This window comes from Enterobacter cloacae subsp. cloacae ATCC 13047 (assembly GCF_000025565.1).
Taxonomy (GTDB): Bacteria; Pseudomonadota; Gammaproteobacteria; order Enterobacterales; family Enterobacteriaceae; genus Enterobacter; species Enterobacter cloacae.
Map to the genome: position 1 here is coordinate 745,818 of NC_014121.1, position 56,197 is coordinate 802,014.

The window sequence follows — 56,197 nt, forward strand, 5'->3', positions numbered from 1 at the left end:
GTAGCAAGGAACATAAAGTGAACGGAATGACCTCCACAGCCGTATGTTCCCCCTCACCCCAGCCCTCTCCCAAAGGGAGAGGGGGCCGTCTGTGCAGGCATTATTTATGGAGATCCCTCAGCCCGTTGGGAGAGGGCAGAGGTGAGGGCAACAGGGGAAACCGGTACTTTCTGCGCCCGATACGCGCTGGGCGAGCAACCCGTCAGGCGATTGAAAAAGCGGGCAAAATAGGCCGGATCCTTAAAGCCCAACTGCCACGCAATCTCGCTGACCGTACTGTCGGAAAAGAGCAACAGCCGTCTGGCTTCGCGCAGCTGGCGGTCGAAGATCAGCCGCTTCGGCGGACGGTTGGCGAAGCGGCGGCAGATATCGGTCAGGCGGGATTCGGTCAGGTGGAGTTCACAGGCGTAGTCCGGCACCGTCCAGTGCTGGTGATAGTGGGTGTCAATCAACTGGGTAAAGCGCTGGAACAGTTTTAACTCACCGCGCATGCCGCCTGAAGCGTGGTCGTCGAGCCTGGCGTTACGCAGCAGCAGGGTAAAGACCGCCTGCGCGAGCAGCACCAGGGTATGCTCGCGCCCAGGAAGTTGCCCGGTGGATTCCCTGGCAATCAGCAGCCAGTAGTGCCTGAGCGCCGCCAGCTCCTCGGGCTTATCGGCCAGCGACAGGCAGATCCCCGGCAGGCCAAACGCTTCTCGCGTGCCGGGGTAGAGCACCTCCAGCAGCGGCCAGATGAGATCCTCGCGTACCGTCAGAACGTGGCCATCGCTGTCGGATTCGGTGATAAACGCGTGCGGCACCGACGGCGGGGTAATGACGAACAGCGGAGCCTGCACCGAGTAGCGATGATCGTCGAGCTGGAGTTCTATCTGCCCGGTATCAAGAAAGTGCATCTGAAAATACTGGTCGTGACGATGCGCCTGCATGTCGCGGCCAAAAAAGGCCGCCATGCGGGCGAACGACTGATAGTGCACATCGTCGGTGCCCAGACTTTCGTCGTACTCTTTGCTGATATCGATATTGGCGACGGGGCTCTGGCACATAGCTCCTCCTCAGTGGATCTTCTGTGCCGCCATCCCCGGATCGCGCCCGAGGCTCTCCTGGCGGGTCATTGGGATCCGCGTCAGCACCAGCGCGCCCACCACCAGCAGCCCGGCGACGAACCACAGCCCGGAGCTGAAGCTGCCGGTAGCATCACGCAGAATGCCGATCAGCAGCGGGCTGACGGCGGATCCGACGTTGCCGATAGCGTTGATCACCGCCAGCGCCACCGCACGGGACTGCAGGCTAATAACCTGATCCGGCGTGGTCCAGAATATCGCCATGGCGGTAAACGATCCGGTTGAGGCCATGATGATGCCAAGCAGCTGGATCAGGCTGTGATCGGTGGCCGAGGCCAGCATCCATCCCGCCGCCGCGAAGAGATACGGCAGGATGGTGTGCTTTTTTCGCTCTTTCAGCCTGTCGGAGCGACGGCTCCACCAGATCATGCCGAGGATGGTGCAAAACTGCGGGATCGCCGCCAGCAGGCCGATCACAATGTTGCTGCTGCCGGTGTTGAAGCTTTGCAGGATCTGCGGCGTCCAGATATTGATCGCACTCAGCGTGTTCGTCAGACAGAAATAGGCCAGCGTATAGAGCAGTACCGCCGGGGTCAGGACTTCACGCAGCGTTGAACGCGGCGTGGCGGCATGCGCCACCGCCAGCTCTTGCTCACGGGCGATCATGGTTTTCAGCGTTTGCTTTTCTTCATCATCCAGCCAGCTGGCCTGATCCGGGGTGTCGTTAAGGTAGAACCAGGTCACCACGCCGAGCACCACCGACGGCAACCCTTCCAGCAGGAACAGCCACTGCCAGCCTTTCAGATTCCACAGCCCGTCCATCGCCAGGATGTAGCCGGAAAGAATAGAGCCGAGCATCATGGTTACCGGCATGGCAATCATAAACAGTGCGTTGGCGCGGGCGCGGTGATAGGCCGGGAACCACCAGGTGAGATAGACCAAAATCCCCGGCAGGAAGCCAGCCTCGGCAATGCCCACCAGCATGCGCAGCACATAGAGCGTTTCCGGGCTGGTGGCGAACATGGTGCAGGTGGACGCGATCCCCCACACCACCATGATCCCGGCGATCCAGCGCCGGGCGCCGATCTTCGCCAGCATGATGTTGCTCGGGATCCCGCACAGCACGTAGGTGACGTAAAAGAGCGTCGCGGCCAGGCCAAACATCGTGGAGGTGAGGCCCAGATCTTTGCCCATCGTCAGCCCGGCAAAGCCAATGTTGATGCGATCGAGAAACGAGAAGACAAACAGGATAAAGAGAAACACGATCAAACGACGGAACAGCTTATTTATAACGCGATGTTCAACAGCTTTATTATCTTGCAGGGTAGAGGTCGTCATGGTGCGCTCCAGATCTTACGTTTAGTAGACGGATTTATTGTTATTAACTGACGTAACCGGGTGATCGATAAAACGTGCCGCCAGCGCTTCGGCGCTGCGGGCGAGCAGGGTGGTGTCGACGCCGACGGCGACAAACAACGCACCGAGTTCGAGATAGCGTTTTGCCAGCTGCTCGTTGGCCATCAGGATGCCGGGCGCTTTGCCGGCGCTCAGGATCTGCGCGATCGCCTGTTCAATGGCCGCCTGCACTTCCGGGTGCTGAGGATTACCGGCAAAGCCCATGTCGGCGCTCAGATCCGCCGGGCCGATAAACACCCCGTCGACGCCGTCCACATCCAGGATCTGCGGCAGGTTTTTTAGCGCCTCGCGGGTTTCGATTTGCACCAGCACGCACATGGCGTCGTTGGCCTGGTGCAGGTAGTCCGGGATGCGGTTCCAGCGCGAGGCCCGCGCCAGGGCGCTGCCCACGCCGCGAATACCCGCAGGCGGATAGCGCGTGGAACGGACCGCCAGACGGGCTTCTTCGGCGTTTTGTATCATCGGTACCAGCAGGGTTTGCGCGCCCACATCCAGCAGCTGTTTGATCTGCACCGGATCGTTCCACGACGGGCGGACGACCGGCTGGCTCGGATAAGGGGCGATGGCCTGCAGCTGGGTTAAGACGGTCTGCACGGTGTTCGGCGTCGATCAGCAGCCAGTCGAAACCAGCCCCCGACAGCAGTTCGGCGCTGTAGCTGCTGGTCAGCCCCAGCCATAAACCAATCTGCGGCTTTCCGGCTTTCAGCGCCGTTTTGAATGCGTTTTGCATGGTTATCTCCTAGACAAAGCGGCAGCTGATGGAGCCCATGTTGCCGTAGTCCACGTGGAAGGTATCGCCTTTGCTGGCCGCGACCGGACGGGTAAACGAACCACCGAGAATGATCTGGCCAGGCTCAAGCTGAACGTCGTAGGGGGCAAGTTTGTTGGCCAGCCACGCCACACCGTTAGCCGGGTGGTTGAGCACGCCCGCGGCAACGCCGGTCTCTTCGATCACGCCGTTGCGATAGAGCAGGGCGGAGATCCAGCGCAGATCCAGCTCGTCGGGCTTAATCGGACGGCCGCCGAGGATCACGCCCGCGTTGGCGGCGTTATCGGAGATGGTGTCGAACACCTTGCGCGGGCGCTGGGTTTCCGGGTCAACGTTGTGGCAGCGGGCGTCGATCAGTTCCAGCGCGGGGATGACGTAATCTGTGGCGTTGTAGACGTCGAAGATCGTGCAGTTCGGTCCGCGCAGCGGTTTTGCCAGCACGAAGGCCAGCTCCACCTCAATGCGCGGGACGATAAAGCGATCGACGGGGATGTCGCTGCCGTCGTGGAAGAACATATCGTCCAGCAGCGCACCGTAGTCCGGCTCGCTGATCTGCGAGCTGGCCTGCATCGCTTTTGAGGTGAGGCCGATCTTGTGGCCTTTCAGCACGCGGCCTTCGGCGATTTTCAGGTTCACCCATTCGCGCTGTACGGCGTAGGCGTCTTCAATCGTGATCTCCGGGTACTCCAGCGAGATCGCGCGGATCTGCTCCCGGGACTGCTCCGCCTGATGCAGGCGGTGGGCGATCAGGGTATGGGTGTGTTTGTCGAGCATGGCGATATCCTGTTTTATGTTTGTTTTCTCCCTCTCCCAGTGGGAAAGGGACGGGGTGAGGGCATCGGGCCGCAGAGATTTCCCCTCACCCTAACCCTCTCCCAAAGGGAGAGGGGACGGTATTACGTAAACAACGCGTGCACGTTGTTTTGCTTGTAATTGAGCGTCGGGTGCAGTTCGTCGAGCTCAAACGACAGCGCCAGATAGCGGCTCGCCATGAGGTCGGCAAAATGCGCTTTGATCAGCGCAAACAGCATCTCCCCCACGGCCTCGCGGCTCTCCAGGCTGCGTCCGGAGCCAATCTTCAGCGTCATATGCACAAAGGCGTAATCCTGCTTGCCGTCCGCCATCTGCCAGGTATCCAGCCAGTGGGCACGGCTGCGGATACCGCCGATGGGGAAAATACCGGTGGCGGCCAGCGCCTCGTTCACTTTGGCGAACAGCCCCGGCAGGTCGGCCTGCTCGCGGATGTTGTCGGTACATTCAGCGATAAAATGCGGCATGGTGGCTCCTTACGCGGGCAGCGGGAAAACGGCGTTAACCTGGCCGGTACCGGAGCTGGCGAACAGCTCGGTGAGGAATTCAACCTTGCCGTCGTATTTGTCCCAGCCGAGCATACCCAGCAGCATCACCGTGTCGTGCATGTTGCCCTCGCCGTAGCAGTAATCGGCGTACTCCGGCAGCATGCTGCAGAACTCTTTGAACTGGCCTTCGCGCCATAGCTTCACCACCCGTTCGTCCATCTGGCGGTCGAACTCGCGGGTGTAGCTGTTCATCCCTTCTTCCGCACGCTGGTCGTCGATAAAGCGGTGCGACAGTGAGCCGCTGGCGAGCACCGCCACGGTGCCGTCATACTTTTCGATGGCGCTGACGATGGCCTCGCCCAGCCTGCGGCTGTCGGCGAAGTCGTGAACCGTGCAGAACGCCGAGATGGAGACCACTTTGAAGTGCTTATCCGCGTTCATGTAGCGCATCGGCACCAGCGTGCCGTATTCCAGCTTCAGGCTCGGGATGTTGTGCGCTTTGGCGCGCACGCCAAGCTTGACCGCCTCGTCGGCGATCAGCTGCCCGAGCTCCGGGTTGCCGTCGTAGTCGTAGGTCATGTCGCGGATAAAGTGCGGCAGCTCGTTACTGGTGTAGATGCCTGAAAAATGGTCCGCACAGTTGATGTGATAGGCGCTGTTCACCAGCCAGTGGGTGTCGAAGACGATGATGGTATCGACGCCCAGCTCGCGGCAGCGCTTGCCGATCTCTTTGTGCCCGTCAATGGCCCCCTGACGGCAGCCGTGGTTTTTACCCGGCAGCTCAGAGAGATACATTGACGGTACGTGCGTGATTTTTGCCGCTAACGCTAACTTTCCCATTTTAGATCCCCCATTTTGGAATCGGATGGTCGCCCATGGAGATGCAGACGTTCTTCATCTCCGCGAACACCTCAAAGCTGTACTCGCCGCCTTCGCGCCCGGTGCCGGAGGCCTTCACGCCGCCAAACGGCTGGCGCAGATCGCGCACGTTCTGGGTATTCACGAACACCATGCCCGCTTCGATATTGCGCGCCAGACGCAGCACTTTGCTGACGTCCTGGGTCCAGATGTACGACGCCAGGCCGTACTCCACGTCGTTGGCCAGGCGTAGCCCTTCCGCTTCATCCTTGAACGGCAGCAGGCATGCTACCGGGCCGAAGATCTCCTCCTGCGCCACGCGCATGCGGTTGTCGACATCCGCCAGCACCGTCGGGCGCAGGAAGTTACCGCCTTTCAGGTGCGCAGGCAGGTCGGCCGGTTTGTCCGGGCCGCCCGCCAGCAGGGTCGCGCCCTCCTCAATGCCCAGGCGGATATAGCCGGAGACTTTCTCCCAGTGCTGTTGGCTAATCAGTGCGCCAATCTGGGTGTTCGGATCGGTCGGATCGCCCACGCGCAGGCGGTTGGCGCGCTCGGCGAAGCGTTTGACGAATTCCGGGTAGATGCTCTGCTGGATGAAAATGCGCGAGCCCGCGGTGCAGCGCTCGCCGTTGATGGAGAAGATGGTGAACAGGGCGGCGTCCAGCGCGCGCTCAATGTCGGCATCTTCAAAAATCAGCACCGGGGATTTGCCGCCCAGCTCCATGGAGTATTTCTTCAGCCCGGCGTTTTTCATGATATTGCGCCCGGTGGCGGTGCCGCCGGTGAAGGAGACGGCCCGCACGTCGTGATGGCGCACCAGCGCATCGCCTGCCGTGGCGCCATAGCCCTGCACCACGTTCAGCACGCCCGCCGGAATACCCGCCTCCAGCGCCAGTTCGCCCAGACGGTCGGCGGTCAGCGGCGAGAGTTCAGACATCTTCAGCACGGCGGTATTCCCCAGCGCCAGGCAGGGGGCGACCTTCCAGGTGGCGGTCATAAACGGCACGTTCCACGGCGACACCAGCGCGCAGACGCCCACCGGCTGCACCAGGGTGTAGTTCAGCATCTTGTCGTCAACCGGGTAGGTTTTGCCGTTCATCTGCTGGCACACTTCGGCGAAGAACTCGAAGTTGTGCGAGGCGCGCGGGATAAGCACGTTTTTGGTCTGGTGGATGGGCAGGCCGGTGTCGGCGGTTTCCATCGCGGCAATGTCCGGCACGTTCTGGTCAATCAGATCGCCCAGGCGACGCATCAGACGCGCACGCTCTTTCATCGGCAGGTTGGCCCACTTTGGGAAAGCCTCTTTTGCTGCCGCCACGGCCTGATGGATTTCCGCTTCCCCGCCGGCGGCGACTTCTGCCAGCACCTCGCCGGAGGCCGGGTTGGTGGTGTGGAAGTAGTCGCTTCCCGCCACGTTTTTGCCGTTGATCCAGTGGTTAATCTTTTTCATTTTGCCGTCTCCTCACTCACAATCCGGTTTACTAGGCGACCCACGCCTTCCACTTCCACCACCACTTCATCCCCCGGTACCACGTCGGACAGTCCTTTTGGCGTGCCGGTGGCGATCATGTCGCCCGGCTGCAGAGTCATGAATTCGCTCAGGTATGCAATCAGGTATGGGATGCTGAAGATCAGATCCGCCGTGGTCCCTTCCTGACGTAATTCACCGTTGACGAAGGTGCGCAGGGTTAAGTTATGCGGATCGGGAATGGCTGCTTTTGGCACGATGTTGGGGCTGATGGGGGTTAACCCGTCGCGGCTTTTGACCCGCAGATTCGGGCGGTAGTAATTTTCGAGATAGTCGCGAATGGCGTAGTCGTTACAGACCGTGTAGCCCGCAACAAAATCCATCGCCTCGGCTTCACTGACCTTACGCGCGGTTTTGCCGATGACCACCACCAGCTCCGCCTCGTAGTGCATGTACTCAACGTTGTCCGGGCGTACCGAGGTCTGGTTGTCGCCGTTGAAGGTATTGGGCGCTTTGATAAATACCAGCGGCTCTGTCGGTGGCGTGAATGCCAGCTCGCTGGCGTGATCGGCGTAGTTCAGGCCGAGGGCGAACAGCGTGGGGTGAGGGTGCGCGCCCTGAGCCATCGCCACGTCGCGTTCATCCACCACCGGGTTTTCCAGTGCCGGGAACCCTTCCGCCAGAATGCGTACCCGATCGCCCGGGCGGATCTCGACGCGGCTTTGCGGCGTGCCGAGCAAGATCGCATCGCCCGGATTCAGGGTCGCGAACTCGCTCAGGGCGCTCAGCAGTTCGGCGGCGTTGCGCTGTAGCCCGGCGGTGTTCCAGTGGTCCGCTTCGCGGCCGTTGATTTCGGTGATGATAGTCAGGTTATCCACGTTGTCGACGGCGACCAGCTCACCCAGCGGACAAAACCCGTCCCGGCATTTGGCTTTGATTGCCGGGCGATAAAAGCTCTCTTCCGGCAGGCTTACCTCGTTGGCCAGTGCGTACCCGGCGATGTAGGCCGCTGCGTCCTCCACGCGAACTTTGCTGGCCGTTTTGCCCACCACCAGCGCGACGGTTGCGCCGCTCAGCACCGTCTCACCCTGCGGGAACGGGATGGGTTCACCTGCGCGGATCACCGTGTTGTGTGGCTTGATAAACCACACCGCGGTTTTTGGCGGGGTGTTGTAGGGGGCTTTTTCAAACGCCTCAGCCCAGGCGTCGCGCTGGCTTTGGTGGTTCAGCGCCACGGCAAAAACGGTACCTTTCATTGACATACTCCTCAAGCCGGAACGCCGGCGTTAATTTTGTTAATATGTTAATGATCTGGTTTTATGCTTTTGCTGATTATTTCGCAATCAGAAGTGAAATATTTGTGATATGAATAACAATAAATTTACATTTTCTTTTAAAATGATATATTTATCATTGTGTTAATAAAGTGCTGTTGTTTCTGTTAGACTTTTCGATGGTCAAAAAGCAGTTGATTAAAACAGCGATTTTGAATTGTTTACTTGTTAACAATAAGCGGGAGTGGCTATGCATGATTCTTTAACTATCGCCCTGTTGCAGGCGCGGGAAGCGGCAATGTCCTACTTCCGACCGATTGTGAAGCGGCATAATCTGACCGAGCAGCAGTGGCGCATTGTGCGAGTGCTGGCTGAACATCCCTCGATGGATTTTCACGATCTGGCGTTTCGGACCTGCATATTGCGCCCGAGCCTGACGGGCATTCTGACGCGCATGGAGCGCGACGGTCTGGTGCTGCGCTTAAAACCGGTCAATGACCAGCGCAAACTGTACGTGTCGCTGACCAAAGAGGGCAACGCGCTGTACGAGCACGCTCAGGCGCAGGTGGAAGAGGCGTACCAGCAAATAGAGGCGGAATATACGCCGGAGAAGATGAAACAGCTGACGGCGCTGCTTGAGGAGTTTATCGCGCTGGGAAACCGCCATAACGCAGCGCGTGACGAAGAGTAAAAACCACAAATTAAAGGATGATTTTCGTAAAGTTTTCCCTTTCCAGGCCGAAAATTCTGTATCTGTCTGAAGGAAGAGAAAACATGTTAAACCGTATCAAGATTGTCACCAGCTTAATGCTGGTTTTAGCGATATTTGGCCTTTTACAACTGACCTCCGGTGGTCTTTTCTTCAATGCCCTGAAGCATGACAAAGAGAATTTCACCGTCCTGCAAACCATTCGCCAGCAACAATCCACGCTGAACGCCAGCTGGGTGGCGTTGCTGCAAACCCGTAACACCCTGAACCGCGCGGGCATCCGCTACATGATGGATCAGAACAATATCGGCAGCGGCGCGACCGTGAACGATCTGATGCAAATTGCCTCTGTGTCACTGAAACAGGCGGAAAAAAACTGGGCCGCCTACGAAGCCCTGCCGCGCGATCCGCGTCAGAGCGACGCTGAAGCGATGGAAATTAAGCGTAACTACGATATTTATCACGGCGCGTTGGCGGAGCTGATTCAGCTGCTGGGTGCAGGCAAAATTAACGCTTTCTTCGATCAGCCTACCCAGAGCTATCAGGATGGTTTTGAGAAGCAGTATGTGAACTACCTGCTGCAGAACGACAAGCTGTATCAGATGGCGGTGGAAAACAGCAACAGCTCTTACAGCCAGGCGATCTGGGTGCTGATCAGCGTGCTGATGGTTGTGCTGGTGGTCATCGTGGGCGTGTGGCTGGGTATCAAGCAGGCGCTGATCTCTCCGCTGACCCGTCTCATCGACAACATCCGCCATATCGCCAGTGGCGATCTGGTGAAGCGCATTGAAGTGGAAGGCGCTAACGAGATGGGTGAACTGGCCGACTCGCTGCGTCATATGCAGAGCGAACTGGTACGTACCGTTGGTGACGTGCGTAACGGCGCAAACGCCATCTACAGCGGCGCGAGCGAAATCGCGATGGGCAATAACGATCTCTCTTCCCGTACTGAACAGCAGGCCGCTTCCCTGGAAGAGACCGCAGCCAGCATGGAGCAGCTGACGGCGACCGTGAAGCAGAACGCCGAGAATGCCCGCCAGGCGAGCAACCTGGCGCTGAGTGCGTCTGAAACCGCACAGAAGGGCGGGAAAGTGGTGGATAACGTGGTGCAAACCATGCGCGACATCGCGGGCAGTTCGCAGAAAATCGCCGATATTATCAGCGTGATTGACGGTATTGCCTTCCAGACCAACATTCTGGCACTGAACGCGGCGGTTGAAGCTGCACGTGCGGGTGAGCAGGGTCGCGGATTCGCCGTCGTGGCAGGTGAAGTACGTAACCTGGCCCAGCGCAGTGCCCAGGCTGCCCGTGAGATCAAGAGCCTGATTGAAGACTCCGTCGGTCGTGTGGAAGTGGGCTCAACGCTGGTGGAAAGCGCCGGTGAAACGATGGGTGAAATCGTTAATGCGGTGACCCGCGTGACCGATATCATGGGCGAAATCGCCTCTGCCTCTGATGAGCAGAGCCGCGGTATCGATCAGGTTGGTCTGGCGGTGGCGGAGATGGATCGCGTGACTCAGCAGAACGCCTCGCTGGTGGAAGAGTCTGCTGCTGCCGCTGCGGCGCTGGAAGAGCAGGCGAGCCGCCTGACGCAGGCCGTCGCGGTGTTCCGTATTCAGCAGGAGCAGATGAAAGCACGTGAGTTTGCCGCTGCCAAAAGCGTTGCTGCACCGGTGGTGATGCGTAAACCGGCGACCGCGGATGCGGGCGATAACTGGGAAACCTTCTAACGCCGTGCGTGGTGCCGGGTGGCGGCTACGCCTTACCCGGCCTACGCAATGACGGTGCGCCACCGGGCGATATTACAGAGGCAGGCGCATGGCACAGCGAGCGTCATACGCTAAACCGTGCGCCATCTCTTCTTCGCGTTTTTCACGCAGTTCAGGCGTCAGCGTCGTTATCATTTCAAACCCCAGCCGCGCATAGAACGGCGCATTCCACGGCACGTCCCGGAAGGTTGTCAGCGTCAGCGATGCCAGCCCCCTTTTGCGGGCCTGGTCAGCGACACAGGCGATGAGCCGTCGGCCGATCCCTTTTCCCTGCCAGTCCAGATGCACCGAAAGCTCCACGATGAACAGCGACGAAACGTGCAATTCTGCGAGGATAAAACCGACCGGCTGGTCGTTGGCCAGCGCCAGCCAGCTCAGTCCGCGTTCGGCGTAGTCGAGATGCTGCTCAGCGGAAATGACATCGCCCTCTGCAAGCCAGGCGAGTTCCGGGTAATCCCGGAAACGCTCGCCCGCCGCGCGTTCTATGGCGGGCAGGGCGGTGACGTCACCGGGGCGTGTTGGGCGAACGGTGATGTTAAGGCCGACACGCATTAGCCTGCGTTACCCACGATTTTAATTTCGACCATGCCAATCCCGAGCTCGCGCGGTGAGTGGCCGAGAATATTGCCTTCATTGGTGGATTGCGGCTCTGGCGGCACAATCACCAGGGTATTACTCCGTGAAGGATTATCGAAATGCAGCGTGGTGGTGGTGACTTCGTTGCCAAGGGTCAGCGTTTGCTCGCTGTCGCCCACCCGTACCGGAACAGGGCGGTTAGCATTAGCGCCATACGCTTTGGCGGTGATCACCAGGTCGAATTTCTGCGGCAAGGGGTGGGCATACTCAATTTTTACTTCATTGCCCAGCTGTGCGTTGGACCAGCGACCCCAGGACTCCGGACGAGAGATACCGCTGAACTGTTTAACTTCTTCCGGCGCACCGGCGACGTTGAAGATGAAGCTGTCCGCTTTATAGCGAATATCGTTGTCGACGATTTTCAGCATATCAATGTTGCGCTGATAGCGGGCGGTATCGATAACCGTATCCCTGAAGGCGGTTTTGCCCTTCCATACTGGCTTATCCACGTGCTGCACGGTTTGCTCCCCGCCAAGCTGCCCCTGAGAGACGCACCAGTCCGTCGACAGCGCCAGCGGCGGCGACCAGAGCTGGCCCATTTTGTAGCACTTATCGACCCAGACAAAGTTATCTCGCGGGGCAAACTCCGCCAGCTGGAAGCGCAGCGGCGCCGAGTATTCGCTTTCGGGCAGCGGCTCAACGCGGTTATCCGACACGCGCAGCAGCAGCGGCAGCCGGAAGTGGCTGCCTGAGAAGGCGATCGTTTTTTTATCCTGATCGATAGTGAAGTCTTTCATCTCTTTCGGGAAGTTCCACAGACGAATGATATCCGGCTTCCAGGCGAGGATTTTTTCCTTCATGTTGAGGAACACTTCGGACAGCGATTGTCCCGACAGCGTGCTGCGGCCCAGGCCAATAAAGTTGTCACCGCCAAGAATATCCAGCACCGTGGCGCCGTTATCCATCGAATTACGCTTGGTGGCGATTACCTCCTGCTGCGGTGTGTCGCCGCGCAGAACGAAGAACAGGTTGCTGCGATCCTGTTTGTTCAGCTGATCCCACGCGCTGTTTTTCATCGCCAGATGGTCTGAAGAGACCACGATCACCGTGTTTTTGAACCAGGGTGAGGTTTTGATTTTCTGAACAAGGGCGGCGATATGCTCCTGGCTACAGGTGACGGCGCTGAAGGATTTATTATCTTTGCCGTCAATGTCGTAGCGTTTGCGCTTGCAGGTGCGCGAGACAAAACCGTCAGGATGGTGAGTATCTACCGTCAGGGCAAAGAGGGAGAAGCGTTTCCCGGCGCGGGACAGTTCTTCGAATTTTTTCCAGGTCTCCTCCAGTACGGTATCGTCGTAGAAGCCCCAGTCGTTGCGGTAAGTGGGATCGGCGACGGTCGTTTTTAACTCTTCTGAGCCGTACAGATGATCAAACCCGTGTGATTTCAGGAACACATCTTTCCCGGCAAAGCGCAGGTTGGCCCCCTGGACAAAATAGTTCTCGTAACCGGAGTTTTTCAGGATGTCGCCCAGGCAGATATTCTGCGGGAAGAAGCTCGACATTGAAGCTGAGGCGTTGCCTTCAAAGGGGGCAAACAGAGGAATGCCGCACTGGGAGGCGACCATTCCGGCAATGGTGTAGTCGGTGCCGGGCAGCTGCATGGTGTGACTGAAGTCGAGGCCTTCGTTTTTCAGCGCGCCCAGATCCGGCGTCAGGTTCGGGAAGGCGTCGTTATCGAAATAGGTCCTCTCCAGACTCTCGCCGTAGATGTACACCAGATTAAGCTTCGGGTTGGCTATCGTTTTCGATGGCTCTTTATAGTACGCCACGAAATCCGGGTCACCGTCGCGCGACTGGGATTTCACCAGCTCGGTGATCTGATGAAATGCCGGGCTGGCATCCACGGAGGCCAGCGCAAGGAAAAGCGCCAGCAGGCTGTAGCCATGGTGGTGCGGAAGATGACGGCGGCGGCGCAGCACCCAGGCGAGCGCGCCAAAAATGGTCACCAGCGCCAGCACCAGGCCCAGACCGGGGAGGATATATTTACCCACGCCCGCGCCCGTCAGGCTATTGGTCAGGGTGTAGAGCACCGCATCGTTTATCCCGTCTCCGGTAAAGTAATCGCTGGCGTAGAGCGTAATGTTTAAAACAATAAAAATGCCGAGCACCACCAGCGTGGCGATAAACCACCAGGTGTTACGGCCAGCTTTCCAGGCGTAAACGCCGATGGAGGCCAGAAAAAGGGCAAGGGACATTAACTCTGACAACAGCATATCCTCATGACGCCAGGTGCTTCGCTGGCTAATTGATTATTTTTTGGGTAATACAATGTAATGGCGATGTCGCTAAGCTGCAATTTTAGTGTCACGAAAGTGTGCCGTTGTTAGGAATTGGTTTAGAAAATCGTTTTTTTGAAGGCGGTCGCATCCTGCTGTACGGATGCTGAGACGAGGGCAGAAGGGGAAAATGCCGGTTTCACGCCGCGTTGCAAGACTAACGTATTAAACGCGGCGTGTTGTGGCAGGAAATGGGGCCGATCAGGAGATGAAATTAACGCCTTGTTTCAGCACCAGATCGCAGGCTTTGGTTTTCACCTGTTTCGCCAGAGATGAGTTGCCAAGGGTGCTCAGATTCAGCTGCTGACCATTTTGCGCGTTCAGCAGACCCTGAATGCCGTCCATGTAGTTGGTGTCGGCTTTCTGCTCCTGGGTGTCCAGACCCAGCTTACCGAGCACCTGGTTTTTCACATTTTGCGCATCGGTCACGGAAGCCAGCTTTTGCTTCGCACAGTATTCCAGGATGCCTGCTGCGTTGTTCATGGTGCCGGCACTCAGACTCTGGGAGCTATTGCCCAGCAGGCTGGTGAGGGAAGAGGCTGACAGCCCGCCCTGAGTGCTGCCGCTCTCTTTGGTGAGTTCGCTGGCGGCGCTGGAAAGGGACTCCTGCCATGACGCGGCATGGGCCATGCCGGTGACCAGCAGGGCGCCTAAAAGTGTGCTGAAAAGAATCTGTTTTTTCATAATGGCTTTCTCAAAAAGGTCCGTTTTGGGCCGGAAGGGGTCCAGTATATACCTCCGCTCCGGCGGCGATTCCTGGAACTGTCTTAATACTCTTTACCGGTGACGCGGCTGCGATAGCTTTCCCAGTCAAAGATGACGTAGAGGCTGTTGCCCAGCTTCATGCGATCCATCACGCGCTCGCCCAGTAAGCGGGTCATCTCGTCGATATTGTGGTTGGTCAGCATGCCGGTGGGACGCTTGGAAGAAGAGCGGCGATCGACAATCTGGTTAATGATCACCTTTTCATAGCGGGATTCGGTTTGAACACCGATCTCGTCAATAACCAGCAAATCCACATTGCTCAGATCGTTAAGCAGCTGCTCTTCGCTGGTTTCACGGTTGCTGAAGGTATCTTTCATGGCAGACATGATATCGGCCACGGTAATGATTAACACCGATTTCCCGCGCAGAAGCAGTTCGTTGCAGATGGCGGCGGCCAGGTGATTTTTACCGGTACCGGGCTTACCGCTGAAGATAAAGCTGGCGATGTTGCCGTCGAATTCGTCCACGTACTGCCGGGCGGCGGCCAGGGCGTTCATCTGCCCGTTGGTCTCAATTTTATAGTTATCGAATGAGCAGTTCTGATGCAGGGGGCGAATACCGGAGCGGTTAAAGGTACGCTGCATTTTCATCGCCCGGTTTTCACGGGCGAGGGCGGCAGCGCGGATCTCACCCTGTTCTTTTTGCCACGCCAGAAGTTCTTCACCCGTTGTGAAGGCAGGCTTCACATTGGCTGGCATCATCTTTTGCAGTCGTTTCATCAGGTCGCCGACGTTTTTCATTTCGCACCTCGGAATCCATTAGGGATCTGTTTATCCGGTTCTGAAAAAGCGTTGATATCGCGTTTTGGCTGGCCGTTATTGCTGGCGCGGTTAATTTGCAGATGGCGGGCGAGCTTTTGCTGCCACTGAATGTGGGTGAAGACTTTGCCTTCTGCCTGCCACCAGGCAATAAAGGCGGCAAGCTCCTCAGGGGTAGCCGGTTGCGTCAGCGCAATGCCCCACAATGCCGCCTGCCGCTGGAAATCCACATCCGGATGCCAGCCCGCGTACAGGGCAAATTTCCCCATCGGCACCGTGACGGGGGCGTTACCCGGCTCTTCAAAGAACTGGTTATCGAGCGTGACGTCACTTGCCGGGCGCGACAACCGCGCTTCTATCTCCAGAAGCTGCGCCAGACGCTCCGGGGTGAGGGCGTAAAACGCCGGGGCGTTGTCGGCCAACACTGCAAGCGTGCCGCCTTCGGCGTGCGTCAACACACCGCTGGGATCGCGCATAAAGGCATCAATACCAGCAATGCTGGTGGTCAGAATTCTGGAGGACATAACGCTTTCTCTACTGATTACTACGGGCGTGATATGGGCTTATGGTAGCACAGAGAGGATGAGGGAATGGAGGGGATTTCCCCGGTGGCGCTGCGCTTACCGGGGCTACAGTCGTAGGCCTGATAAGCGCAGCGCCATCAGGCATTTATCACGCGATGATATTCAGGGTCACGTCGATGTTGCCGCGGGTCGCGTTAGAGTACGGGCACACAATGTGCGCCGCATCCACCAGTTTTTTGGCTTCTGCAGGATCCATACCTTCAACGTGAATGTTCAGTTTGGCTTCGATACCAAAACCGGTTGGCAGTGGACCAATTCCCACTTCACCTTCAATGAAGGCCTCTTTTGGCAGCGTAAATTTGTCGCGTGCAGCCACAAATTTCATCGCCCCCAGGAAACAGGCAGAGTAGCCGGCAGCAAACAGCTGTTCAGGGTTGGTCACTTCGCCACCCATGCCGCCCATCTCTTTTGGCACACCCAGTTTGACGTCCAGGACGCCATCGGAAGAGGTTGCGCGGCCGTCACGGCCTCCGGTCGCTTTTGCTTTGGCAGTGTAGACAACTTTTTCTAAAGACATGGCAGGTTCCTCATCTTACGTTAGTGCGTGCTATTAAATAGCACGCGATGTATCGGGGTAAATAAATACGCGTAAAGTATAGCCTTACGCGTGATGTAACTGATGTCGCAAAAGTTCAAGCTGCTGCTTGAGTGCCAGCATGGTGTCAGTGTCACATTGCGCTGCGCATCCCACCGCGTGAGGGATCCCGGAGGCCTGCTGCTGCAGCTCACGTCCCGCATCGCTCAGCGTGACGGCAACCTGGCGTTCGTCTTTACGCGAACGCTGACGGTTGATCAGCCCGGCGCTTTCCAGACGCTTCAACAGCGGCGTCAGGGTGGCAGAGTCAAGGAACAGCCGCTCACCGATGTCCGACACCGTAATGTCATCCTGCTCCCACAGTACCAGCATCACCAGGTATTGCGGGTAGGTCAGGTTCAGCGGTGCCAGCAGTTGCCGGTACAGCTTGTTAAGCGCCAGGTTTGCCGAATAGAGGGCAAAACAGAGCTGGTTATCCAGCAGAAGCGCGTTGGTGGTGTCGTTCGTTTTTGCGTTCATGAGTTGAATATAGATAGTGCACGATATAATTGCAAGCAATTTTATGGACAGGTATAACGAAGCGCCACCTGAACGGCCATTTTCCGGTAGTGCTGGCGCTGAGCCTGCTCGTCTGCTCCCTCTTCAAACAGCAGCGTAAAGGTGTAACTGTTGGCAACATAGTGGAAGCTGAAGCTGCTGATCAGGCGGTGAAGATCCCGCGGGTCAACCGACTGGCTGAACAGCTGCTTTTCTTTTCCGCGCCGCAGGATATCGTCGAGCAGATCGAGCGCGCTGCGGTTGACCTGGCGCAGGTAGCTGGATTGCTGCATAAAGCGACCACGCTGCATGTTCTCCATGCAGATAATACGAATGTAATCCGGGTGGTCTGCGTGGTAGTCAAAGGTGGCTTCCACCAGGTGCACCAGCGCTTCAACCGGCGGTATGTCTGCAAGGCTGAGCGCTTTTTCACTGGCGCGGATCCGGGTGTAGACGTACTCAAGAACGAGAAGGTAAAGATTTTCTTTGTTCTTAAAATGGTAAACCACCATCCGTTTCGTGGTGCCTGCTTTCTCTGCGATCTGCTCCATGCGGGCGCCGTTCAACCCATATTCAGCAAAAAGGGCGATAGCGCTCTGAAAGATTTTTTCCTTCAGGCTGGATTCTTCACTGTGCTCAGGGAGTTCGCTGCCAGGGTTTGCCACATCCTTTCCTTATCGTCACTAAACGGAATAGAAAGATTATCCCCATGGCAGCGAAATAACACAAACATCAAACGCGCGGGCGTTTGCGGTAAAGCCACAGCCCCGGGATCGACAACCCGATAGAGAGTGCGCCAACAATAGATGAGGCCTTAAGAAAGTTGCTCAGAAGCAGGATCATTTGTGGCTCGGTGTAGCCAAAGTGGCTGATTTTTACCGCTGAAATCATGGCCGTATAGGCTGAAATGCCGGGGAACATCGGGATGACGGCCGCGACGGTGAACACCTTAGGGTGCGCCAGATACCAGCGCGACCACTGAATACCAATGCTGCCGACCAGCATGGAGGCCATAAAAGTTGACCACTCGATGTTAAAACCAGCGGTCATCATGATCATTCTCGAGCCATGACCGATGGCGCCCAGCAGCGCACACCATGGCAAAGCGCGCTGCGGGACGTTGAAGACCATCGCAAAGCCGACGGCGGGAATGGCGGCCAGGATCATGTCCTGCATCAGTGCCAGCAGAAACGTTATCACGCCCATCCGCGTAACCCCCACAGCGTCATGGCCATCACTACGCCGATACAGGTTGCCAGCGTAAGCAGGCTGGCAATCGCCCAGCGCGCCAGACCGGTATTGATGTGCCCTTTAAACATATCGGCAACGGCGTTAATCAGCGGGAAGCCCGGAACCAGCAGGAGCACGCTGGCGGCCATGGCAATGGTGGGCGTGTTGGCAAACTGCGGCAGGCGCAGCAGCAGCCCCGACACCGTGGTGGCAACAAACGCGGTGATGCAGAAGTTAATTTGTGGGTGCAACTGCCGGTGCGTCAGTACCTGGCGTACATACATGGCGATGCTGCTGGCGCAGAAGGTCACGAACGCGCCGTCCCAGCCCCCTTTATTGAGCTTACAAAAACAGGCGCACGATAACCCCACCATCAACACCACCAGCCAGCGCGGATAACGTAGGGGTTTAATTGGCTTTGTTGAATAAATCGAACTTTTGCTGAGTTGAAGGATCAGATCACGTATCTTCCCGACAACGCAGACCGTTCCGTGGCAAAGCAAAAGTTCAAAATCACCAACTGGCCCACCTACAATAAAGCCCTCATCAACCGTGGCTCCATAACTTTCTGGCTGGATGATGAAGCTATTCAGGCCTGGTATGAGTCAGCAACACCTTCTTCACGAGGCAGACCTCAGCGCTATTCTGACCTTGCCATCACTACTGTGCTGGTCATTAAACGCGTATTCAGGCTGACCCTGCGGGCTGCGCAGGGCTTTTATTGATTCCATTTTTTTCTCTGATGAACGTTCCGCTACGCTGCCCGGATTACAGCTGTGTCAGCAGGCGGGCAAAGTCGGTTAATGTCAGTTTCAAAACGCCCACCCGGGGTGAAATCGCACACCTGGTAATTGATTCCACCGGGCTGAAGGTCTTCGGTGAAGGCGAGTGGAAAGTCAAAAAGCATGGCCAGGAACGCCGCCGTATCTGGCGTAAGCTGCATCTCGCCGTTGACAGTAAAACACATGAAATCATCTGCGCTGACCTGTCGCTGAACAACGTTACGGACTCAGAGGCCTTCCCCGGGTTAATCCGGCAAACCCACCGGAAAATCAGGTCAGCCGCCGCCGATGGCGCTTACGATACCCGGCTATGTCACGATGAACTGCGGCGTAAGAAAATCAGCGCGCTTATCCCTCCCCGAAAAGGTGCGGGTTACTGGCCCGGTGAATATGCAGACCGTAACCGTGCAGTGGCTAATCAGCGAATGACCGGGAGTAATGCGCGGTGGAAATGGACAACAGATTACAACCGTCGCTCGATAGCGGAAACGGCGATGTACCGGGTAAAACAGCTGTTCGGGGGTTCACTGACGCTGCGTGACTACGATGGTCAGGTTGCGGAGGCTATGGCCCTGGTACGAGCGCTGAACAAAATGACGAAAGCAGGTATACCTGAAAGCGTGCGTATTGCCTGAAAACACAACCCGCTACGGGGGAGACTTACCCGAAATCTGATTTATTCAACAAAGCCGGTTTAATTTGGTTGAACCGTTTTTCTATCTCTTTCAGGTCGAGCAGCTTATGTTCAGCCAGAATGACGATGTGCTGCACTTCGGTTACCACATGCATATTAATGCCGCGGTCGTGGTTTTTACGGGTAGAGGTGAGGCACTGGCCATCTTTGATAGTGGTCAGCACGATAGCGTTCGATGAAATCGCGCTTTCGACGCTATCCATCCCCAATGCCAGCCCCAGACGCGTCGAAAGCTCCTCGACCAGGGCGCTTTCCGCCCCGTGCTGGAGCAGGAAAAGTCCGCACTGAATACACAGCCGCGTGGTGGCACGCTGCATCGTTATTTCTGCCTGCATGTAGTGTCCCGAAGTGTTGGTGAGTCGCTTGCCTGTTGGCCCCTGATGCTTACTTTTAGCACAGAGTGCGGTATCCCTTGCTCTGGGTCAGATCAAGATTCCTGCAAACAGTTGCAGCCCGGTTCGCGAAAGAGAATGAGGTTTAAATATAAATGCGATGAATTTATATGATTCGAAATATAGAATATTTATATTAAGTTATTCTTATTTTATATTTTCATTATTTTAATGCTCTTGCAATTAAATTTAATTGCGCTTTGTGAGATATTAGCGTTGTTTTAGGCCTTTCTTAAGCTAAGAACATATCTCATCTTCTGCTTGTATTAATCAGTCTACACTCAGGGACGAAAAAACATAAATCTTGATGCGTTTAGACGCTACTCATCAAATGAAAAATGGACACGGAGGGTCTATGTTGTCATTGAATGGTAAACATGGCGTAGTTATTAGCAGGGTACCCGTTATGCAAAACGGGTTAGGCAGCGTTATGGCAAACCATTTCCCAGAATTTGAATTGACTTATTGTCGTTCGCTGCAGGAGTTAACGTTACTTCAGCTTCGCCGGGCTAATGTCATTATTGCTGATATTTCAGGTGAATACAGGAAACCCCGGGGAACGTTAGAAGAATATTACAACTTACTGAACCAATACCGGGATATTCACTGGATTTTTATGGTCTCTCGTCCCCTTTATCCCATTGCAGTGGAACTGCTTATGCGCCCGGAAAGCACGTTGCTTTCTGAAATGGAACCGATTGAAGGCGTGATTAATGCTATTCGTGCAGGTAGCGAGCGGGCAGAGCGGATAAGCCAGACGTTATTGTCTCCTGAACCCGCCGAGGCGGAAACCGAAGACGAACCGTTTGTTGCGCTGACCCACTCTGAACGAAAAGTGTTACGCCTGCTAGGTAAGGGCTGGGGAATTAACCAAATTGCTACCTTGCTCAAGAAGAGCAACAAAACGATCAGTGCGCAGAAAAACAGTGCGATGCGACGGTTGTCGCTGCGCAGCAATGCCGATATGTACGCCTGGATTAACAGTGCACAGGGAATGAGAGAGCTGAGTTTAATGTCAGCCTATGGAGAGTATGAGGAATGGAAAAAACCGATACACCAGGACATATCGCTGTCATCGAAAATTGCACAATGAGTGCCGTTGGGCTGCAGCATCTTTTTGCGATGCCGATGCTCAGCCATTATCGACTGCACCTCTTCAGTCAGTTCGAAAGCTTTAAAAAGGCGCTGACCAATATCTCTTTTTTCTCGGTGATCTATTCGCTCTCGGATGCGCGTGAAGAGCGTCGTAACTGCCTGGCTTCCCTGCGGGATCTCGCTTTCACCCATAGCGATATTCAGCGAATTGTACTTGCGTCTGATGACATGGAAGCGCGCCTGATAAGCCATCTGTCGCCTTCTCGTCTGCATGGCATTGTGAGTAAATCGGTACCGCTGAGCCACCTGCAGGAGGAGCTGGTGGTGCTATTGAGAGAGACGCATCATATCAATGACAATATGCTGAACCACTGGTATGTCAATCAAAACAGATTGTTAAGCCCAACAGAGCGGGCGATATTGCGGTATATGTCTTTCGGGTTTTCCATTCCTGAAATCGCGACACAACTTGAACGCAATATTAAAACCATCCGCGCGCACAAGTTTAATGCGATGGTGAAACTGGGGGTGAATTCTGACGTAGGGCTGCTTGATGCGGCGGATATTCTTACTCATCTTCCGGCAAGAGACATGCGCTGTTCGGTGTCAGGCTCGCCGGCATTTTTATAATCGGTGATTTTTTGATGCGCCAGATACATTCTGGCACATCAATTAAATGCATACATCGACCCACTTTGCGGACGTCAGCTCAGCCATCCGGTCTGGAGAAATGCGTACGGCGCTGTGGATGGCACCTGCGGCGGGCAGCACTTCCGCGTACTGTTTTAACGAAATATCGCAGTAAACAGAAAGTGGGTTTTCCAGCCCGAACGGACAGACTCCCCCGACGGGATGGCCTGTAATCGTCACCACTTCATCACTACTGAGCATGCGCGCTTTTGCACCAAAGGTATCTTTCAGTTTTTTGTTGTCCAGACGCGCATCGCCTTTCGCCACTACCAGAATCACCTCATTTTTTACTTTTAGCGATAATGTCTTGGCGATTTGACCCGGCTCAACGCGATGAGCGGCAGCAGCCAGCGCAACGGTCGCGGTACTTTGACTCAGTTCAATGATTTCTATATCCGGCGCGTTGTCGGCAAAAAACTGCTGTACAGACTGCAAACTCATTGTTTCCTCCTGACAAATATCCTGCGTAATCTGTCATAAGAATTTATCTGCTGTAAATATCTCTTAAGTAACAAATATCCAACATGGCCGATTTCTGGATCGCCTTCACATTCACGGAAACCGGTTACAGTAACCGGTTGCAGAGCGTGAATCAGAGATTAATACTGAGGACGTAACGTCCCCTGTATCCAATAATAAGAGCACATTATGAAACCATTCCGTCTGAGCATTACCGCTGGTACACGAGCCAGCAAGGTTGTGAAGCTGATTTATGGAACAACGTGTGGCGTGAAAACGCCCGTATCGAACGTCTGACAGGAGATCTGCTATGTCTGCCAACCATGCTGCGTTTAATCTGATATTCCGTTTCGTTGAAAATTACGTCAGTCCCATTGCCGGGCGGATCTCTTCCCAGCGTCATGTTATGGCTATCCGCGACGGGTTTATCTCCGCGATGCCCTTCATGATTGTCGGTTCATTTTTGTTAGTGTTTGCTTACCCACCGTTTTCGCCAGACACCACCTGGGGCTTCGCGCGCGCCTGGCTGGACATGGCAAAGCAATTTGAAGGCCAGATTCTCACGCCGTTCGATATGACGATGGGCATTATGTCCATTTATATTTGTGCGGCCATAGCCTATAACCTCGGCAAACACTATGTGAAATCGCATCAGTTAGATCCGTTCATGTGCGCCATGCTGTCGCTGATGGCGTTTCTGTTGGTGGCTGCACCTAAGACCAAAGGCACGCTGCCCGTAGACAGCCTGGGAGGCACGGGGATCTTTACTGCGATTCTGGTAGCAATCTACTGCGTTGAGATGATGCGTTTCCTCAAAGCGCACAATATCGGTATCCGTCTGCCGGACCAGGTTCCTCCGATGATCAAAAACTCCTTTGATCTGCTGATCCCGGTGCTGGTGGTTGTACTGACGCTCTATCCGCTGAGTTTGTTGATTCAGTCTCAGTTTGGCATGCTGATCCCGCAGGCCATTATGTCAATCTTCAAACCGCTGGTTTCCGCTGCGGATTCTCTGCCTGCCATCCTACTGGCGGTGTTGATTGGTCATTTACTGTGGTTCGCAGGGATCCACGGGGCGGCAATTGTCTCCGGGATGCTGCAGATGTTCTGGCTGACCAATCTCGGGGCTAACCAGACCGCCCTTGCGGCAAGCCAGCCTCTTCCCCATATCTTTATGGAAGCGTTCTGGACGTTCTTTATCGTGATTGGGGGCTCGGGCGCGACAATGGGGCTGGTGTTCTGCTACCTGCGCAGCCGTTCAGCGCACCTGCGCTCCATCGGGCGTCTGAGCGTGGTGCCGAGCATCTTTAACATCAACGAACCGGTCATTTTTGGTACGCCGATCGTCATGAACCCGGTGTTCTTTATTCCGTTCCTGCTGGCGCCGATGGTCAACGCCGTGCTGGCCTGGGCGGCAATGAAGTTTGATCTGATTAGCCGCGTTATCTCTGTTGTTCCATGGACAGCACCCGCGCCTGTGGGCGCCGCATGGGCGCTGGGCTGGGATTTCCGCGCGGCCATTCTGGTAGTGGTGCTTGCGTGTGTCTCCGCCATCATCTACTTCCCGTTCTTTAAAGTGTACGAGAAGCAACTGCTGGAGCAGGAAGCGGAAGAAGCGCAGCGTAATGCGGAAGCGGAAAATCAGCAGGTGGCCTAGGTAAAAGCAAAACGGCAACATAAGTTGCCGTTTTTAGTGTTTGTTCCCTCTCCCTGTGGGCTTAGGGTTCCCCAGTAATTTTTTAACCATAAGCGATAACGCTGCTCTAAGAAGGACTGAGAGCATTCAGCGATGCCCTGGTCCGGCTGTAAATCGCTGAGGCGTTTCCTGCAGGCCGGGGCGAGGCGCATGGATGCGCCGAGAGGGCGGCTTTACAGGGACGTTACATCCGCCCGTCCCCGATAAGCCGGAAGGAATAAGCCGAAGGCACCGGCGGAGCGGCGATTTACCGCCGGGAGCCCGGGTCGCCAGGGTGGTGGCGACTGAGCCACCCTGGCACGTTCACAAGTCATGCCGTTACAGAGTAGCAAGGAACATAAAGTGAACGGAATGACCTCCACAGCCGTATGTTTCCCCTCACCCCCGCCCTCTCCCAAAAGGAGAGGGGGCCGTCTGTGCAGGCATTATTTATGGGGATCCCTCAGCCCTGTGGGAGAGGGCCAGGGTGAGGGCATCAGGCCGGTCCTGACTACTTCAGCGTACAATCCCCGCACTGCTGAACGTCCGGCAGGCGATAGCGCTGGCAGCAGGTGCGGCGCACCAGAAGCCCGTCACGTGGCACCACGGTACGGAATAACGGGTTATCGCGGCCATCCGCAAGCTGTTTCGTAAAGAACAAGGACTGACGCAGGGCATCCACCTTCTCATCACCGAGCAGGGGCTTCATTTCCGTCAAATACCAGTGGATTAAATAGCCGGTATTACTCCAGATAAGCTTCCCGTTGATCTCACCTGTCTCTTCCAGAGCATTCACCACCGGCATCAGGGCGCGGGTCACGAGCCGCTCCATCCGCTGCGTGGCAGAAAGATGCATGGCCGTTGGGTCTTCGTGAAGATCGATCCAGAAGCAGGCCGCACGCCCCGTCTCGTGGAACTCAACGTGAAAATACTCCGGGGAGAGATCCAGCATGGTCTCCTGGGTGAGCAATGCCAGCATAAGCGGAGGCGCCATCAGGCCGATATACCATTGCGCCCAGAGAGAGAGCAGGGGCTTATTTTCCCGCGTAAGGGTGGGTTGATTGCGATAGATATGGTCAGAATAGGTTGCCAGCAGCGACTGGCGTTTTGCCGGCTGCTGCCACTGTGCCAGCGTCATCGCGTGGTGCGGATGCGGCTCATCCAGTTTGATAAAGTCCAGCAGATGGGCACGGGTTGCCGCTATCTTTTCGCGTATGGCTTCCGCAAGCGAAGAGTCTCCCGTGGTGAGACGGGCTCGCCAGAGGAGGGGTTCAACAGTCTGTACGGTATGAGTGGCCATAATAGATAGAAATCTAAATGATAATGATTGCCAATCCTAACTATTGCTCATACCGATGGCAAGACTTTTGTCCTGGAGAGAGAGGCTGTGCTTAAACCGCCTGTAGTTCTTCGCTGAGCAGAATGTTATTTCGCCCAAGATGCTTTGCTTCGTAGAGGGCTTTATCTGCTTTTTCCAGCGCGCCTTCTGCGTCTTCATTCTCGAAAATGGCAATACCAATGCTGATGGTGACGTTAGTCGCGACGCGCTCATTGAACATGTGGGGGATTTTTAAGTCGTACACTTTCTGACGAATGCGCTCTGCCGTCTGGCGGGCATGTTCCAGCGAGATGTTCGTCAGCAGTACCATAAACTCTTCTCCGCCAAACCGCGCCACAATATCCCGCGAGCGTACGGCATCACGAATGGCTGCCGAGACACGGATTAACGCCTGGTCACCCATCATATGGCCGTAGTGGTCGTTATAGGCCTTGAAGTGATCGATATCCATTAGCAGGACAAAGTGTTCGCCGTTCTCTACCGCAGGCAGATTCTCCAGTCGGCTTTGCAAGCCGCGACGGTTATACAGGCCGGTAAGTGGATCCATCATGCTGAGATCGGTCAGGGTTTCTCGTTCTTCCAGTAACCGGGAGAGAAGTTCCTGAGCGAAGCGATCGTTACGTCTTTGTAGTACGTGGTGAACGCCGATAGCCACGACCGGAAGAATGAAAGAGTAGATCATTCTCAACCAGTGTTCAGAGGGGCTTAACCACAGGCAGACAATAAATGCGGGTAATGAGTGGAGCGTAAACGCTTTGATATTAATGGCGAATGCCAGCGAACCGATAAAAAGCACCGTTAATAGCGCCATGATCAAATATGTCGCCCGATCCTGCGTAATTAACGAAAATTTTGAGGCGATTTGCCAGGCCCATAAAATACCGAATATCGCTGAAACCACAGGAATATTTATCTTGCGGGTACTCTTTTGCCAGTGCCAGAGCAGCAATCCGGTGCTGAGCGTAAAAATAGCCAGCAGGGGGAAAGATAACAGCTGAACAGAATAGAGCGGATTTGTTACCGAGAACACCGCTGAGGTTGCGTTCAAAAAAAAAATAAACGTAACGATAATTGATATTTGCTGTTGACCAAAGACCGCCAGGATTGTGATGTCATAGTAGTGCGTTTTTATTAAAAATTAATTAAAACAGATAAATGGATGTTGTTTCGCAATAATGGAAGCAAAAAAAATCAACGAGTAATTATCAGAGAAACTTTATGAGTAGTTAACAGGTGGGCAATTTATCACCTTAAACAATGCCTGTCATTACGGGAAAGGTAAACGGCCACGGTTTTTAATTATCGGTGCTGACAAATGATAATGCTTGCCATATGATATTGGTTATCATTATCGATTCGAAAGGGCAAACCATGTTGAACCGGGTGTTAGGAAGTGGTTGGGGGGTATTACTGCCGGGAGCCATCCTCGGCGGTCTGATGTTTGCCGATCTCTCCATTGAACTCTGGAAAGCCATCATCGTGTCAGGGTTGCTGATGTCCTCAGCCATGATCTGGCATAAGCAATTACGGCACTTTGTTTTGTTGCCATCATGCGTCGCGCTGGTCAGTGGAATTCTGGTGATACTGATGAGTTTGAAATAACAGGGAATAATATGAAGGACTTCAGAGGGGATGCAAGATAATTGGTGCGAGGGGGGGGACTTGAACCCCCACGTCCGTAAGGACACTAACACCTGAAGCTAGCGCGTCTACCAATTCCGCCACCTTCGCACAGTTATCTTACTTTTTGATATCGCCTCGTTGGTGCGAGGGGGGGGACTTGAACCCCCACGTCCGTAAGAACACTAACACCTGAAGCTAGCGCGTCTACCAATTCCGCCACCTTCGCCCAGTGCGAGCAATATCAACGTGATTTATGGTGCGAGGGGGGGGACTTGAACCCCCACGTCCGTAAGGACACTAACACCTGAAGCTAGCGCGTCTACCAATTCCGCCACCTTCGCATACCATCGATACTGTAAAAGTATCGTAACCACGGAGGCGCATTCTAGATGTTTTGAGCTTTACGTCAATAGAAAAATGCGCGCGTTGTTTTGATTGCTGCAAAAATGGCCGGAGGGGGATGGCACTTCTCCGGCAAACAATACCCGTGGATTACTTTTTAGCCTGACGCGTCATCACGGTACGGTAGACCTTAAAACGGCCCGTTTGCGCGATAACTTCATGGAAGCCGAAGGTTTCATCCAGCACTTTCGGGTACGGCAGAAACGCGTTGGCGACGATCCTCAGTTCACCCCCGCTGTTCAGGTGACGTACAGCGCCACGGATCAGCGTTTGCGCTGCTTCAAGGCTGGTTTCGATGCCATCGTGGAACGGCGGATTTGAAATAATCATGTCGAACCGACCGGTAACGTCAGAGAAGACGTTGCTGGCGAAGACATCCCCTTCGAAGCCGTTTGCGGCAAGCGTCGCACGGCTGGCTTCAACTGCTGGCGCGCTGACGTCACAGAGCGTCAGGCGGACTTTTGGTGAGTGGCTTGCCAGCACCGTGGCCAGTACCCCTGCACCGCAGCCTACGTCCAGCACTTTGCCTTTGGTGTGCGGCGTCAGCGTGGAGAGCAGCAGCTTACTGCCCACGTCCAGCCCGTCACGGCTGAAAACGCCCGGCAGGGTTTTAATGGTCAGGCCATCAAGCTGATACGCATCCCAGTATGTCCCGGCATCAAAGGAAGGCTGGTTTTCCAGACGACCATGATACAGGCCGCAGCGACGGGCGCTGTCGACTTTATTGAGCGGGGCGTACGCTTCCAGCATCTGCTCTGCGCTTCGCACGCCGCTGCGGTTCTCACCGACCACGAAAATATCGCACCCGACCGGCAGCAGAGAGAGCAGATTCATCAGCTGGAACTGCGCTTCCGGTTTGTTCTTCGGCCAGTAGTAGATCAGCGTGTCGCAGTCAGCAACATCACTCTGTTCCGCCACCAGGCTAAAGCGTGCGCGCTCGCCCATCTGGCGGCTCAGCACCTGCCAGTGGTGGTAGTATTGGGTATGGGCACGGCTTTCAGCACAGTCGAAACGCGCGGGCAGGTCATCCTGCATATCTCCGGCAAACAGAATACGGCTTTCTTCGAAATCATCACTGTGACGCAGCAAGACTTCACTTGCCGGGGTAAATGCAGACATGAATTGTTCCTCAATAAACTCAGGCGGGGATTATAGTAGGTAGATGGCGCACTTTCGACACATTTGCTATATTTGCGCGCCTGAGAGACAGGAGTTTTCGCTATGACATCCCGACGTGACTGGCAGTTGCAGCAGCTGGGTATCACCCAGTGGGCCTTGCGTCGCCCGACGGCGTTGCAGGGTGAAATCGCCATCGCCATCCCTGCGCATGTGCGTCTGGTGATGGTGGCGGAAGAACTGCCTGCCCTGAATGATGCCCTGATTGGTGATGTCCTTCGCAGCCTGAAGCTGACGGCCGACCAGGTTTTACAGCTGACGCCGGACAGGGTCGCCATGCTTCCTCCTGACAGCCATTGCAACTGCTGGCGAATGGGCGAGACAAACGACATATCCCTTTCCGGGAGCCAGATCAGCTCCCCCGTGCTGGAAGAGCTGAAAGCCAACCCAAAAGCGCGAAGCGCGCTATGGCAACAAATCTGCGAATATGAACACGATTTCTTCCCTCACGACGCCTGATCTGCCTGCGGCGTATGCGATTGAAACACGCGCCCATGCGTTTCCGTGGAGCGAAAAGACACTCGCCAGCAATCAGGGCGAACGGTATCTGAATTACCGCCTGGACGTTGACGGCACCCTGGCCGCATTTGCGATAACCCAGGTCGTTCTGGATGAGGCCACGCTGTTTAATATCGCGGTGGATCCCGCGTTTCAGCGCCGTGGGCTGGGAAGAGAACTGCTTACGCATCTCATTCGTGAGCTCGAAACCCGTGACGTTTTCACCCTGTGGCTGGAGGTGCGCGCGTCAAATGTCGCCGCCATCGCGCTCTATGAAAGCTTAGGCTTTAACGAGGCGACAATTCGCCGTAACTACTACCCGACCGCAGAGGGACGTGAAGACGCCATTATTATGGCTCTGCCGATTGGATAACGAAAAATAAGGTTGTAACGATGAAATGGGACTGGATTTTCTTTGACGCCGACGAAACGCTCTTTACGTTCGATTCGTTCGGTGGTCTACAGCGGATGTTTTTGGACTATAGCGTGACCTTCACCGCTGAAGATTTTCAGGACTATCAGGCGGTGAATAAACCGCTGTGGGTGGATTACCAGAACGGTGCCATCACCGCGTTACAACTGCAGCACCAGCGTTTCGATGTCTGGGCCGAACGGTTAAATGTAAGTCCAGGCGCGTTAAACGAGGCATTCCTCAATGCGATGGCCGATATCTGCGCCCCGCTGCCGGGGGCGGTTTCCCTGCTTGATTCGCTGAAAGGCAAGGTCAAACTGGGGATCATCACCAACGGTTTTACCGCGCTGCAGCAGATTCGCCTTGAGCGCACGGGCCTGCGCGATCATTTCGACGCGCTGGTGATCTCAGAAGAGGTGGGCGTGCCGAAGCCGGATCCGCGTATTTTTGATTATGCACTGGCGCAAGCCGGCAACCCCGATCGCGACCGTGTGCTGATGGTGGGTGATACCGCGGAGTCGGATATTCTGGGCGGCATCAATTCTGGTCTGTCGACCGTCTGGTTGAATGCGCATGGCCGCATGAAGCCAGAAGGTATTGAGCCAACCTGGACCGTAACGTCGTTGAACGAACTGGAGCAGCTCCTGTGTAAACAATGATTGCCTGCCCCCCATTGATGGGTAAAATAGCCGCATTTTTCGTATTCCATGATGCGCGGCCTGCTGTCGCGCTTATATAAGAAGATTTGATTATGACGTTGTCTCCTTATCTGCAAGAGGTGGCCAAACGCCGCACTTTTGCCATTATCTCGCACCCGGATGCCGGTAAAACCACCATCACCGAGAAGGTGCTGCTTTTCGGACAGGCCATCCAGACCGCCGGTACCGTAAAGGGCCGTGGCTCCAGCCAGCACGCAAAATCTGACTGGATGGAGATGGAAAAACAGCGTGGTATTTCGATTACCACCTCCGTGATGCAGTTCCCGTATCACGACTGCCTGGTGAACCTGCTGGACACCCCAGGCCACGAAGACTTCTCCGAAGATACCTACCGTACGCTGACGGCGGTGGACTGCTGCCTGATGGTGATCGACGCCGCAAAAGGTGTAGAAGACCGTACCCGTAAGCTGATGGAAGTGACCCGTCTGCGCGATACGCCAATCCTCACCTTTATGAACAAACTCGACCGTGACATCCGTGATCCGATGGAGCTGATGGATGAAGTGGAAAACGAGCTGAAGATTGCCTGTGCGCCCATCACCTGGCCAATTGGCTGCGGTAAGCTGTTTAAAGGTGTTTACCACCTTTATAAAGACGAAACCTATCTGTATCAGACAGGTAAAGGCCACACCATTCAGGAAGTGCGCATCGTGAAAGGTCTGGATAACCCGGATCTGGACGCCGCGGTGGGTGACGAGCTGGCTGCACAGCTGCGTGACGAGCTGGAGCTGGTGAAAGGCGCATCTCATGAGTTCGATAAAGAGCTGTTCCTGAGCGGCGAAATTACCCCGGTCTTCTTTGGTACCGCTCTGGGTAACTTCGGCGTCGACCATATGCTCGACGGTCTGGTGGAGTGGGCGCCGCAGCCGATGCCACGTAAAACCGACACCCGTGAAGTGGAAGCGAGAGAAGAGAAGTTCACCGGCTTCGTCTTTAAAATTCAGGCCAATATGGACCCGAAACACCGTGACCGCGTGGCCTTTATGCGCGTGGTGTCCGGCAAGTATGAAAAGGGTATGAAGCTGCGTCAGGTGCGTATCGGTAAAGATGTGGTGATCTCCGACGCGCTGACCTTCATGGCGGGCGACCGTTCGCACGTGGAAGAAGCGTATCCGGGTGACATCATCGGTCTGCATAACCATGGCACCATCCAGATCGGTGATACCTTCACGCAGGGCGAAATGATGAAGTTCACCGGGATTCCGAACTTCGCGCCAGAGCTGTTCCGCCGCATTCGCCTGAAAGATCCGCTGAAGCAGAAACAGTTGCTGAAAGGGCTGGTGCAGCTTTCCGAAGAGGGTGCTGTGCAGGTCTTCCGTCCAATCGCGAATAACGATCTGATCGTGGGTGCGGTGGGTGTGCTGCAGTTCGACGTGGTGGTTGCGCGTCTGAAGAGCGAATACAACGTGGAAGCGATTTACGAATCGGTCAACGTGGCGACCGCGCGCTGGGTTGAATGTGCTGACGTGAAGAAATTCGAGGAGTTCAAGCGTAAGAACGAAGTTCAGCTGGCGCTGGATGGCGGTGATAATCTGACCTATATCGCCCCAACCATGGTTAACCTGAATCTGACGCAGGAACGTTATCCTGACGTACAGTTCCGCAAAACGCGCGAACACTAATCCCCTCTCAGAGCACGGCAGCCGCCGTGCTCTTCTTTATTTCCTGTCTTATTAGTCCCTTGCGGAATGTTCTTAATTCATCGCATTTTAGCGCTTTTTGCTCGTTTTTTGCCCGAAACTGAAAGCACCTCTGTGAGAGTGATCTATATTTAACTCAGTGTTTAGCTCCGGGTGTGGATGAATAAACTGTTCAATGCATGACTTTAGGTTCTCCATTTTGCCCGTGTGTCTATTCGCAATATATAAAACTACTAAGGAAGTATGTAGCCCGAATAACGGGCAAAACACAGGAATACATCGATGAATATGACAAGACTGAAGATTTCTAAAACTCTGCTGGCGGTGACATTGGGTAGCGTTCTGGTAAGCGGCTCCGCTCTGGCGGAATCCAGCACCATGGATAAAGCGCAAAACACCGCTAATACCGCAGGGGAAAAAATCGATAGCTCTATGAATAAAGTCGGTAATTTCATGGATGACAGCTCAATCACAGCAAAAGTGAAAGCCGCGCTGGTAGATGATGAAGCTATCAAGAGCACCGATATTTCCGTAAAAACCGAGCAAAAAGTCGTCACCCTGAGCGGCTTTGTTGAAAGCCAGGCCCAGGCCGAACAGGCCGTAAAAGTGGCGAAGGGTGTTGAAGGCGTTGCGTCTGTAAGTGACAAACTGCACGTCCGTGACAGCAAAAACGCGTCGGTGAAAGGCTATGCAGGCGATGCCGCTACGACCAGCGAAATCAAAGCTAAACTGTTAGCTGACGACATCGTGCCATCGCGTAAAGTCAAAGTGGAAACCACCGACGGTGTGGTTCAGCTTTCCGGTACGGTAGATTCTCAGGCGCAAATTGACCGCGCCGAATCCATTGCGAAAGCGATTGATGGTGTGAAAAGCGTTAAAAACGATCTGAAAACGAAGTAAACCTGCACGATTCGCCCGACAGGCCAGCCCTGCGGGCGAAATAAAAATGACTCTGGAAAAACGCCGGTGAGTGACCTGAGCGCTCATATTTAGCGGCCGACATTAACTATGGTAAAGGAGAGGCTTATGTTTCGTTGGGGCATTATATTTCTGGTTATCGCGTTAATTGCCGCCGCTTTGGGCTTTGGCGGACTGGCGGGTACAGCGGCCTGGGCAGCTAAAATTGTCTTCGTTGTCGGTATCATCCTGTTCCTGGTGAGCCTGTTTACGGGACGCAGACGTCCGTAGCAAACGCAATATTCCTTAAACAAAAAAAAGCCAGTCGTGATGACTGGCTTTTTCTTATTTGCGTTGTTGGTCGGGTGCGTTACTGTGGAGAGAGAAAATAATCAAAACAGGAAAGCAGAGGTGGGGCAACGAATTCCCGTTACGCTCGGCAATATTGCGCCGCTGACGTTAAAACCGTTTCGTGCTGGTCAACTTGCGCTGGTTTGCGAGGGGGGTGGGCAGCGCGGCATTTTTACCGCCGGCGTGCTGGATGAATTTATGCGCGCGCAATTCAACCCGTTTGACCTTTACTTCGGCACGTCTGCCGGGGCGCAGAACCTGTCTGCCTATGTCTGTAACCAGCCTGGCTACGCGCGAAAAGTCATTATGCGCTACACCACGGCGAAAGAATTTTTTAACCCGGTGCGCTTCGTGCGGGGCGGCAACCTGATCGATCTCGACTGGCTGCTGGAATCCACCTCCAGCCAGATGCCGCTGGCGATGGATACCGCCGCACGCCTGTTTGATAGCGGCAAAGCGTTCTGGATGTGCGCCAGCCGGGGCGATGATTATTCCCCGGGCTATTTCTCTCCGCAAAAAGAGAACTGGCTGGATATCATCCGTGCCTCCAGCGCCATTCCCGGCTTTTATCGGACCGGCGCGCTGCTGGACGGCATCAGCTATCTCGACGGCGGCATCAGTGACGCGGTGCCGGTGCAGGAAGCGGCCCGGCGGGGGGCGAAAACCATTGTGGTGATCCGCACTGTGCCGTCGCAAATGTACTACACGCCGCAGTGGTTTAAACGGATGGAGCGCTGGCTGGGCGACAGCAGTCTGCAGCCGCTGGTGAATATCGCGAAGCAGCATGAAACCACCTACGGCGCGATGCAACGCTTTATTGAAAAACCGCCGGGTAAGCTGCGTATTTTTGAAATTTATCCGCCGAAACCGCTGGTCAGTATGGCGCTCGGCAGCCGTGTTCCCGCGCTGCGTGCAGATTATAAAACGGGGCGACTGTGCGGACGCTACTTCCTGGCGACGGTTGGAAAAATGCTGGCAGAGCAACCGCCGCTGCACCGGCACAAACACATTATTACGCCGCCTGCGATTGTGGCTAACGATCCGCTGACCGTGCCACTGGTGGATGTCCCGCAGGCGAATGACGCTTTACTGGATAACGAGGATCTGGCGTGACGCACCGTTTTGTTGATACCCACTGCCACTTTGATTTTCCGCCGTTTACGGGGGACGAGACGCAGAGCATTGAGCGCGCCGCTCAGGCGGGTATCCACGCGATGATTGTGCCTGCAATCGAAGTGGACAGATTCGAGCGCGTGCTTGATCTCGCCCGCCGCCATGATGCGCTGTATGCCGCGCTGGGTCTGCATCCTATAGTGATAGAACACCATCTGGACGAACATCTCGACGTACTGGATGCGGCGCTGCAAACCCGCGAAAACAAACTGGTCGCGATGGGTGAGATCGGCCTCGATCTCTATCGCGATAATCCGCAGTTTGAACGCCAGCAGAGGATCTTTGATGCCCAGCTCAGGCTGGCAAAGCGTCACGATCTGCCGGTGATCCTCCACTCACGACGTACGCACGACAAACTGGCGATGCACCTGAAACGCATCGATCTGCCGCGAAAAGGGGTAGTGCACGGTTTCTCCGGTAGCCTGCAGCAGGCGCAGCGTTTTATTGAACTGGGCTATAAGATTGGCGTGGGCGGTACCATTACCTATCCCCGGGCCAGCAAAACGCGCGACGTAATGGCACAGTTACCGCTGTCTGCTCTGTTACTGGAAACGGATGCTCCTGATATGCCATTAAACGGTTTTCAGGGACAGCCGAACCGCCCGGAACAGGCGGCACGCGTGTTTACCACGCTGTGTGAACTGCGTGAGGAGCCGGAAACGGAGATTGCAGATGCGCTGCTGGAAAATACCCGCGCGCTGTTTGGCATCACGCTATAGGTAAAGTGCCGGGCGGATCACCGTGATGTGCTGTTTTTCGAGCGCCAGCGCCAGCGGCTCGATGTCCTCCGGTGTAGCGCTGCGCCATGACGCCGCCTCGCCGTAAACCCCGTGCGCGTGAAACGCGTTAATGCGCACCGGCACATTCCCCAGCCCGAGGATAAATGTCGTCAGGGGCTTAAGATGCTCCAGATAATCGCACTGCTCAGGGATCACCAGTAAACGCAGTTCCGCCAGCCGCTGATGCTGCGCCAGCCAGCGAATGCTCTGCTTAATCTGCGGGTTTTCGCGTCCGGTCAGCACGCGGTGATGTTCGTTTCCCCACGCCTTGAGATCCACCATCGCGCCATCCAGTACCGGCAGCAGTCTTTGCCAGCCGGTTTCCCCCAGCAGACCGTTACTGTCCACCAGACATGTAAGGTGGCGCAGGGCGGGATCCGTTTTGATCGCCGTGAACAGGGCGATCAAAAACGGCAACTGGGTAGTGGCTTCGCCGCCGCTCACGGTAACCCCTTCAATAAAAGGGGCGGCTTTACGGACCTGCGCGAGGATCTCTTCCACGCTCAGGCGCTGCGCCATTGGCGTTGCCTGCTGCTGGCACAGATGCAGGCAGGTATCGCACTGCTGGCACTGACTCTCCTGCCACCAGACGCGCCCGGCCTGAATGTTCAGTGCATCGTGCGGACAGTGGGGCACGCAGTCGCCGCAGTCGTTGCAGCGCCCGATGGTCCACGGGTTGTGGCAGGTTTTACAGCGCAGGTTACAGCCCTGCAGGAAGAGGGCCAGGCGGCTGCCCGGCCCGTCCACGCAGGAGAAGGGGATAACCTGACTAACTAAAGCGCATCTGCTGTTCATGGCTGACCACGCGCGGCTGACGTTCCAGAATGCGGGTATTGCGTGCGGCTTCTTCGCCAAGCCAGGTGGTATTGGTGCGCGATCCGGCTTCGCGATACTGTGCCAGATCCGACAGCCGCACCATATAGCCGGTCACGCGCACCAGATCGTTACCGGCTACGTTGGCGGTAAATTCCCGCATACCGGCCTTAAACGCCCCCAGGCACAGCTGCACGACCGCCTGCGGATTGCGTTTTACCGTCTCATCCAGCGTTAGAATGTCGCTGATCCCGGCGGAGTAGTGCGGGTGATGCGGCGCCACGGCCAGCAGATGAGTGATGGGATCCGGCTCGTCGCCGTACGGCAGACGCGCGCCCGGAGTGGTACCGACATCTGAACTTATTCCCGACTGTGCATGGAGCATCGCGCGCTGTTTCCAGCCGTATTTCACCGGCGTGTTTTCCACAAACGCCGCCAGCTGCTCGCTGATGCGATAGCCCAGCGCGTTGGCCTGCTCGCTCTTACCGTAACGGCCGTCGATACCCGCTTTTTCGCAAAGCGTATTCACCGCCTCTGCCATCCCGTACATGCCAAACATCGGTACAAAGCGATCGGCATCAATCAGCCCCTCTTTCACCAGGAAGCTATTCTCAAAGAAGCCGGATTGTTGATAGAGAAACGCGCAGCGGGCATCAATGATGGCCATTTGTTGCTGGCAGTAGTGCGGCAACATACGCGTGAAGAAATCGTCGGGTGACGCGCTGTGTTCAGCAATCGCCCGCAGATTGAGGCGGACCAGCGTACTGCCGCCGCCCGCCAGCGGCAGCGAGTTGTAACAGCTCACGATGCCATAGCGGCCTTTTGTGAAAATTTTATCATTCACCGGGCCATGGGAAATATGCGGTTTGCTGCATTCACAGATATTTTTTGCCACCTCAAGCAGGAGATCGTCCGGCGTCACGTCCGGGTCATAAATAAACGTCAGATTTGGTGCAGCCTGCTTCAATTCTGCATCGGCACGCAAAATGGCGCGGGTGATGGGGGTATCTGCCGGACCAATGTTGACGTGCGTAAAGGCGTCCGGCAACGTTCTGTCGAGATAGCGCCAGAAACGTTTTATTCGGCTATCGATCGCTTCTTGTGTTAGGATTCTAACATAGGGTTGCAGTAAGGCATCAAGGTGACCGAGATAGACCGGCATTGATGTTACTGACGGCACATGATGGTAGAGAATGGTTAACAGCGAGAGCGCGTCATCCAGATCTTTCGCCCCCTCCAGCTCCAGCCATTCTGAACCTTTAGCCAGAAACGTTGCGTAATCCGGCAGAACATAACGGGGTTTATAGGGCGCGTGCCCTTCAAACATGTCGCAGATAAATCCCTTGTCCAGCGCGGCACGAGCCGCCTCAGGAAGTGCCGGATAAGGCAGATTGTTTTCCGCTTCCAGCGCCAGAAAATGACGCTTCTGTTCCGGGGTTAACACCGGGCTTGTCACAATGTGCTGGCAACGTTGTTGCAGGGCGTCGGGGCTGGCGTGGGGCATGTTCGCTTCCTTGATTGTTCTGCGGATGATGAACGGATTGTAGGAAGCCATCCCGTCAGGGCTTTTGATCTGACGAGGGGAATCGCTGCATTCGTCAGCAGTTCACGCATTAAAATTTGAAGCAGATCTCATTACAGTAATGCAAATTTGTACGTAGTTTTCATTAACTGTGATGAATGTCGAAGTGTGAATGCGGGTGGATGTTAGAATACTCACAGACCCGCAAGGTAAAATTGATACGGCACCGCCGTTGGAGAATGTTATGACCGATTTAACTGCAAGCAGCCTGCGCGCGTTGAAACTGATGGACCTGACCACCCTGAACGATGACGACACCAATGAAAAAGTCATCGCCCTGTGTCATCAGGCGAAAACGCCAGTGGGCAACACTGCCGCTGTCTGCATCTATCCGCGCTTTATCCCGATTGCCCGCAAAACTCTGAAAGAGCAGGGTACCCCGGACGTGCGCATTGCAACCGTAACTAACTTCCCGCACGGCAACGACGATATCGAGATCGCGCTGGCGGAAACCCGCGCGGCGATTGCCTACGGCGCAGACGAAGTTGACGTGGTATTCCCGTACCGTGCGCTGATCGCGGGCAACGAGCAGGTGGGCTTTGACCTGGTGAAAGCCTGTAAAGACGCCTGCGCGGCGGCAAACGTGCTGCTGAAAGTGATCATCGAAACCGGCGAACTGAAAGAAGAAGCGCTGATTCGTAAAGCGTCCGAAATCTCCATCAAAGCCGGTGCGGATTTCATTAAAACCTCTACCGGTAAAGTGCCGGTGAATGCGACCCCGGAAAGCGCGCGCATCATGATGGAAGTGATCCGCGATATGGGCGTGTCCAAAACTGTGGGCTTTAAACCGGCGGGCGGTGTGCGTACTGCGGAAGACGCGCAGCAGTTCCTGGCGATTGCCGACGAGCTGTTCGGCGAAGAGTGGGCGGACTCACGTCACTACCGCTTCGGCGCGTCCAGCCTGCTGGCAAGCCTGCTGAAAGCGCTGGGTCATGGCGACGGTAAGAGCGCCAGCAGCTACTAAGTTTGAATTGCCGGGTGGCGCTACGCTTACCCGGCCTACAGGATCGTGGTCGGGTATATCGTACCCGCCATCATTCACCCGATTCCTCATGGGGGTTACCGTGTTTCTCGCACAAGAAATTATTCGTAAAAAACGTGATGGTCATGCATTAAGCGACGAAGAGATCCGCTTCTTTATCAACGGCATTCGAGATAACACCATCTCAGAAGGGCAGATTGCAGCCCTGGCGATGACCATCTTCTTCCACGATATGTCGATGCCTGAGCGTGTCTCGTTGACCATGGCGATGCGAGATTCAGGAACCGTACTGGACTGGAAGAGCCTCAACCTCAACGGCCCGATTGTCGACAAACACTCCACCGGCGGCGTAGGCGATGTAACGTCTCTGATGCTCGGCCCCATGGTGGCGGCCTGCGGCGGTTATATCCCGATGATCTCCGGGCGCGGCCTGGGACACACCGGCGGTACGCTCGACAAACTGGAAGCCATTCCGGGCTTCGATATCTTCCCGGATGACAACCGCTTCCGCGAAATTATTAAAGACGTTGGCGTGGCGATCATCGGCCAGACCAGCTCGCTCGCCCCGGCAGACAAGCGCTTCTACGCAACCCGCGATATCACCGCAACCGTTGACTCCATCCCGCTGATCACCGCCTCTATTCTGGCGAAGAAACTGGCAGAGGGGCTGGACGCGCTGGTAATGGACGTAAAAGTGGGTAGCGGCGCGTTTATGCCAACCTATGAACTCTCTGCTCAGCTTGCTGAAGCGATTGTTGGCGTTGCCAACGGCGCAGGCGTGCGCACCACCGCACTGCTGACGGACATGAATCAGGTGCTGGCCTCCAGCGCTGGTAACGCCGTCGAAGTGCGCGAAGCCGTTCAGTTTCTGACAGGCGAATACCGCAACCCACGACTGTTCGACGTGACCATGGCGCTGTGCGTCGAGATGCTGATTTCAGGCAAACTGGCGAAAGACGACGCTGAAGCGCGCGCGAAGCTGCAGGCGGTGCTGGATAACGGCAAAGCGGCAGAAATCTTTGGCCGCATGGTGGCGGCGCAAAAAGGCCCGACCGATTTCGTGGAAAACTACGCGAAATACCTGCCGACCGCGACGCTCAGCAAAGCCGTTTATGCCGATAGCGAAGGTTTCGTCTCTGCTATGGACACCCGTGCACTGGGTATGGCGGTGGTCTCGATGGGCGGCGGCCGTCGTCAGGCATCGGACACTATTGATTACAGCGTTGGCTTTACCGATATGGCCCGTCTGGGCGACAGCGTTGACGGAGAACGTCCGCTGGCGGTGATCCACGCCAAAGACGAAGCCAGCTGGCAGGAGGCGGCGAAGGCGGTGAAAGCGGCCATTACGCTTGCTGATAAAGCACCAGAAAGCTCGCCTTCGGTCTATCGTCGTATCACCGAATAGCGGTATACTGATCCGATCAATCATTTTTAGCACTACGTACGGAGAACAATTATGAAACGTGCATTTATTATGGTGCTGGACTCATTCGGCATCGGCGCAACCGAAGATGCAGAACGTTTTGGTGACGTGGGTTCCGATACCATGGGTCACATCGCGGAAGCCTGTGCGAAAGGCGAAGCGGACAACGGTCGTAAAGGCCCTCTGACTCTGCCCAATCTGACCCGCCTCGGTCTGGTGAAAGCGCATGAAGGTTCTACCGGTAAAATCGCTGCCGGTATGGACGGCAACGCGGAAGTGGTGGGCGCTTACGCCTGGGCGCATGAGCTCTCTTCCGGTAAAGACACCCCGTCCGGTCACTGGGAAATCGCCGGTGTGCCGGTTCTGTTTGACTGGGGCTATTTCTCCGATCACGAGAACAGCTTCCCGCAGGAACTGCTTGATAAGCTGGTGAAACGCGCCAACCTGCCGGGCTACCTCGGTAACTGCCACTCTTCCGGTACCGTGATTCTGGATCAGCTCGGCGAAGAGCACATGAAAACCGGTAAGCCGATTTTCTACACCTCTGCTGACTCCGTATTCCAGATTGCCTGCCACGAAGAGACGTTTGGCCTGGATAAACTGTACGAGCTGTGCGAAATCGCCCGTGAAGAGCTGACCGAAGGCGGCTACAACATTGGTCGTGTTATCGCGCGTCCGTTTATCGGCGACAAAGCGGGTAACTTCCAGCGTACCGGTAACCGTCACGACTTGGCCGTTGAGCCACCGGCACCTACCGTGCTGCAGAAACTGGTTGATGAGAAAGGCGGTCACGTGGTTTCCGTGGGTAAAATCGCCGATATCTACGCCAACTGCGGTATCACCAAAAAGGTGAAAGCCACCGGCCTGGATGCGCTGTTTGACGCGACCGTCAAAGAGATGAAAGAAGCGGGTGATAACACCATCGTCTTCACCAACTTCGTCGACTTCGACTCCTCCTGGGGCCACCGTCGCGACGTGGCGGGTTATGCGGCCGGCCTGGAGCTGTTCGACCGTCGTCTGCCAGAGCTGATGGAGCTGGTGGGTGAAGATGACATTCTGATCCTGACCGCTGACCACGGCTGTGACCCAACCTGGACCGGTACTGACCACACCCGTGAGCACATTCCGGTGCTGGTGTATGGCCCGAAAGTGAAACCGGGCTCGCTGGGTCACCGTGAAACCTTCGCGGACATCGGCCAGACGATTGCGAAATATTTTGGCACGTCTGACATGGAATATGGCAAGGCGATGTTCTGAGTTATGTTGGGTGCGGCCTGATGCCCTCACCCCAACCCTCTCCCACGGGGAGAGGGCGAATTTACAATGAAAAGGAACTGAAGATGGCAACTCCTCACATTAACGCAGAAATGGGTGATTTCGCTGACGTCGTATTGATGCCGGGCGACCCGCTGCGCGCGAAACACATTGCAGAAACTTTCCTGGAAGACGTGCGTGAAGTGAACAACGTTCGCGGCATGCTGGGCTTCACCGGAACGTACAAAGGCCGCAAAATCTCCGTGATGGGCCACGGTATGGGTATCCCATCCTGCTCCATCTACACCAAAGAGCTGATCACCGACTTCGGCGTGAAGAAAATCATCCGTGTTGGCTCCTGCGGCGCGGTGCGCATGGACGTTAAACTGCGTGACGTGGTGATTGGTATGGGTGCCTGCACCGATTCCAAAGTCAACCGTATGCGTTTCAAAGATCACGACTTCGCGGCGATTGCTGACTTCGGCATGGTGCGTAACGCGGTTGACGCGGCTAAAGCGCTGGGCGTTGATGCTCGCGTGGGTAACCTGTTCTCCGCGGATCTGTTCTATGCGCCGGACGGCGGCGAGATGTTCGACGTGATGGAAAAATACGGCATCCTGGGCGTGGAAATGGAAGCGGCGGGCATCTACGGCGTCGCGGCTGAGTTCGGTGCGAAAGCGCTGACCATCTGCACCGTGTCTGACCACATCCGTACCCACGAGCAGACCACGGCTGCTGAGCGTCAGACCACCTTCAACGACATGATCAAAATCGCGCTGGAATCCGTTCTGCTGGGCGATAAAGAGTAATTCTGTCTCTTCCGGCCCTCTCCCTGTGGGAGAGGGTTGGGGTGAGAGCACCAGGCCGCACCTAGCGCACGGCCCGTGCAATCCACGCTGACAACTCCCTCAGCTCATTTTCCTGCCCCGGGAAATCCCCGATCAACGCATCGCATTCCTGCTGCAGCATATCCGCCCGATACAAACAGCCCTGCAAACGAGCCGCCAGCGCCTCTAACGGCGCCGGGTTAAGGCTGTCCGTAAATACCTGCGTGCGGGTGATATGACCTTTCTCTACGTCAAAGTGCAGCTCCACGTCGCCCCAGGTAAAGCGTTCGTCCAGCAGATGCGAAAAGGCAGGCGCCTGGCCAAAGTTCCACTCCCAGCTGCTCTGACGGGCAAAGGTTTCGGCGAAATTGGGCAGATCCGGGGTTTTATCCGGGGAGATCACCTCTGCCTCTACGCGCTCACCGTAATGGGCAAAGAAGGCTTCCTGGATCGCCTTGCAGATTTGCGCGTGAGTGATGTCTGGCAGTAGCTCAACCAGGTTGGCCACGCGCCCCCGCACGGAAGTGATCCCTTTGGCCTGCAGTTTTTTCTTGTCGGGATTCAGGTAGTTCGCCAGACGGCTGAGATCGGCGTTAAGAAGAAGGGTGCCGTGGTGGAAGCCGCGATCCAGTGTTTCGCGATAGGCTGAGCCTGACACTTTGCGATCTCCGTCTGGCGTTTTGACCACCAGATCGTTACGTCCGGAGGCTTCTGCCGTCACGCCGAGCGAATTGAGCGCGTTGAGAACAATGGACGTTGAGATGGTCTTGTCGTATTCCGGCTTACCCGCCATAAAGGTAAAGCAGGTATTGCCCAGATCGTGGAATACCGCACCACCGCCGCTGCTGCGGCGCGCCAGACGGACGTTGTCCTCTTCCATACGCCGGGTGTTACACTCTTTCCACGGATTCTGCGCGCGGCCAATGACCACCGTGTCGGCGTTGCGCCAGAGAAACAGCACGCGTTGGGTGGCGGGCATCTGGCGGAAGATGCACTCTTCTACCGCAAGATTAAACCACGGATCGTAAGAGTCAGAGAGCAGCAGGCGTAACGTCGTCATGGCAGAGTTCCTTTTCCGAATCATCAGCCTACTTTATCACTAATCTTTCTTTTCGCTCTCTTCGTCTTCAGGAACGGATTTACTGGCGGTCAGCAGGAAGGGCGACTGCTGCCAGCGAGTGCGCTTACCCTGCAGCAAGGTGCGGGCCAGTACCACGCCAATGGCGAGGGAGAGCAGGAGCATCAGACGGAGTATATTGGTGGTGTTATCCACCTGTTTGGCTTCCGTGGGCAGGGTATGGGTGTCGAGCGTCAGGCGCAGATACCCCAGCGGACCATTTTTGCCCTGAATAGGTTCGACGATCTGCTGGTTAAAGTAGCCCCCGGCTTTTTTACCGTCCAGCGCCAGCCTGTCGCGTACGTCGACATGCTCGCCCGCGCGGGCAATCAGATCGCCTTTTTCATCGTAGACACCGGCATCCAGGATACGGCTGTTCTCGGTTAACTGACGCAAAACCTGGCTGATGCGTTTGTCATCCGGCGTTTCGGTACGCATAGCGGGCGCGACGTTAAGCGTAACCTGACGCGCCAGCGTGCGGGCCAGCTCCTCAAACTGCGGATTCCGTTGCCGTTGATGATTCTGGCTAAACCACGACGCCCCTTGCATCAGCACCACTAACAGGGCGAGACAGAAAAGGACGATCACGGCGCGATGAAGCCGGAATTTCAGTTTTGCGCGAGCCATATTCCACCTGCTGAAAATTTACGGCTTAATGTTGCCAGAAGTGATGGTTACAGGGTAGCCTCATGCGTTATTTTCCCTCTGGAACCTTCCGGCGCGAACGAAATTACAGGAGCTTCAATGCCGAACATTACCTGGTGCGACCTGCCAACGGATGTCTCTTTATGGCCAGGATTGCCGCTCTCTTTAAGTGGCGATGAGGTGATGCCTCTGGATTACCACGCTGGCCGTAGCGGCTGGCTGCTGTACGGACGCGGCCTGGATAAGCAACGCCTTACCCAATATCAAACTAAACTGGGTGCGGCGATGGTGATTGTCGCCGCCTGGTGTGTGGAAGATTATCAGGTCATTCGCCTGGCCGGTTCCCTGACGCAGCGTGCGACGCGTCTGGCGCACGACGCCGGGCTGGATGTTGCCCCGCTGGGTAAAATCCCGCATCTGAAAACGCCGGGTCTGCTGGTGATGGATATGGACTCTACCGCCATCCAGATTGAGTGTATCGATGAGATTGCCAAACTGGCGGGCAGCGGCGAGCTGGTGGCGGAAGTGACCGAGCGCGCGATGCGCGGCGAGCTGGATTTTACTGCCAGCCTGAGACAGCGCGTGGCGACCCTCAAAGGGGCCGATGCCAATATCCTGCGTCAGGTGCGCGATGAACTGCCGCTGATGCCCGGGCTGACGCAACTGGTGCTGAAGCTCCAGTCGCTGGGCTGGAAAGTGGCGATCGCTTCCGGTGGCTTTACCTTCTTCGCGGATTACCTGCGGGAAAAACTGCATCTGACCACCGTGGTCGCCAACGAGCTGGAGATCATGGACGGTAAGCTGACCGGGCAGGTGCTCGGCGATATCGTGGATGCGCAGTATAAAGCCAATACGCTGAGCCGACTGGCCGAGAAATATGAAATTCCGGTTGCCCAGACCGTTGCCATTGGCGATGGCGCAAACGATCTACCGATGATCAAAGTTGCCGGTCTTGGCATTGCCTACCATGCCAAGCCAAAAGTGAATGAAAAGACGGAAGTGACAATCCGTCACGCTGACCTGATGGGGGTGTTCTGCATCCTCTCCGGCAGCCTGAATCAGAAATAACGGTATGCGATTGTAGGCCGGGTAAGCGTTAGCGTCACCCGGCGCGCAGGCCGCACTGAAATAACGAGGTAAACCGTGGCTAAAGCCCCAAAACGCGCATTTGTCTGTAATGAATGTGGTGCGGATTATCCGCGCTGGCAGGGGCAATGCAGCGCCTGCCATGCCTGGAACACCATCACCGAAGTGCGTGGTGTGGCGGCTTCGCCGAGCGTGGCCCGCAATGAACGCCTGAGCGGTTATGCGGGTAATGCCGGTGTGGCAAAAGTCCAAAAACTGTCAGAAATCAGTCTGGAAGCGTTGCCGCGCTTCTCCACCGGCTTCAAAGAATTTGACCGCGTGCTTGGCGGCGGCGTGGTGCCGGGCAGTGCGATCCTAATCGGCGGTAACCCGGGAGCGGGTAAATCGACCCTGCTGCTGCAAACGCTCTGCAAGCTCGCCGAGCAGATGAAAACCCTGTACGTCACTGGCGAAGAGTCCCTGCAGCAGGTGGCGATGCGAGCACACCGTCTGGGGTTACCTACCGGCAATCTGAATATGCTGTCGGAAACCAGCATTGAGCAGATCTGCATGATTGCTGAAGAAGAGCAGCCGAAGCTGATGGTGATTGACTCCATCCAGGTGATGCACATGGCGGATATTCAGTCCTCGCCGGGCAGCGTGGCGCAGGTGCGTGAGACCGCCGCGTATCTGACGCGTTTTGCCAAAACCCGCGGCGTGGCGATTGTGATGGTCGGCCACGTTACAAAAGATGGTTCCCTGGCGGGGCCAAAAGTGCTTGAGCACTGTATCGACTGCTCCGTGATGCTGGACGGCGACGCAGACTCCCGCTTCCGTACCCTGCGCAGCCACAAAAACCGCTTTGGTGCGGTGAATGAACTGGGCGTATTTGCCATGACCGAGCAGGGGCTGCGTGAAGTCAGCAACCCGTCGGCCATCTTCCTGAGCCGGGGGGATGAAGTCACCTCCGGCAGTTCGGTGATGGTGCTGTGGGAGGGGACGCGCCCGCTGCTCGTTGAAATTCAGGCGCTGGTGGATCACTCGATGATGGGTAACCCGCGGCGCGTGGCGGTCGGTCTGGAACAGAACCGTCTGGCGATCCTGCTGGCGGTGCTACACCGTCATGGTGGCCTGCAAATGGCCGATCAGGATGTCTTCGTCAACGTGGTCGGGGGCGTGAAAGTTTCAGAGACCAGTGCCGATCTGGCGCTGCTGCTGGCGATGGTCTCCAGTCTGCGTGACAGACCGCTGCCGCAGGATTTGGTGGTCTTCGGCGAAGTGGGGCTGGCCGGGGAGATCCGCCCGGTGCCCAGCGGCCAGGAGCGCATCTCCGAGGCGGCGAAACATGGCTTCCGCCGGGCGATTGTGCCGGCGGCCAACGTGCCGAAGAAGATCCCCGAAGGGATGCAGGTCTTTGGCGTTAAAAAACTCGCAGATGCGTTAAATGTCTTTGACGACTTATAATTACGTATTCGATTTTGCAGGAGGCACCGTAATTTATGTCATCATTTGACTACATCAAGACCGCAATCCGTCAGAAAGGCTGCACGCTACAGCAGGTGGCTGACGCCAGCGGCATGACGAAAGGCTATCTTAGCCAGTTGCTGAACGCTAAAATCAAAAGCCCCAGCGCGCAAAAGCTGGAAGCGTTACATCGCTTTCTGGGGCTTGAATTCCCGCGTATGCAAAAGAACATCGGCGTGGTGTTTGGTAAGTTTTACCCGCTGCATACCGGCCATATCTACCTGATCCAGCGCGCCTGTAGCCAGGTCGACGAACTGCACATCATCATGGGTTACGATGAAGCCCGTGACCGTCAGCTGTTTGAAGACAGCGCCATGTCGCAGCAGCCGACGGTGCCGGATCGCCTGCGCTGGCTGCTTCAGACCTTCAAATATCAGAAAAACATTCGCATTCATGCCTTTAACGAAGAGGGCATGGAGCCGTATCCACACGGCTGGGACGTGTGGAGCAATGGCATTAAAGCGTTTATGGAAGAGAAAGGGATTGCGCCCAACTGGATCTACACCTCTGAAGAGTCCGACGCACCGCAGTTCCGCGAGCATCTGGGCATTGAAACGGTGCTGATCGATCCTAAGCGTACATTCATGAACATCAGCGGGGCGCAGATCCGCGAAAACCCGTTCCGCTACTGGGATTACATCCCGACCGAAGTGAAGCCGTTCTTTGTGCGCACAGTTGCGATTCTGGGCGGTGAATCCAGCGGGAAATCGACGCTGGTTAACAAGCTGGCAAATATCTTCAATACCACCAGCGCGTGGGAATACGGACGTGATTATGTCTTTTCCCATCTGGGGGGAGACGAGATGGCGCTGCAGTATTCTGATTACGATAAAATCGCGCTAGGCCATGCTCAGTACATTGATTTCGCGGTGAAATACGCCAACAAAGTGGCCTTCATCGACACCGATTTTGTCACCACACAAGCTTTCTGTAAGAAGTATGAAGGACGCGAGCACCCGTTCGTACAGGCGCTGATCGATGAATATCGCTTCGACCTGGTGATCCTGCTGGAAAACAACACGCCGTGGGTCGCCGACGGGATGCGCAGCCTCGGTAGCTCAGTGGACAGAAAAGAGTTCCAGACGATGCTGGTGGAGATGCTTCATGAGAACAACGTGGAGTTTGTCCACGTTGAAGCGTCGGATTACGACACCCGTTTCCTGCGCTGCGTCGAGCTGGTGAAGGAGATGATGGGGGAGCAGGGGTAAATTCACAGGCTTGCCCCTCACCCTAACCCTCTCCCCATGGGGGAGAGGGGATCGTACGGAGCTGTCTTTACCCTCTCCCCCGTGGGGAGAGGGGGAATTATCCACTCAGAACGCAACCACCACCTTCCCGCGCATATGCCCGTCCAGCACTTTGCGGTGGGCCTCGGTAATGCTTTCCACGCTCAGCCCGTGCAGCGTTTCGCTGAGCGAACTCTCCACCACGCCGTTATCTACCAGCTTCGCCACCTCGTTTAAGATCTCACCCTGACGCGCCATATCGGCAGTCTGGTACATGCTGCGGGTATACATGAATTCCCAGTGCAGGGCGGCGGATTTGGATTTCAGCTTGTCCTGGTTCAGCGGGTGCGCATTTTCGACGATGGAGCAGATGTGTCCCTGCGGCGCAATCAGTTCGCTGACCGCGTCCCAGTGGCCATCGGTATCATTGAGGATGAAAATATAATCCACAAAGGTGATGCCCTGTTTGGCCAGTTCACCTTGCAGATCGCGATAATTCACCACCAGATCCGCGCCGCGATCGCGACACCATTGGGCTGAGTCTTCCCGCGACGCGGTGGCGATGACCCTGACCTTGCTGTTGTGCTTCGCAAACGGGATCGCAAGGGAGCCTACGCCGCCGGCACCGCCGATGATCAGCAGCGTTTTGTCCGACCCGGCATCCTGAATATTCAGGCGCTCAAACAGCCCTTCCCAGGCGGTGAGCGCGGTCAGCGGCAATGCGGCAGCGGCATCCCAGCCAAGGCTTGTCGGTTTGTGTCCGACAATACGCGCATCAATCAGCTGATGCGTGGCATTACTGCCCGGACGGGTAATATCACCCGCGTACCACACTTCGTCGCCCGGTTTGAAGCCGGTGACGCTTGTCCCCACCGCTTTGATGACACCGCTGGCATCCCAGCCGAGAATGCGTGGCGCCTGCAGGCCGTTTTTAACAAGACTCGCATGCACTTTGGTATCGACCGGGTTGATGGAAACGGCTTTCACTTCCACCAGCAGATCGTGTTCACCGGGCTGTGGCATCGGTTGGGTGATCTCAATAAAAGCTGCGGGATTTTCAGGATTAACGGCAATGGCTTTAACAGACATGATCAACTCCTCAATGGAATGCGTTTTGTTGAGGCTAGTCTATTAAGTGGTCATGCGCATGATAAGATGGACAATCAAGAACGGAGTGTTCGTATGGGGTGAACAATCATGTTTAAACAGCTTCAGGATATGGCGCTGTTTGCGCTGGTGGCGGAGATGGGGAGTTTTACCGCCGCAGCGCAGAAAGCAGACCTGCCGAAATCCAGCGTTAGCCAGCGGATTAGCCAGCTTGAGCAGCAGGTGGGGATCCGCCTGCTAAACCGCACCACGCGCAGGCTGAATCTGACCTTTGCGGGGGAGCACTATCTGGTGCATTGTCGCGAGATGCTGGCGGCCAGCGAAAGGGCGGAGTATGCCATTCAGCGGCTGCGTGAAAACCCCAGCGGGCGGCTTCGTATCACCTGCCCGGCGGGCATTGGCGCGACGTTACTGGCACACCTGAATGCCGAGTTTCAGCTCCGCTATCCTGACGTTTCGCTGGATGTCTCTATTTCTGACGATGTGCTCGATCTGGTGGAGTCTGGTTTTGACGTGGCGCTGCGTACCGGTAAACCGCAGGACTCCTCGCTGATTGGCCGCATGATTGGCCACTGTCCGCGCTATATGCTGGCCTCACCGGAATATCTGGCACGCCGGGAGCCGCTGCACCATCCCCGCCAGCTGGTGGATCACCGTTGTATTACCCACAAGGCCTGGTCTGAATGGCTCCTGCAAAGCGAGAGTGAGGATTACCGCTATCTGCCGGACAATGCGCATATGACGGATAATCTTGTGTATGCCCGTGAGTGCGCGGTAGCTGGTGCGGGAATCACACTCTTACCCGCTTTTTTGCTGGAAGATAAAATTGAAAAAGGGGCGCTGGTGCAGGTGCTACCGGAGTGGAACGTTGAAGGAAACGATCTCTGGCTCGCCTATCCGAGCCGTAAGCTCAATTCGCCTGCGCTGATGAGCTATATCGACTTTGCGATGCAGTGTGATGAGGTGAAGCGGTTTTACGTGGGCGGGTGATTATGTGCGGCCTGATGCCCTCACCCTGACCCTCTCCCACGGGGAGAGGGCACAAACATAAAAACGGCAACCGAAGTTGCCGTTTTACTTTTATTTCGCAATACGCTTGTACTTAATACGCTTCGGCTCCAGCGCGTCTGCGCCCAGCGTGCGTTTCTTGTACTCTTCGTATTCGGTGAAGTTACCTTCGAAGAACTCCACTTTCCCTTCATCCTGGTAGTCCAGAATGTGGGTGGCGATACGGTCAAGGAACCAACGGTCGTGCGAGATAACCATGGCACAGCCCGGGAACTCCAGAAGGGCGTTTTCCAGCGCGCGCAGGGTTTCGATGTCGAGGTCGTTGGTTGGTTCATCGAGCAGCAGTACGTTACCGCCAACCTGCAGCAGCTTCGCCAGATGCAGACGACCACGCTCACCACCGGACAACTCGCCGACGCGTTTACCCTGATCGGTACCTTTGAAGTTAAAGCGGCCAACATAGGCGCGGCTTGGCATCTCGGTGTTGCCGATACGCATGATATCCAGCCCGCCGGACACTTCTTCCCACACGGTTTTGCTGTTATCCATTGCGTCACGGAACTGGTCAACGGACGCCAGTTTCACCGTTTCACCCAGGGTGATAGAACCGCTGTCTGGCTGCTCCTGACCGGACATCATACGGAACAGGGTGGATTTACCCGCGCCGTTCGGACCGATGATACCGACGATGGCACCCTTCGGTACGGAGAAGGAGAGATCGTCGATCAGCACGCGGTCACCGTAAGATTTACGCAGGTTGCTGACTTCGACCACTTTATCCCCCAGACGCGCGCCAGGTGGAATAAACAGTTCGTTGGTTTCGTTACGTTTCTGGTATTCGGTGTTGTTCAGCTCTTCGAAGCGTGCCAGACGGGCTTTGCCCTTAGACTGACGGCCCTTCGTGCCCTGACGTACCCACTCCAGCTCTTTCTCAATAGACTTACGGCGTGCTGCTTCAGCAGACGCTTCCTGCGCCAGACGCTGATCTTTCTGCTCCAGCCAGGAAGAGTAGTTGCCTTCCCATGGGATACCCTCGCCGCGGTCCAGCTCCAGGATCCAGCCCGCCACGTTGTCGAGGAAGTAACGGTCGTGGGTGATCGCCACCACGGTGCCTTCGAAGTCGTGCAGGAAGCGTTCCAGCCACGCCACGGATTCCGCATCCAGGTGGTTAGTGGGTTCGTCGAGCAGCAGCATGTCTGGTTTTTCCAGCAGCAGACGGCACAGCGCCACGCGGCGACGCTCACCACCGGAGAGGTTGGCGATTTTCGCATCCCAGTCCGGCAGACGCAGGGCGTCAGCGGCGCGCTCCAGCTGCACGTTCAGGTTGTGACCGTCGTGCGCCTGGATAATCTCTTCAAATTTGCCTTGCTGAGCGGCCAGTTTATCGAAGTCCGCATCTGGCTCGGCGTATTTGGCATACACTTCATCCAGACCTTTCAGCGCGTTAACCACTTCGGATACCGCTTCTTCAACCGATTCACGAACGGTGTGTTCAGGGTTCAGCTGAGGTTCCTGCGGCAGGTAGCCAATTTTGATGCCTGGCTGCGGACGGGCTTCACCTTCGATGTCTGTATCGATGCCGGCCATGATGCGCAGCAGGGTGGACTTACCGGCACCGTTGAGGCCCAGAACACCGATTTTTGCGCCCGGGAAGAAGCTCAGCGAGATATTTTTAAGAATATGACGTTTCGGCGGTACCACTTTGCCGACACGATGCATGGTATAAACGAATTGAGCCACGTTGGACTTCGCCTCTTTTATCGTGATGAAAAGGAATTTCAGCCTCGAAGTGTAGCCTTTTTCCCGCCCTAATCCCAGCCAGGAACGTCGGGAGTGTTAAAACGCGCAGGAAAGGTAAAAAAGTGTCCGTAACGTGGCGCGTTCCGGGATGCCTGGTTAGCATAAGTTAATTAGACTTTGACGTGGCAAGACGCTGCAATTGACGAAAAAACAATGAGGAAGAGCTTGTGGAAAAAGCCAAACGGGTGGTCTGGCGTCTGCTGGCGGCCAGCGTATGCGTAATGGCGGTAAGTCAGGCGGTGCATGCCGATTCACTGGATGAACAACGTAACCGCTACGCCCAGATTAAACAGGCGTGGGACAACAAACAGATGGATACTGTGCAGGCGTTGATGCCGACGCTGAAAGACTATCCTCTCTATCCCTATCTGGAGTATCGCCAGATTACTGACGATCTCATGAATCAACCCACGGTCACCGTGAATAACTTCATTCAGGCGAATCCGACCCTGCCGCCCGCCCGGAATCTGCAGTCTCGTTTTGTAAACGAGCTGGCGCGTCGTGAAGACTGGCGCGGGCTGCTGGCGTTCAGCCCGGAAAAACCGAACACCACGGAAGCCCAGTGTAACTATTACTATGCAAAATGGGCCACCGGTCAGCAGGAGGAAGCCTGGGCAGGGGCAAAAGAGCTGTGGCTGACCGGGAAAAGCCAGCCGAACGCCTGTGATTCGCTCTTTGGTGCCTGGCGTGCTTCCGGTAAACAGGATCCGCTGGCTTACCTTGAACGTATCCGTCTGGCGATGAAAGCCGGAAACACGCGTCTGGTGATGGCTCTGGCGGGTCAAATGCCGTCGGATTACCAGACCATTTCCACGGCCGTGATGTCGCTGGCAAACGACCCCAACAGCGTTCTGACCTTTGCCCGCAGCACGGGAGCGACCGATTTTACCCGACAGATGGCGGCGGTGGCCTTTGCCAGCGTGGCGCGTGACGATGTCGAAAACGCACGGCTGATGATCCCGCAGCTGGTGCAGGCACAGCAGCTCAATGAAGAGCAAACCCAGGAACTGCGCGACATCGTGGCGTGGAGACTGATGGGCTCGGACGTAACCGACGAACAGGCCCGCTGGCGGGACGATGCCATTATGCGCTCCAACTCCACGTCGCTGGTGGAACGTCGCGTGCGTATGGCGCTGGGGACGGGCGATCGTAAAGGCCTTAATACCTGGCTTGCGCGTCTGCCGATGGAAGCCAAAGAGAAAGACGAATGGCGCTACTGGCAGGCGGATCTGCTGATGGAGCGGGGACGCGATGACGAAGCCAAAGAGATCCTCCACGCGCTGATGCAGCAGCGAGGCTTCTACCCAATGGTGGCCGCGCAGCGTCTGGGTGAGGAGTACACCTTCCGCATTGATAAAGCGCCGGGTAACGCCAGCCCGGCGTTGACCCAGGGGCCGGAAATGGCGCGCGTGCGCGAGCTGATGTACTGGAATATGGACAACACCGCCCGTAGCGAGTGGGCGAATCTGGTCACCAGCCGCACTACGGATGAGAAAGCCCAGCTTGCCCGTTACGCCTTTGATAACCACTGGTGGGATCTGAGCGTTCAGGCGACGATCGCTGGCAAGCTGTGGGATCATCTCGAAGAACGTTTCCCGCTGGCCTACAAAGATCTGTTCGATCGCTACACCAGCGGTAAAGATATTCCGCAAAGCTACGCCATGGCGATTGCCCGTCAGGAGAGCGCCTGGAACCCGAAAGTCCGTTCCCCGGTAGGGGCCAGCGGCCTGATGCAGATTATGCCGGGCACGGCGACGCATACGGTGAAGATGTTTAATATCCCGGGATACAGCAGTCCATCACAGCTGCTGGATCCGGATACCAACATCAACATTGGTACCAGTTATCTGCAGTACGTCTATCAGCAGTTTGGTAACAACCGCATTTTCGCCTCTGCGGCGTATAACGCGGGCCCAGGGCGCGTGCGTACCTGGCTGGGTAACAGCGCCGGACGCATCGACGCCGTGGCGTTTGTCGAGAGCATTCCGTTCTCAGAAACGCGCGGCTACGTGAAGAACGTGCTGGCGTATGATGCCTATTACCGTTACTTCATGGGGCAAAAAGATACCCTGATGAGCGATGCGGAGTGGCAGAGACGTTACTGATTGGGATGGGTTGTGTTATGCTGTACTCGTTAATGAGTACAACAGGCGGCATAACATGACCCAGCATTCCCCGTATTCCTCGGCACTGGCCGAACAACGTCATCAGGAGTGGCTTCGTTTTGTGGAGTTGCTCCGCCAGTCTTACGACCAGGATCTGCATCTACCCCTGCTGCAACTGATGCTGACGCCGGACGAGCGTGAGGCGTTGGGCACGCGCGTGCGGATCATCGAAGAGTTACTGCGCGGTGAGATGAGCCAGCGTGAGCTCAAAAACGAGCTGGGCGCGGGGATCGCGACGATCACCCGCGGTTCAAACAGCCTGAAGTCTGCGCCGGTTGAGCTGCGTCAGTGGCTGGAAGCGGTATTGCTGAAAAACGCCGGATGACGGCTGCGCCTTATCCGGCCTACACGTTCAACGATAAATGGCGTTATGGAACGGGCTTAACGCCAGGAGCACCGCCTGATGATAAACGCTTGAGCGCGTAAGCGCGCCAGCAGTAAAGACGCCAATCGCTCCTTCTTTACGGCCTATTTCATCAATGCCGGTGTATTGCGACATCACTGGCCCGAGCGCTTCGCCTGCGCGCACTTTTTCCAGAATGATGTCCGGCAGCGGCAGGGTGGCCGAGCGTGCTTCACCGCGCTGTTCACGGCTTTCGATAACCACCCAGCTAAACGTCGCGCCCTCGTCAATTCCCGCTTCAATGGCGACCCAGAAGTCGGCATCGGGTGCGGCCGCTTTCGCATTTAACACGCGATTTCGTGCGCCAGCGCGCGTTTCTTCGCTGCCAAACGGCTGTTCAGGAACGCCACTCTCGACGCCGACGGCATCAATATGGCAGGATCCTTCGCCGAAAATCTCTTCAAATGCCCTTAGAATTGCCTGAATTTTGGCAGGATTGGTGGTAGCAGAGACAACATGGTGCATAATTAAGCTCGATTCAAAAAAACTCATCGCAGTATAACGGAAAAAAAGCATGTTACAGGTATACCTTGTTCGCCACGGTGAAACGCAGTGGAACGCCGAGCGACGTATTCAAGGCCAGTCCGACAGTCCTCTCACTGAAAAGGGTGTGCAGCAAGCGTGGCAGGTGGCAGAACGTGCCAGAACGCTGGGCATTACCCATGTCATCACCAGCGATTTAGGTCGCACGCAGCAGACGGCGCGCATAATTGCTGATGCCTGTGGTTGTGATGTGCTGCTTGAACCGCGCCTGCGCGAGCTGGATATGGGGGTGCTCGAAAAACGCCATATCGATACGCTGACGGAAACGGAAGAGGGCTGGCGCCGCACGCTGGTTAACGGTACCGAAGATGGTCGTATTCCTGAGGGCGAATCCATGCAGGAGCTGAGCGTGCGTATGCATGCTGCGCTGGCGGAATGCCTGAAGCTGCCCGCCGGAAGCCGTCCACTGCTGGTGAGTCACGGGATTGCGCTGGGATGTCTGGTCAGCACCATTCTGGGGTTACCGGCCTATGCGGAGCGCCGTTTGCGTCTGCGCAACTGCTCTATTTCCCGTATTGATTATCAGGAAAGCGCGTGGCTGGCGTCGGGATGGGTCGTTGAGATGGCAGGGGACATTTCGCATCTTGATGCCCCTGCACTGGATGAACTGCAGCGCTAACGACGGATCGGGATTAAGAATTCCATCCGCAGATTAATGGGGCCTTCTTCCGGTTTCGCATCGCTTGCCGGGTAGTAGCGCTCAATATCCTGACCTTTACGGCGATTCAGGTTCAGCATAGGCATGCATGTTCCGTAAACGGTCAGGATGAATTCCTGTACGCCCGTTCCCAGCCCTTCGTAGGAGAACATCACGTACTCTCCGCCTTCCAGCACGACCGGTTTAGAGCCCTGAATATAGCCATTGGCCATCTCCGGCGTTAACGCGGTGGTGTAGAACACCTCCTGCTCGTCGTCTTTTTCCTGGCTTGGATGCGTTTCGTTGAGACCATACAGGATAGGCGGGATCGCCGGGGCATGGCTCAGGAAGTCGCGCCAGAACTGAACGCGCATTTGATGGCGGAACTCAGAAATCTGCTCCAGAGAACAGGTGTAGCTCTGTGTCGTACCGATCAAATGGGTTTCCGGCAGGGTAATGATTTCGTACTTCGGCATGGCGAACTCGCCCAGACGCAGCGGCGGGCGCATACCGTATGAGCTCCAGTCAGGTGAACGGCGATAGAGTGCCGGCGTCAACGAGAACTGTTTTTTAAAGGCTCGGGTGAACGTTTGTTGCGAGTCGAAACGATACTGCAGGGCAATATCAAGAATGGGCCGCGCGGTCAGGCGTAAGGCCACCGCAGATTTAGATAAACGACGTGCGCGAATATAGGCACCGATAGCATGACCGGTGACATCCTTGAACATCCTTTGCAGATGCCACTTGGAATAGCCTGCTTTAGCCGCCACATTATCCAGTGACAAAGGCTGGTCAAGATGACCTTCCAGCCAGGTTAGCAGGTCGCGAATAATTCCAGCCTGATCCATATACTATCCTCATCCTTAAAACAGCAGGTGCCTGATAACAGGTTAGCGGATAATAGCATTTTTTGATGTTTTAGCATTCAGTGTTTTTTTTGCTCATTAATGCTTTTTGTCCTGCGTTTTGGGTGAATATATTCTAATCCTGTGATCTTGCTACATTTTTGTCTAACGAGTTGAATAATCGCTCAACGTAATATTAAGAAATGGTAACAATATGAAATATAAGACATTGCTCTTAACAGCCTTACTGCTGATAGCGGGCCGCGCGGCGCAGGCGGAACAGATTGGTTCTGTCGATACCGTGTTTAAAATGTTTGGGCCGGACCACAAAATTGTGGTGGAGGCGTTTGACGATCCGGATGTGAAAAACGTCACCTGCTACGTTAGCCGGGCAAAAACCGGGGGGATAAAAGGCGGTCTGGGGCTGGCCGAGGATACATCCGATGCGGCCATCTCCTGCCAGCAGGTCGGGCCGGTTGAACTGAGCGAGAA

53 protein-coding genes, 3 tRNA genes and 5 pseudogenes (1 of these 61 running past the window's edge) are annotated in these 56,197 nt (G+C 55.8%); 27 read left to right on the top strand and 34 right to left on the bottom strand.

Translation table 11 applies throughout. The features are described from left to right. Positions 1-104: 104 nt before the first annotated feature. The 8 genes and pseudogenes from hpaA to hpaG form a co-directional block, all read right to left on the bottom strand. Positions 105-1,043, bottom strand: coding sequence for a 4-hydroxyphenylacetate catabolism regulatory protein HpaA (hpaA, locus tag ECL_RS03615; RefSeq protein ID WP_013095448.1), 939 nt, complete (start codon positions 1,041-1,043; stop codon positions 105-107). A 9-nt stretch (positions 1,044-1,052) separates the two neighbouring features. Then, complete coding sequence (hpaX, locus tag ECL_RS03620; RefSeq protein WP_013095449.1) at positions 1,053-2,399, bottom strand: 4-hydroxyphenylacetate permease; 1,347 nt, start codon at positions 2,397-2,399, stop codon at positions 1,053-1,055. A 21-nt stretch (positions 2,400-2,420) separates the two neighbouring features. Next, positions 2,421-3,207: pseudogene (hpaI, locus tag ECL_RS03625) on the bottom strand (4-hydroxy-2-oxoheptanedioate aldolase). A gap of 9 nt (positions 3,208-3,216) precedes the next feature. Continuing rightward, entirely contained in the window at positions 3,217-4,020 is an 804-nt protein-coding gene (gene hpaH, locus ECL_RS03630; protein WP_013095451.1) for a 2-oxo-hept-4-ene-1,7-dioate hydratase, read from the bottom strand. A 122-nt stretch (positions 4,021-4,142) separates the two neighbouring features. Beyond that, entirely contained in the window at positions 4,143-4,523 is a 381-nt protein-coding gene (locus ECL_RS03635) for a 5-carboxymethyl-2-hydroxymuconate Delta-isomerase (protein ID WP_013095452.1), read from the bottom strand. A 9-nt stretch (positions 4,524-4,532) separates the two neighbouring features. Next, positions 4,533-5,384, bottom strand: a complete 852-nt coding sequence (gene hpaD / locus ECL_RS03640) for a 3,4-dihydroxyphenylacetate 2,3-dioxygenase (protein WP_013095453.1) — start codon at positions 5,382-5,384, stop codon at positions 4,533-4,535. A 1-nt stretch (position 5,385) separates the two neighbouring features. After that, positions 5,386-6,852 (bottom strand): 5-carboxymethyl-2-hydroxymuconate semialdehyde dehydrogenase, encoded by a 1,467-nt coding sequence (gene hpaE, locus ECL_RS03645; RefSeq protein WP_013095454.1) that lies wholly within the window; start codon positions 6,850-6,852, stop codon positions 5,386-5,388. Next, positions 6,849-8,126, bottom strand: coding sequence for a 4-hydroxyphenylacetate degradation bifunctional isomerase/decarboxylase (hpaG, locus tag ECL_RS03650; RefSeq protein WP_013095455.1), 1,278 nt, complete (start codon positions 8,124-8,126; stop codon positions 6,849-6,851). Before hpaG ends, hpaE begins: the two co-directional genes overlap by 4 nt. Positions 8,127-8,394: 268 nt before the next feature. On the opposite strand from hpaG, the gene hpaR reads away from it, so the two are divergent. Then, positions 8,395-8,835, top strand: coding sequence for a homoprotocatechuate degradation operon regulator HpaR (hpaR, locus tag ECL_RS03655; RefSeq protein WP_013095456.1), 441 nt, complete (start codon positions 8,395-8,397; stop codon positions 8,833-8,835). Between the two features lie 83 nt (positions 8,836-8,918). Next, positions 8,919-10,583 (top strand): methyl-accepting chemotaxis protein, encoded by a 1,665-nt coding sequence (gene tsr, locus ECL_RS03660; RefSeq protein WP_013095457.1) that lies wholly within the window; start codon positions 8,919-8,921, stop codon positions 10,581-10,583. 72 nt (positions 10,584-10,655) lie between these two features. Here the strand turns inward: tsr and ECL_RS03665 are convergent, their stop codons facing one another. The 10 genes and pseudogenes from ECL_RS03665 to ECL_RS03710 all read right to left on the bottom strand — a co-directional run. After that, entirely contained in the window at positions 10,656-11,174 is a 519-nt protein-coding gene (locus tag ECL_RS03665; protein WP_013095458.1) for a GNAT family N-acetyltransferase, read from the bottom strand. After that, positions 11,174-13,465 (bottom strand): phosphatidylglycerol--membrane-oligosaccharide glycerophosphotransferase, encoded by a 2,292-nt coding sequence (gene opgB / locus ECL_RS03670; RefSeq protein ID WP_013095459.1) that lies wholly within the window; start codon positions 13,463-13,465, stop codon positions 11,174-11,176. Before opgB ends, ECL_RS03665 begins: the two co-directional genes overlap by 1 nt. Positions 13,466-13,735: 270 nt before the next feature. Beyond that, positions 13,736-14,218, bottom strand: coding sequence for a YjjA family protein (locus ECL_RS03675; protein WP_013095460.1), 483 nt, complete (start codon positions 14,216-14,218; stop codon positions 13,736-13,738). 83 nt (positions 14,219-14,301) lie between these two features. Further along, positions 14,302-15,039, bottom strand: a complete 738-nt coding sequence (gene dnaC / locus ECL_RS03680; RefSeq protein ID WP_013095461.1) for a replicative helicase loader DnaC — start codon at positions 15,037-15,039, stop codon at positions 14,302-14,304. After that, on the bottom strand, positions 15,036-15,581 hold the full coding sequence (gene dnaT / locus ECL_RS03685; RefSeq protein ID WP_013095462.1) for a primosomal protein DnaT: 546 nt from the start codon (positions 15,579-15,581) through the stop codon (positions 15,036-15,038). The genes dnaC and dnaT overlap by 4 nt, the downstream gene beginning before the upstream one ends. A 148-nt stretch (positions 15,582-15,729) precedes the next feature. Further along, the gene (locus ECL_RS03690; RefSeq protein ID WP_013095463.1) at positions 15,730-16,158 is read right to left on the bottom strand and encodes an organic hydroperoxide resistance protein; all 429 of its coding nucleotides are present in this window, start codon (positions 16,156-16,158) and stop codon (positions 15,730-15,732) included. An 84-nt stretch (positions 16,159-16,242) separates the two neighbouring features. Beyond that, positions 16,243-16,695, bottom strand: a complete 453-nt coding sequence (locus ECL_RS03695) for a MarR family winged helix-turn-helix transcriptional regulator (protein WP_013095464.1) — start codon at positions 16,693-16,695, stop codon at positions 16,243-16,245. 41 nt (positions 16,696-16,736) lie between these two features. After that, positions 16,737-17,378 carry a TetR family transcriptional regulator gene (locus tag ECL_RS03700; RefSeq protein WP_013095465.1) on the bottom strand — a complete coding sequence of 214 codons (642 nt, stop codon included), beginning with the start codon at positions 17,376-17,378 and terminating at the stop codon, positions 16,737-16,739. A 67-nt stretch (positions 17,379-17,445) separates the two neighbouring features. Continuing rightward, complete coding sequence (locus ECL_RS03705; RefSeq protein WP_013095466.1) at positions 17,446-17,919, bottom strand: threonine/serine exporter; 474 nt, start codon at positions 17,917-17,919, stop codon at positions 17,446-17,448. Then, positions 17,910-18,356 (bottom strand): annotated as a pseudogene (locus tag ECL_RS03710) (threonine/serine exporter family protein); the annotation flags it as partial. The pseudogene ECL_RS03710 and the gene ECL_RS03705, both read right to left, overlap by 10 nt. Positions 18,357-18,389: 33 nt before the next feature. Between ECL_RS03710 and ECL_RS03715 the strand changes: the two are divergent. After that, a pseudogene (locus ECL_RS03715) lies at positions 18,390-19,360 on the top strand (IS5 family transposase). Positions 19,361-19,415: 55 nt separating this feature from the next. On the opposite strand, the pseudogene ECL_RS03720 reads toward ECL_RS03715, so the two are convergent. Continuing rightward, a pseudogene (locus ECL_RS03720) lies at positions 19,416-19,754 on the bottom strand (threonine/serine exporter family protein); the annotation flags it as partial. Between the two features lie 412 nt (positions 19,755-20,166). Here ECL_RS03720 and ECL_RS03725 point away from each other — a divergent pair. After that, the gene (locus ECL_RS03725) at positions 20,167-20,904 is read left to right on the top strand and encodes a helix-turn-helix transcriptional regulator (RefSeq protein ID WP_020688833.1); all 738 of its coding nucleotides are present in this window, start codon (positions 20,167-20,169) and stop codon (positions 20,902-20,904) included. After that, positions 20,901-21,536, top strand: coding sequence for a DNA-binding transcriptional activator BglJ (gene bglJ, locus ECL_RS03730; RefSeq protein ID WP_013095473.1), 636 nt, complete (start codon positions 20,901-20,903; stop codon positions 21,534-21,536). Before ECL_RS03725 ends, bglJ begins: the two co-directional genes overlap by 4 nt. Positions 21,537-21,578: 42 nt before the next feature. Here bglJ and ECL_RS03735 read toward each other — a convergent pair whose 3' ends face one another. Then, on the bottom strand, positions 21,579-22,037 hold the full coding sequence (locus ECL_RS03735) for a YbaK/EbsC family protein (RefSeq protein WP_013095474.1): 459 nt from the start codon (positions 22,035-22,037) through the stop codon (positions 21,579-21,581). 328 nt (positions 22,038-22,365) lie between these two features. Here ECL_RS03735 and ECL_RS03740 point away from each other — a divergent pair, with 328 nt between their 5' ends. After that, positions 22,366-23,712 carry a PTS cellobiose transporter subunit IIC gene (locus ECL_RS03740; RefSeq protein WP_013095475.1) on the top strand — a complete coding sequence of 449 codons (1,347 nt, stop codon included), beginning with the start codon at positions 22,366-22,368 and terminating at the stop codon, positions 23,710-23,712. A 529-nt stretch (positions 23,713-24,241) separates the two neighbouring features. On the opposite strand, the gene fhuF is transcribed toward ECL_RS03740, so the two are convergent. Together fhuF and ECL_RS03750 are read right to left on the bottom strand one after the other, a co-directional pair. Beyond that, the gene (fhuF, locus tag ECL_RS03745) at positions 24,242-25,030 is read right to left on the bottom strand and encodes a siderophore-iron reductase FhuF (protein WP_013095476.1); all 789 of its coding nucleotides are present in this window, start codon (positions 25,028-25,030) and stop codon (positions 24,242-24,244) included. 91 nt (positions 25,031-25,121) lie between these two features. Continuing rightward, positions 25,122-26,185 (bottom strand): annotated as a pseudogene (locus tag ECL_RS03750) (GGDEF domain-containing protein). A 216-nt stretch (positions 26,186-26,401) separates the two neighbouring features. On the opposite strand from ECL_RS03750, the gene ECL_RS03755 reads away from it, so the two are divergent. Continuing rightward, positions 26,402-26,671, top strand: coding sequence for a DUF1435 domain-containing protein (locus ECL_RS03755; RefSeq protein ID WP_013095478.1), 270 nt, complete (start codon positions 26,402-26,404; stop codon positions 26,669-26,671). Between the two features lie 42 nt (positions 26,672-26,713). On the opposite strand, the gene ECL_RS03760 is transcribed toward ECL_RS03755, so the two are convergent. The 4 genes from ECL_RS03760 to rsmC form a co-directional block, all read right to left on the bottom strand. Further along, positions 26,714-26,800, bottom strand: a tRNA-Leu gene (locus tag ECL_RS03760). Between the two features lie 31 nt (positions 26,801-26,831). Then, positions 26,832-26,918, bottom strand: a tRNA-Leu gene (locus ECL_RS03765). 28 nt (positions 26,919-26,946) lie between these two features. After that, positions 26,947-27,033, bottom strand: a tRNA-Leu gene (locus ECL_RS03770). A gap of 151 nt (positions 27,034-27,184) precedes the next feature. After that, positions 27,185-28,213, bottom strand: a complete 1,029-nt coding sequence (rsmC, locus tag ECL_RS03775; protein ID WP_013095479.1) for a 16S rRNA (guanine(1207)-N(2))-methyltransferase RsmC — start codon at positions 28,211-28,213, stop codon at positions 27,185-27,187. Positions 28,214-28,315: 102 nt separating this feature from the next. Here rsmC and ECL_RS03780 point away from each other — a divergent pair, with 102 nt between their 5' ends. The 8 genes from ECL_RS03780 (at position 28,316) to ECL_RS03815 (ending at position 34,679) form a co-directional block, all read left to right on the top strand. Then, the gene (locus ECL_RS03780; protein ID WP_013095480.1) at positions 28,316-28,729 is read left to right on the top strand and encodes a DNA polymerase III subunit psi; all 414 of its coding nucleotides are present in this window, start codon (positions 28,316-28,318) and stop codon (positions 28,727-28,729) included. Beyond that, positions 28,698-29,141 (top strand): ribosomal protein S18-alanine N-acetyltransferase, encoded by a 444-nt coding sequence (rimI, locus tag ECL_RS03785; RefSeq protein WP_013095481.1) that lies wholly within the window; start codon positions 28,698-28,700, stop codon positions 29,139-29,141. Before ECL_RS03780 ends, rimI begins: the two co-directional genes overlap by 32 nt. Positions 29,142-29,161: 20 nt before the next feature. Then, entirely contained in the window at positions 29,162-29,839 is a 678-nt protein-coding gene (gene yjjG / locus ECL_RS03790) for a pyrimidine 5'-nucleotidase (protein ID WP_013095482.1), read from the top strand. Positions 29,840-29,931: 92 nt separating this feature from the next. After that, positions 29,932-31,521: a peptide chain release factor 3 gene (gene prfC, locus ECL_RS03795; protein ID WP_013095483.1), complete on the top strand. Its 1,590-nt coding sequence runs from the start codon at positions 29,932-29,934 to the stop codon at positions 31,519-31,521. A gap of 300 nt (positions 31,522-31,821) precedes the next feature. Continuing rightward, complete coding sequence (gene osmY / locus ECL_RS03800) at positions 31,822-32,439, top strand: molecular chaperone OsmY (protein ID WP_013095484.1); 618 nt, start codon at positions 31,822-31,824, stop codon at positions 32,437-32,439. A gap of 126 nt (positions 32,440-32,565) precedes the next feature. Continuing rightward, complete coding sequence (locus ECL_RS03805; RefSeq protein ID WP_003856556.1) at positions 32,566-32,727, top strand: DUF1328 domain-containing protein; 162 nt, start codon at positions 32,566-32,568, stop codon at positions 32,725-32,727. A gap of 120 nt (positions 32,728-32,847) precedes the next feature. Next, the gene (locus ECL_RS03810; protein WP_013095485.1) at positions 32,848-33,900 is read left to right on the top strand and encodes a patatin-like phospholipase family protein; all 1,053 of its coding nucleotides are present in this window, start codon (positions 32,848-32,850) and stop codon (positions 33,898-33,900) included. Then, positions 33,897-34,679: a metal-dependent hydrolase gene (locus ECL_RS03815; protein ID WP_013095486.1), complete on the top strand. Its 783-nt coding sequence runs from the start codon at positions 33,897-33,899 to the stop codon at positions 34,677-34,679. The genes ECL_RS03810 and ECL_RS03815 overlap by 4 nt, the downstream gene beginning before the upstream one ends. Here the strand turns inward: ECL_RS03815 and ECL_RS03820 are convergent. Both ECL_RS03820 and ECL_RS03825 read right to left on the bottom strand, forming a co-directional pair. Beyond that, positions 34,674-35,534, bottom strand: a complete 861-nt coding sequence (locus ECL_RS03820; RefSeq protein ID WP_038418645.1) for a YjjW family glycine radical enzyme activase — start codon at positions 35,532-35,534, stop codon at positions 34,674-34,676. The genes ECL_RS03815 and ECL_RS03820 overlap by 6 nt on opposite strands. Further along, positions 35,509-37,056, bottom strand: coding sequence for a YjjI family glycine radical enzyme (locus ECL_RS03825; protein ID WP_013095488.1), 1,548 nt, complete (start codon positions 37,054-37,056; stop codon positions 35,509-35,511). The genes ECL_RS03820 and ECL_RS03825 overlap by 26 nt, the downstream gene beginning before the upstream one ends. A gap of 262 nt (positions 37,057-37,318) precedes the next feature. On the opposite strand from ECL_RS03825, the gene deoC reads away from it, so the two are divergent. From deoC to deoD, 4 genes are all read left to right on the top strand, one after another. Beyond that, positions 37,319-38,098, top strand: a complete 780-nt coding sequence (gene deoC, locus ECL_RS03830; RefSeq protein WP_013095489.1) for a deoxyribose-phosphate aldolase — start codon at positions 37,319-37,321, stop codon at positions 38,096-38,098. Positions 38,099-38,198: 100 nt separating this feature from the next. Then, on the top strand, positions 38,199-39,521 hold the full coding sequence (gene deoA / locus ECL_RS03835; protein ID WP_013095490.1) for a thymidine phosphorylase: 1,323 nt from the start codon (positions 38,199-38,201) through the stop codon (positions 39,519-39,521). 51 nt (positions 39,522-39,572) lie between these two features. Further along, positions 39,573-40,796: a phosphopentomutase gene (deoB, locus tag ECL_RS03840; RefSeq protein WP_013095491.1), complete on the top strand. Its 1,224-nt coding sequence runs from the start codon at positions 39,573-39,575 to the stop codon at positions 40,794-40,796. 83 nt (positions 40,797-40,879) lie between these two features. After that, positions 40,880-41,602, top strand: a complete 723-nt coding sequence (gene deoD, locus ECL_RS03845; protein WP_013095492.1) for a purine-nucleoside phosphorylase — start codon at positions 40,880-40,882, stop codon at positions 41,600-41,602. A gap of 61 nt (positions 41,603-41,663) precedes the next feature. Here the strand turns inward: deoD and lplA are convergent, their stop codons facing one another. Together lplA and ECL_RS03855 are read right to left on the bottom strand one after the other, a co-directional pair. Continuing rightward, the gene (gene lplA / locus ECL_RS03850; RefSeq protein WP_013095493.1) at positions 41,664-42,680 is read right to left on the bottom strand and encodes a lipoate--protein ligase; all 1,017 of its coding nucleotides are present in this window, start codon (positions 42,678-42,680) and stop codon (positions 41,664-41,666) included. Positions 42,681-42,719: 39 nt separating this feature from the next. After that, positions 42,720-43,364, bottom strand: a complete 645-nt coding sequence (locus ECL_RS03855) for a YtjB family periplasmic protein (protein WP_013095494.1) — start codon at positions 43,362-43,364, stop codon at positions 42,720-42,722. Between the two features lie 117 nt (positions 43,365-43,481). Here ECL_RS03855 and serB point away from each other — a divergent pair, with 117 nt between their 5' ends. The 3 genes from serB (at position 43,482) to nadR (ending at position 47,179) form a co-directional block, all read left to right on the top strand. Continuing rightward, entirely contained in the window at positions 43,482-44,450 is a 969-nt protein-coding gene (gene serB / locus ECL_RS03860) for a phosphoserine phosphatase (RefSeq protein WP_013095495.1), read from the top strand. Between the two features lie 75 nt (positions 44,451-44,525). Further along, entirely contained in the window at positions 44,526-45,911 is a 1,386-nt protein-coding gene (gene radA, locus ECL_RS03865) for a DNA repair protein RadA (protein ID WP_013095496.1), read from the top strand. 35 nt (positions 45,912-45,946) lie between these two features. Then, the gene (gene nadR / locus ECL_RS03870) at positions 45,947-47,179 is read left to right on the top strand and encodes a multifunctional transcriptional regulator/nicotinamide-nucleotide adenylyltransferase/ribosylnicotinamide kinase NadR (RefSeq protein WP_013095497.1); all 1,233 of its coding nucleotides are present in this window, start codon (positions 45,947-45,949) and stop codon (positions 47,177-47,179) included. Between the two features lie 105 nt (positions 47,180-47,284). Here the strand turns inward: nadR and ECL_RS03875 are convergent, their stop codons facing one another. Continuing rightward, complete coding sequence (locus ECL_RS03875) at positions 47,285-48,286, bottom strand: zinc-binding alcohol dehydrogenase family protein (RefSeq protein ID WP_013095498.1); 1,002 nt, start codon at positions 48,284-48,286, stop codon at positions 47,285-47,287. A gap of 108 nt (positions 48,287-48,394) precedes the next feature. On the opposite strand from ECL_RS03875, the gene ECL_RS03880 reads away from it, so the two are divergent. Then, on the top strand, positions 48,395-49,294 hold the full coding sequence (locus ECL_RS03880) for a LysR family transcriptional regulator (protein ID WP_013095499.1): 900 nt from the start codon (positions 48,395-48,397) through the stop codon (positions 49,292-49,294). A gap of 90 nt (positions 49,295-49,384) precedes the next feature. Here ECL_RS03880 and ettA read toward each other — a convergent pair whose 3' ends face one another. Further along, positions 49,385-51,052, bottom strand: coding sequence for an energy-dependent translational throttle protein EttA (ettA, locus tag ECL_RS03885; protein ID WP_013095500.1), 1,668 nt, complete (start codon positions 51,050-51,052; stop codon positions 49,385-49,387). A 227-nt stretch (positions 51,053-51,279) separates the two neighbouring features. Here ettA and sltY point away from each other — a divergent pair, with 227 nt between their 5' ends. Beyond that, a complete protein-coding gene (sltY, locus tag ECL_RS03890; RefSeq protein ID WP_013095501.1) occupies positions 51,280-53,217 on the top strand; it encodes a murein transglycosylase in 1,938 nt (645 codons plus the stop codon). A gap of 55 nt (positions 53,218-53,272) precedes the next feature. Further along, the gene (gene trpR / locus ECL_RS03895; RefSeq protein ID WP_013095502.1) at positions 53,273-53,602 is read left to right on the top strand and encodes a trp operon repressor; all 330 of its coding nucleotides are present in this window, start codon (positions 53,273-53,275) and stop codon (positions 53,600-53,602) included. Positions 53,603-53,629: 27 nt separating this feature from the next. On the opposite strand, the gene yjjX is transcribed toward trpR, so the two are convergent. After that, positions 53,630-54,145 (bottom strand): inosine/xanthosine triphosphatase, encoded by a 516-nt coding sequence (gene yjjX / locus ECL_RS03900; RefSeq protein WP_044159514.1) that lies wholly within the window; start codon positions 54,143-54,145, stop codon positions 53,630-53,632. Positions 54,146-54,194: 49 nt separating this feature from the next. Here yjjX and gpmB point away from each other — a divergent pair, with 49 nt between their 5' ends. Beyond that, a complete protein-coding gene (gpmB, locus tag ECL_RS03905; protein ID WP_013095504.1) occupies positions 54,195-54,842 on the top strand; it encodes a 2,3-diphosphoglycerate-dependent phosphoglycerate mutase GpmB in 648 nt (215 codons plus the stop codon). Here the strand turns inward: gpmB and robA are convergent. Further along, entirely contained in the window at positions 54,839-55,708 is an 870-nt protein-coding gene (gene robA, locus ECL_RS03910; RefSeq protein ID WP_013095505.1) for an MDR efflux pump AcrAB transcriptional activator RobA, read from the bottom strand. The genes gpmB and robA overlap by 4 nt on opposite strands. A gap of 211 nt (positions 55,709-55,919) precedes the next feature. On the opposite strand from robA, the gene creA reads away from it, so the two are divergent. Further along, positions 55,920-56,197: the 5' portion of a protein CreA gene (gene creA, locus ECL_RS03915; protein WP_013095506.1), read on the top strand. 196 nt of this gene lie beyond the right edge of the window; only the first 278 of its 474 coding nucleotides appear in the window; its start codon is at positions 55,920-55,922; its stop codon lies beyond the right edge, outside the window.

Coding starts and splice junctions, on each gene's coding strand:
- hpaA (WP_013095448.1), bottom strand. CDS start 1,043: ATGTGCCAGAGCCCCGTCGCCAATATCGATATCAGCAAAGAGTACGAC.
- hpaX (WP_013095449.1), bottom strand. CDS start 2,399: ATGACGACCTCTACCCTGCAAGATAATAAAGCTGTTGAACATCGCGTT.
- hpaH (WP_013095451.1), bottom strand. CDS start 4,020: ATGCTCGACAAACACACCCATACCCTGATCGCCCACCGCCTGCATCAG.
- ECL_RS03635 (WP_013095452.1), bottom strand. CDS start 4,523: ATGCCGCATTTTATCGCTGAATGTACCGACAACATCCGCGAGCAGGCC.
- hpaD (WP_013095453.1), bottom strand. CDS start 5,384: ATGGGAAAGTTAGCGTTAGCGGCAAAAATCACGCACGTACCGTCAATG.
- hpaE (WP_013095454.1), bottom strand. CDS start 6,852: ATGAAAAAGATTAACCACTGGATCAACGGCAAAAACGTGGCGGGAAGC.
- hpaG (WP_013095455.1), bottom strand. CDS start 8,126: ATGAAAGGTACCGTTTTTGCCGTGGCGCTGAACCACCAAAGCCAGCGC.
- hpaR (WP_013095456.1), top strand. CDS start 8,395: ATGCATGATTCTTTAACTATCGCCCTGTTGCAGGCGCGGGAAGCGGCA.
- tsr (WP_013095457.1), top strand. CDS start 8,919: ATGTTAAACCGTATCAAGATTGTCACCAGCTTAATGCTGGTTTTAGCG.
- ECL_RS03665 (WP_013095458.1), bottom strand. CDS start 11,174: ATGCGTGTCGGCCTTAACATCACCGTTCGCCCAACACGCCCCGGTGAC.
- ECL_RS03675 (WP_013095460.1), bottom strand. CDS start 14,218: ATGAAAAAACAGATTCTTTTCAGCACACTTTTAGGCGCCCTGCTGGTC.
- dnaC (WP_013095461.1), bottom strand. CDS start 15,039: ATGAAAAACGTCGGCGACCTGATGAAACGACTGCAAAAGATGATGCCA.
- dnaT (WP_013095462.1), bottom strand. CDS start 15,581: ATGTCCTCCAGAATTCTGACCACCAGCATTGCTGGTATTGATGCCTTT.
- ECL_RS03690 (WP_013095463.1), bottom strand. CDS start 16,158: ATGTCTTTAGAAAAAGTTGTCTACACTGCCAAAGCAAAAGCGACCGGA.
- ECL_RS03695 (WP_013095464.1), bottom strand. CDS start 16,695: ATGAACGCAAAAACGAACGACACCACCAACGCGCTTCTGCTGGATAAC.
- ECL_RS03705 (WP_013095466.1), bottom strand. CDS start 17,919: ATGGGCGTGATAACGTTTCTGCTGGCACTGATGCAGGACATGATCCTG.
- ECL_RS03725 (WP_020688833.1), top strand. CDS start 20,167: ATGTTGTCATTGAATGGTAAACATGGCGTAGTTATTAGCAGGGTACCC.
- bglJ (WP_013095473.1), top strand. CDS start 20,901: ATGAGTGCCGTTGGGCTGCAGCATCTTTTTGCGATGCCGATGCTCAGC.
- ECL_RS03735 (WP_013095474.1), bottom strand. CDS start 22,037: ATGAGTTTGCAGTCTGTACAGCAGTTTTTTGCCGACAACGCGCCGGAT.
- ECL_RS03740 (WP_013095475.1), top strand. CDS start 22,366: ATGTCTGCCAACCATGCTGCGTTTAATCTGATATTCCGTTTCGTTGAA.
- fhuF (WP_013095476.1), bottom strand. CDS start 25,030: ATGGCCACTCATACCGTACAGACTGTTGAACCCCTCCTCTGGCGAGCC.
- ECL_RS03755 (WP_013095478.1), top strand. CDS start 26,402: ATGATATTGGTTATCATTATCGATTCGAAAGGGCAAACCATGTTGAAC.
- rsmC (WP_013095479.1), bottom strand. CDS start 28,213: ATGTCTGCATTTACCCCGGCAAGTGAAGTCTTGCTGCGTCACAGTGAT.
- ECL_RS03780 (WP_013095480.1), top strand. CDS start 28,316: ATGACATCCCGACGTGACTGGCAGTTGCAGCAGCTGGGTATCACCCAG.
- rimI (WP_013095481.1), top strand. CDS start 28,698: ATGAACACGATTTCTTCCCTCACGACGCCTGATCTGCCTGCGGCGTAT.
- yjjG (WP_013095482.1), top strand. CDS start 29,162: ATGAAATGGGACTGGATTTTCTTTGACGCCGACGAAACGCTCTTTACG.
- prfC (WP_013095483.1), top strand. CDS start 29,932: ATGACGTTGTCTCCTTATCTGCAAGAGGTGGCCAAACGCCGCACTTTT.
- osmY (WP_013095484.1), top strand. CDS start 31,822: ATGAATATGACAAGACTGAAGATTTCTAAAACTCTGCTGGCGGTGACA.
- ECL_RS03805 (WP_003856556.1), top strand. CDS start 32,566: ATGTTTCGTTGGGGCATTATATTTCTGGTTATCGCGTTAATTGCCGCC.
- ECL_RS03820 (WP_038418645.1), bottom strand. CDS start 35,534: ATGAACAGCAGATGCGCTTTAGTTAGTCAGGTTATCCCCTTCTCCTGC.
- ECL_RS03825 (WP_013095488.1), bottom strand. CDS start 37,056: ATGCCCCACGCCAGCCCCGACGCCCTGCAACAACGTTGCCAGCACATT.
- deoC (WP_013095489.1), top strand. CDS start 37,319: ATGACCGATTTAACTGCAAGCAGCCTGCGCGCGTTGAAACTGATGGAC.
- deoB (WP_013095491.1), top strand. CDS start 39,573: ATGAAACGTGCATTTATTATGGTGCTGGACTCATTCGGCATCGGCGCA.
- deoD (WP_013095492.1), top strand. CDS start 40,880: ATGGCAACTCCTCACATTAACGCAGAAATGGGTGATTTCGCTGACGTC.
- lplA (WP_013095493.1), bottom strand. CDS start 42,680: ATGACGACGTTACGCCTGCTGCTCTCTGACTCTTACGATCCGTGGTTT.
- ECL_RS03855 (WP_013095494.1), bottom strand. CDS start 43,364: ATGGCTCGCGCAAAACTGAAATTCCGGCTTCATCGCGCCGTGATCGTC.
- serB (WP_013095495.1), top strand. CDS start 43,482: ATGCCGAACATTACCTGGTGCGACCTGCCAACGGATGTCTCTTTATGG.
- nadR (WP_013095497.1), top strand. CDS start 45,947: ATGTCATCATTTGACTACATCAAGACCGCAATCCGTCAGAAAGGCTGC.
- ECL_RS03875 (WP_013095498.1), bottom strand. CDS start 48,286: ATGTCTGTTAAAGCCATTGCCGTTAATCCTGAAAATCCCGCAGCTTTT.
- ECL_RS03880 (WP_013095499.1), top strand. CDS start 48,395: ATGTTTAAACAGCTTCAGGATATGGCGCTGTTTGCGCTGGTGGCGGAG.
- trpR (WP_013095502.1), top strand. CDS start 53,273: ATGACCCAGCATTCCCCGTATTCCTCGGCACTGGCCGAACAACGTCAT.
- yjjX (WP_044159514.1), bottom strand. CDS start 54,145: ATGCACCATGTTGTCTCTGCTACCACCAATCCTGCCAAAATTCAGGCA.
- gpmB (WP_013095504.1), top strand. CDS start 54,195: ATGTTACAGGTATACCTTGTTCGCCACGGTGAAACGCAGTGGAACGCC.
- robA (WP_013095505.1), bottom strand. CDS start 55,708: ATGGATCAGGCTGGAATTATTCGCGACCTGCTAACCTGGCTGGAAGGT.